At 58.7% G+C, this 55,371-nt stretch carries 52 protein-coding genes; 20 read left to right on the top strand and 32 right to left on the bottom strand.

The window, feature by feature from the left end:
• Positions 1 to 247 (bottom strand): hypothetical protein (locus K3G63_RS21915; protein WP_220616292.1); only part of this gene is annotated, 247 nt, incomplete at its 3' end.
• A 540-nt stretch (positions 248 to 787) separates the two neighbouring features.
• Here K3G63_RS21915 and K3G63_RS21910 point away from each other — a divergent pair.
• Together K3G63_RS21910 and K3G63_RS21905 are read left to right on the top strand one after the other, a co-directional pair.
• A complete protein-coding gene (locus K3G63_RS21910; RefSeq protein ID WP_220616291.1) occupies positions 788 to 1,756 on the top strand; it encodes a tyrosine-type recombinase/integrase in 969 nt (322 codons plus the stop codon).
• Between the two features lie 474 nt (positions 1,757 to 2,230).
• Complete coding sequence (locus K3G63_RS21905; RefSeq protein ID WP_220616290.1) at positions 2,231 to 4,522, top strand: gliding motility-associated C-terminal domain-containing protein; 2,292 nt, start codon at positions 2,231 to 2,233, stop codon at positions 4,520 to 4,522.
• Positions 4,523 to 4,909: 387 nt separating this feature from the next.
• Here the strand turns inward: K3G63_RS21905 and K3G63_RS21900 are convergent, their stop codons facing one another.
• Positions 4,910 to 6,532, bottom strand: a complete 1,623-nt coding sequence (locus tag K3G63_RS21900) for a MutS-related protein (protein ID WP_220616289.1) — start codon at positions 6,530 to 6,532, stop codon at positions 4,910 to 4,912.
• Positions 6,533 to 7,397: 865 nt separating this feature from the next.
• Here K3G63_RS21900 and K3G63_RS21895 point away from each other — a divergent pair.
• Complete coding sequence (locus tag K3G63_RS21895) at positions 7,398 to 8,054, top strand: AAA family ATPase (RefSeq protein WP_220616288.1); 657 nt, start codon at positions 7,398 to 7,400, stop codon at positions 8,052 to 8,054.
• 79 nt (positions 8,055 to 8,133) lie between these two features.
• Positions 8,134 to 8,445 (top strand): hypothetical protein, encoded by a 312-nt coding sequence (locus K3G63_RS21890; RefSeq protein ID WP_220616287.1) that lies wholly within the window; start codon positions 8,134 to 8,136, stop codon positions 8,443 to 8,445.
• Positions 8,446 to 8,603: 158 nt separating this feature from the next.
• Here the strand turns inward: K3G63_RS21890 and K3G63_RS21885 are convergent, their stop codons facing one another.
• Genes K3G63_RS21885 through K3G63_RS21875 form a run of 3 tightly spaced genes read right to left on the bottom strand, consistent with a single transcriptional unit; the run spans position 8,604 to position 10,618 of the window.
• Positions 8,604 to 9,371 carry a Fic family protein gene (locus K3G63_RS21885; RefSeq protein WP_220616286.1) on the bottom strand — a complete coding sequence of 256 codons (768 nt, stop codon included), beginning with the start codon at positions 9,369 to 9,371 and terminating at the stop codon, positions 8,604 to 8,606.
• The gene (locus tag K3G63_RS21880) at positions 9,368 to 9,658 is read right to left on the bottom strand and encodes a hypothetical protein (RefSeq protein ID WP_220616285.1); all 291 of its coding nucleotides are present in this window, start codon (positions 9,656 to 9,658) and stop codon (positions 9,368 to 9,370) included. The genes K3G63_RS21885 and K3G63_RS21880 overlap by 4 nt, the downstream gene beginning before the upstream one ends.
• 21 nt (positions 9,659 to 9,679) lie before the next feature.
• On the bottom strand, positions 9,680 to 10,618 hold the full coding sequence (locus K3G63_RS21875; protein WP_220616284.1) for a replication initiation protein: 939 nt from the start codon (positions 10,616 to 10,618) through the stop codon (positions 9,680 to 9,682).
• A gap of 235 nt (positions 10,619 to 10,853) precedes the next feature.
• Between K3G63_RS21875 and K3G63_RS21870 the strand changes: the two genes are divergently transcribed.
• On the top strand, positions 10,854 to 11,648 hold the full coding sequence (locus K3G63_RS21870; protein WP_220616283.1) for a hypothetical protein: 795 nt from the start codon (positions 10,854 to 10,856) through the stop codon (positions 11,646 to 11,648).
• 185 nt (positions 11,649 to 11,833) lie between these two features.
• Here the strand turns inward: K3G63_RS21870 and K3G63_RS21865 are convergent, their stop codons facing one another.
• The 5 genes from K3G63_RS21865 to K3G63_RS21845 all read right to left on the bottom strand — a co-directional run bounded on the left by K3G63_RS21865 (position 11,834) and on the right by K3G63_RS21845 (position 16,676).
• Positions 11,834 to 12,688, bottom strand: coding sequence for a helix-turn-helix transcriptional regulator (locus K3G63_RS21865; RefSeq protein ID WP_220616282.1), 855 nt, complete (start codon positions 12,686 to 12,688; stop codon positions 11,834 to 11,836).
• Positions 12,689 to 12,723: 35 nt separating this feature from the next.
• The gene (locus K3G63_RS21860; RefSeq protein ID WP_220616281.1) at positions 12,724 to 13,239 is read right to left on the bottom strand and encodes a DinB family protein; all 516 of its coding nucleotides are present in this window, start codon (positions 13,237 to 13,239) and stop codon (positions 12,724 to 12,726) included.
• Between the two features lie 500 nt (positions 13,240 to 13,739).
• Entirely contained in the window at positions 13,740 to 14,774 is a 1,035-nt protein-coding gene (locus tag K3G63_RS21855; RefSeq protein ID WP_220616280.1) for a serine hydrolase, read from the bottom strand.
• A 302-nt stretch (positions 14,775 to 15,076) separates the two neighbouring features.
• On the bottom strand, positions 15,077 to 15,964 hold the full coding sequence (locus K3G63_RS21850; RefSeq protein ID WP_220616279.1) for a S41 family peptidase: 888 nt from the start codon (positions 15,962 to 15,964) through the stop codon (positions 15,077 to 15,079).
• Between the two features lie 274 nt (positions 15,965 to 16,238).
• A complete protein-coding gene (locus K3G63_RS21845) occupies positions 16,239 to 16,676 on the bottom strand; it encodes a hypothetical protein (protein WP_220616278.1) in 438 nt (145 codons plus the stop codon).
• A gap of 343 nt (positions 16,677 to 17,019) precedes the next feature.
• Between K3G63_RS21845 and K3G63_RS21840 the strand changes: the two genes are divergently transcribed.
• The gene (locus K3G63_RS21840) at positions 17,020 to 18,063 is read left to right on the top strand and encodes an alpha/beta fold hydrolase (protein ID WP_220616277.1); all 1,044 of its coding nucleotides are present in this window, start codon (positions 17,020 to 17,022) and stop codon (positions 18,061 to 18,063) included.
• Between the two features lie 9 nt (positions 18,064 to 18,072).
• Here K3G63_RS21840 and K3G63_RS21835 read toward each other — a convergent pair whose 3' ends face one another.
• Complete coding sequence (locus K3G63_RS21835; RefSeq protein WP_220616276.1) at positions 18,073 to 18,504, bottom strand: hypothetical protein; 432 nt, start codon at positions 18,502 to 18,504, stop codon at positions 18,073 to 18,075.
• Between the two features lie 116 nt (positions 18,505 to 18,620).
• Between K3G63_RS21835 and K3G63_RS22950 the strand changes: the two genes are divergently transcribed.
• Positions 18,621 to 18,752, top strand: a complete 132-nt coding sequence (locus K3G63_RS22950) for a hypothetical protein (RefSeq protein WP_259404634.1) — start codon at positions 18,621 to 18,623, stop codon at positions 18,750 to 18,752.
• Positions 18,753 to 19,575: 823 nt separating this feature from the next.
• On the opposite strand, the gene K3G63_RS21830 is transcribed toward K3G63_RS22950, so the two are convergent.
• The gene (locus K3G63_RS21830; protein WP_220616275.1) at positions 19,576 to 20,013 is read right to left on the bottom strand and encodes a hypothetical protein; all 438 of its coding nucleotides are present in this window, start codon (positions 20,011 to 20,013) and stop codon (positions 19,576 to 19,578) included.
• Between the two features lie 965 nt (positions 20,014 to 20,978).
• On the opposite strand from K3G63_RS21830, the gene K3G63_RS21825 reads away from it, so the two are divergent.
• Positions 20,979 to 21,995 carry a TlpA disulfide reductase family protein gene (locus tag K3G63_RS21825; RefSeq protein ID WP_220616274.1) on the top strand — a complete coding sequence of 339 codons (1,017 nt, stop codon included), beginning with the start codon at positions 20,979 to 20,981 and terminating at the stop codon, positions 21,993 to 21,995.
• 96 nt (positions 21,996 to 22,091) lie between these two features.
• On the opposite strand, the gene K3G63_RS21820 is transcribed toward K3G63_RS21825, so the two are convergent.
• From K3G63_RS21820 to K3G63_RS21810, 3 genes are all read right to left on the bottom strand, one after another.
• The gene (locus tag K3G63_RS21820; protein WP_220616273.1) at positions 22,092 to 22,772 is read right to left on the bottom strand and encodes an energy transducer TonB; all 681 of its coding nucleotides are present in this window, start codon (positions 22,770 to 22,772) and stop codon (positions 22,092 to 22,094) included.
• Between the two features lie 860 nt (positions 22,773 to 23,632).
• Positions 23,633 to 24,337, bottom strand: a complete 705-nt coding sequence (locus tag K3G63_RS21815; RefSeq protein WP_220616272.1) for a hypothetical protein — start codon at positions 24,335 to 24,337, stop codon at positions 23,633 to 23,635.
• A gap of 279 nt (positions 24,338 to 24,616) precedes the next feature.
• The gene (locus K3G63_RS21810) at positions 24,617 to 24,937 is read right to left on the bottom strand and encodes a DUF6572 domain-containing protein (protein WP_220616271.1); all 321 of its coding nucleotides are present in this window, start codon (positions 24,935 to 24,937) and stop codon (positions 24,617 to 24,619) included.
• Between the two features lie 265 nt (positions 24,938 to 25,202).
• Here K3G63_RS21810 and K3G63_RS21805 point away from each other — a divergent pair, with 265 nt between their 5' ends.
• Positions 25,203 to 25,340 carry a hypothetical protein gene (locus K3G63_RS21805; protein WP_220616270.1) on the top strand — a complete coding sequence of 46 codons (138 nt, stop codon included), beginning with the start codon at positions 25,203 to 25,205 and terminating at the stop codon, positions 25,338 to 25,340.
• Positions 25,341 to 25,953: 613 nt separating this feature from the next.
• On the opposite strand, the gene K3G63_RS21800 is transcribed toward K3G63_RS21805, so the two are convergent.
• Positions 25,954 to 26,574: a porin family protein gene (locus tag K3G63_RS21800; RefSeq protein ID WP_220616269.1), complete on the bottom strand. Its 621-nt coding sequence runs from the start codon at positions 26,572 to 26,574 to the stop codon at positions 25,954 to 25,956.
• A gap of 1,522 nt (positions 26,575 to 28,096) precedes the next feature.
• On the opposite strand from K3G63_RS21800, the gene K3G63_RS21795 reads away from it, so the two are divergent.
• Entirely contained in the window at positions 28,097 to 29,026 is a 930-nt protein-coding gene (locus K3G63_RS21795) for a replication initiation protein (RefSeq protein WP_220616268.1), read from the top strand.
• A 339-nt stretch (positions 29,027 to 29,365) separates the two neighbouring features.
• Here the strand turns inward: K3G63_RS21795 and K3G63_RS21790 are convergent, their stop codons facing one another.
• Positions 29,366 to 30,154 (bottom strand): MBL fold metallo-hydrolase, encoded by a 789-nt coding sequence (locus K3G63_RS21790; RefSeq protein ID WP_220616267.1) that lies wholly within the window; start codon positions 30,152 to 30,154, stop codon positions 29,366 to 29,368.
• Positions 30,155 to 30,654: 500 nt separating this feature from the next.
• Complete coding sequence (locus tag K3G63_RS21785) at positions 30,655 to 33,396, bottom strand: PAS domain-containing sensor histidine kinase (protein ID WP_220616266.1); 2,742 nt, start codon at positions 33,394 to 33,396, stop codon at positions 30,655 to 30,657.
• A 438-nt stretch (positions 33,397 to 33,834) separates the two neighbouring features.
• Here K3G63_RS21785 and K3G63_RS23115 point away from each other — a divergent pair, with 438 nt between their 5' ends.
• From K3G63_RS23115 to K3G63_RS21770, 3 genes are all read left to right on the top strand, one after another.
• Positions 33,835 to 34,047 (top strand): DUF6577 family protein, encoded by a 213-nt coding sequence (locus K3G63_RS23115; protein WP_310794621.1) that lies wholly within the window; start codon positions 33,835 to 33,837, stop codon positions 34,045 to 34,047.
• A 312-nt stretch (positions 34,048 to 34,359) separates the two neighbouring features.
• Positions 34,360 to 37,749: a PAS domain-containing protein gene (locus K3G63_RS21775; RefSeq protein WP_220616264.1), complete on the top strand. Its 3,390-nt coding sequence runs from the start codon at positions 34,360 to 34,362 to the stop codon at positions 37,747 to 37,749.
• A gap of 56 nt (positions 37,750 to 37,805) precedes the next feature.
• A complete protein-coding gene (locus tag K3G63_RS21770; protein WP_220616263.1) occupies positions 37,806 to 38,219 on the top strand; it encodes a response regulator in 414 nt (137 codons plus the stop codon).
• A 432-nt stretch (positions 38,220 to 38,651) separates the two neighbouring features.
• On the opposite strand, the gene K3G63_RS21765 is transcribed toward K3G63_RS21770, so the two are convergent.
• The 8 genes from K3G63_RS21765 to K3G63_RS21730 form a co-directional block, all read right to left on the bottom strand.
• Complete coding sequence (locus K3G63_RS21765) at positions 38,652 to 39,737, bottom strand: ATP-binding protein (protein ID WP_259404639.1); 1,086 nt, start codon at positions 39,735 to 39,737, stop codon at positions 38,652 to 38,654.
• Positions 39,738 to 40,167: 430 nt separating this feature from the next.
• Positions 40,168 to 43,200, bottom strand: coding sequence for a PAS domain-containing protein (locus K3G63_RS21760; RefSeq protein WP_220616261.1), 3,033 nt, complete (start codon positions 43,198 to 43,200; stop codon positions 40,168 to 40,170).
• Between the two features lie 30 nt (positions 43,201 to 43,230).
• On the bottom strand, positions 43,231 to 43,377 hold the full coding sequence (locus K3G63_RS21755) for an ATP-binding protein (protein ID WP_259404637.1): 147 nt from the start codon (positions 43,375 to 43,377) through the stop codon (positions 43,231 to 43,233).
• A gap of 41 nt (positions 43,378 to 43,418) precedes the next feature.
• On the bottom strand, positions 43,419 to 43,787 hold the full coding sequence (locus K3G63_RS21750) for a sensor histidine kinase KdpD (RefSeq protein WP_220616259.1): 369 nt from the start codon (positions 43,785 to 43,787) through the stop codon (positions 43,419 to 43,421).
• Positions 43,760 to 44,023 (bottom strand): hypothetical protein, encoded by a 264-nt coding sequence (locus K3G63_RS21745; protein WP_220616258.1) that lies wholly within the window; start codon positions 44,021 to 44,023, stop codon positions 43,760 to 43,762. The genes K3G63_RS21750 and K3G63_RS21745 overlap by 28 nt, the downstream gene beginning before the upstream one ends.
• Before the next feature lie 30 nt (positions 44,024 to 44,053).
• Positions 44,054 to 44,236 (bottom strand): hypothetical protein, encoded by a 183-nt coding sequence (locus K3G63_RS21740; protein WP_220616257.1) that lies wholly within the window; start codon positions 44,234 to 44,236, stop codon positions 44,054 to 44,056.
• A gap of 353 nt (positions 44,237 to 44,589) precedes the next feature.
• Positions 44,590 to 45,501: a universal stress protein gene (locus K3G63_RS21735; protein WP_220616256.1), complete on the bottom strand. Its 912-nt coding sequence runs from the start codon at positions 45,499 to 45,501 to the stop codon at positions 44,590 to 44,592.
• Positions 45,502 to 45,530: 29 nt separating this feature from the next.
• A complete protein-coding gene (locus tag K3G63_RS21730) occupies positions 45,531 to 45,770 on the bottom strand; it encodes a hypothetical protein (RefSeq protein ID WP_220616255.1) in 240 nt (79 codons plus the stop codon).
• A gap of 179 nt (positions 45,771 to 45,949) precedes the next feature.
• Between K3G63_RS21730 and K3G63_RS21725 the strand changes: the two genes are divergently transcribed.
• Together K3G63_RS21725 and K3G63_RS21720 are read left to right on the top strand one after the other, a co-directional pair.
• On the top strand, positions 45,950 to 46,540 hold the full coding sequence (locus tag K3G63_RS21725) for a Crp/Fnr family transcriptional regulator (RefSeq protein WP_220616254.1): 591 nt from the start codon (positions 45,950 to 45,952) through the stop codon (positions 46,538 to 46,540).
• Positions 46,541 to 46,614: 74 nt separating this feature from the next.
• On the top strand, positions 46,615 to 47,382 hold the full coding sequence (locus tag K3G63_RS21720; RefSeq protein ID WP_220616253.1) for a hypothetical protein: 768 nt from the start codon (positions 46,615 to 46,617) through the stop codon (positions 47,380 to 47,382).
• On the opposite strand, the gene ccoS is transcribed toward K3G63_RS21720, so the two are convergent.
• Genes ccoS through K3G63_RS21705 form a run of 3 tightly spaced genes read right to left on the bottom strand, consistent with a single transcriptional unit; the run spans position 47,310 to position 48,275 of the window.
• A complete protein-coding gene (gene ccoS / locus K3G63_RS21715) occupies positions 47,310 to 47,483 on the bottom strand; it encodes a cbb3-type cytochrome oxidase assembly protein CcoS (protein ID WP_220616252.1) in 174 nt (57 codons plus the stop codon). The genes K3G63_RS21720 and ccoS overlap by 73 nt on opposite strands.
• A gap of 12 nt (positions 47,484 to 47,495) precedes the next feature.
• Positions 47,496 to 47,669, bottom strand: a complete 174-nt coding sequence (locus K3G63_RS21710) for a hypothetical protein (protein ID WP_220616251.1) — start codon at positions 47,667 to 47,669, stop codon at positions 47,496 to 47,498.
• Between the two features lie 15 nt (positions 47,670 to 47,684).
• Complete coding sequence (locus K3G63_RS21705; protein ID WP_220616250.1) at positions 47,685 to 48,275, bottom strand: HAD family hydrolase; 591 nt, start codon at positions 48,273 to 48,275, stop codon at positions 47,685 to 47,687.
• A 500-nt stretch (positions 48,276 to 48,775) separates the two neighbouring features.
• Here K3G63_RS21705 and K3G63_RS21700 point away from each other — a divergent pair, with 500 nt between their 5' ends.
• The 3 genes from K3G63_RS21700 (at position 48,776) to K3G63_RS21690 (ending at position 51,064) form a co-directional block, all read left to right on the top strand.
• Entirely contained in the window at positions 48,776 to 49,270 is a 495-nt protein-coding gene (locus K3G63_RS21700; RefSeq protein WP_220616249.1) for a hypothetical protein, read from the top strand.
• Between the two features lie 89 nt (positions 49,271 to 49,359).
• The gene (locus K3G63_RS21695) at positions 49,360 to 50,250 is read left to right on the top strand and encodes an AraC family transcriptional regulator (protein WP_220616248.1); all 891 of its coding nucleotides are present in this window, start codon (positions 49,360 to 49,362) and stop codon (positions 50,248 to 50,250) included.
• A 76-nt stretch (positions 50,251 to 50,326) separates the two neighbouring features.
• Entirely contained in the window at positions 50,327 to 51,064 is a 738-nt protein-coding gene (locus K3G63_RS21690) for an SDR family oxidoreductase (RefSeq protein ID WP_220616247.1), read from the top strand.
• A 137-nt stretch (positions 51,065 to 51,201) separates the two neighbouring features.
• On the opposite strand, the gene K3G63_RS21685 is transcribed toward K3G63_RS21690, so the two are convergent.
• Both K3G63_RS21685 and K3G63_RS21680 read right to left on the bottom strand, forming a co-directional pair.
• Complete coding sequence (locus tag K3G63_RS21685) at positions 51,202 to 52,257, bottom strand: response regulator (RefSeq protein WP_220616246.1); 1,056 nt, start codon at positions 52,255 to 52,257, stop codon at positions 51,202 to 51,204.
• Positions 52,235 to 53,890 (bottom strand): PAS domain-containing sensor histidine kinase, encoded by a 1,656-nt coding sequence (locus tag K3G63_RS21680; protein ID WP_310794620.1) that lies wholly within the window; start codon positions 53,888 to 53,890, stop codon positions 52,235 to 52,237. Before K3G63_RS21680 ends, K3G63_RS21685 begins: the two co-directional genes overlap by 23 nt.
• A 130-nt stretch (positions 53,891 to 54,020) precedes the next feature.
• Between K3G63_RS21680 and K3G63_RS21675 the strand changes: the two genes are divergently transcribed.
• A complete protein-coding gene (locus K3G63_RS21675) occupies positions 54,021 to 54,341 on the top strand; it encodes a thioredoxin (protein WP_220616245.1) in 321 nt (106 codons plus the stop codon).
• Positions 54,342 to 54,566: 225 nt separating this feature from the next.
• Positions 54,567 to 54,947, top strand: coding sequence for a hypothetical protein (locus K3G63_RS21670; RefSeq protein ID WP_220616244.1), 381 nt, complete (start codon positions 54,567 to 54,569; stop codon positions 54,945 to 54,947).
• Between the two features lie 152 nt (positions 54,948 to 55,099).
• Here the strand turns inward: K3G63_RS21670 and K3G63_RS21665 are convergent, their stop codons facing one another.
• Entirely contained in the window at positions 55,100 to 55,249 is a 150-nt protein-coding gene (locus tag K3G63_RS21665) for a hypothetical protein (RefSeq protein ID WP_220616243.1), read from the bottom strand.
• Positions 55,250 to 55,371: the final 122 nt, after the last annotated feature.

Raw genomic sequence — 55,371 nt, 5'->3', positions numbered from 1 at the left:
CTGCAGACCTCAGCAGGTGACACACGACGCGCTGGTAGGTATCCCCGTCGGGCGCAGGCACCAGGGAATGCGCCAGAGAATACGCCTTTCCCCGCCAGCGGAAGGATTCTCCGCGCAGGTGTAGCAGCACGTCTCGTCCCAGTTCCCAGTCCAGCCGCAGCCCGGCCTGGGCGCGTCCGGCTAGTACCGTCGGAGCGTCCAGGCCTGCGCCAGCCGGGCATGCGTGCGCCCGATGGTGCGGTAGCAACCCGGAGTAGCTAGCCGGCCGCCGACCAGCGGGTGCCCGGAAGTAGCAGCCCGGCCCGATGCAGCGGAATAAGACACGCCACGAGGCTAGCAGGCGTAGCCGGTGCCCTCTCCCGCTCCTGGCCGCAAGCCACGAGCGGGAGAGGGCTCCTAGTATAGAACCCTTACTGGCCCGCGGATGGGTACAACGGTCCGGCTTCCTGCAGTTCATAACAGAGTCCCAGTGCAGAGGCGGCAAGCCAGTAGCCAACCAGGCTATGGAAATAGGCGCCATCCGTCCATCATGTGGAAGAAGATTTGGCCGTCGGCTGGATTACCCGGAACTAAGATCAACCTCTTGAAGCAACGTAGTCATCGTTTCTGAGTAGCGGGCTATTACTGTCTGATAAGATACCCCCTCATCGTCTTCGGCATTTACCACAGATAACTATTGGAAACTATAACTCTAAGATAAGGACTGATAATGTTTACTTATCGGTCCTTATATTAGGGTAAAGAAAATCCGCTGCTTTTTGCTTCGCTACCCTTATATATTATACATATGACTACCGAAAATCAGCTGCCCCTCGTTACCTCCCCACCGGTTGCCCAGGTACCCGCGCACTTGGTGGAGTCAACCCACCGCTACGTCGAGTCCGGTCTGCGTGGGGCGGCCAACACGGTGCGCGCCTACGCCGGGGACTGGAAGCGCTTCACCACCTGGTGCCAACTTCATCAACTCGCGCCGCTGCCCGCGCCGGTCGAAGCGCTGACTGGATTTCTCACCGAGCTAGCCGACGCAGGCAAGAAATACGCGACCATCGAGCGGCACACGGCCGCCATTGCCAAAGCCCACGAGCTGGCCAGCTTGGAGTCGCCTACTTCGCATAAGAAGCTTAAGGTACTGCTCAAGGGTATTGCCCGCGAAATCAAAACGCACCAAAAGCAGGCGCCCGCCTTTTCACTCGATTCGTTTAAGCGCACCATCAAACGCATCGACGTCACGCTGCCGGCCGGGCTGCGCAACCGGGCCTTGTTGCTGCTCGGGTTCACCGGGGCGTTTCGGCGCTCGGAGCTCGAAGCGCTCAACATCGAAGACCTGGCTTTTGATGACGACGGTTTAGTGGTGACGCTGCCGCAGAGCAAAACCAACCAGCTGGGTCAGGCCGAAGAGAAGGCGATTTTCTATTCTCCGGATTCGGCACTGTGTCCTATTCGTTCCCTGCAGGCCTGGCTGCAGATGCTGGGCCGCACCGAGGGGCCGGTGTTCGTGTCGTTTAGGAAGAACAATCAACTGACGACCCGGCGCCTGACAACTAAGTACACCAACCTGATTGTGCAGCAGTACCTGGGCCCGCAGTACACGGCGCACTCGCTACGGGCCTCATTCGTGACCGTGTCCAAGCTCAACGGCGCCGACGACTCCAAGGTCATGAATCAGACCAAGCACAAGACCAGTGCCATGATCCGCCGCTACACCCGCCTCGACAATGTGCGCCAGCACAATGCGGCTAAGGAACTCGGATTATAAAATATAACCCCTCTCCTCTCCTTCTGCTTGGTTTCATTCTCAGCAGGAAGGTTTTCAAGAGTAGAGTAGGGTTACGCTTTCATTTATCTTTTGAAAGCACAACCGCCGGGCTACCACCGGACGTGCTGTGCTCGTCAGCAGAACAGGTATAGAGTAGGTTACTATTAATGCTTGTGTCGCTTTTTTATAGTAATAGTACTATTTGCATACTACTTGGCAACTTACGACTTGCTTCTATTTAATCTGTAGCCTGCTTATTTTTGACGCCAGCGGCCCCCCCTTGCTTCACTGTAGTATAACTAACTACAGTTTCAATGGTAGCCACAATTGTACTTAGGCGCTATTTCGCTGCAATAAGAAGTAAACCGGCCTCTAGTATATTCCTTCTCGTGAAAGAACACGATTACGTTAGTAGTAACTGCCTTTAGGCAAACGATTCTTGTTCGATCTGCATGCCCACCTCTGCTATTGTGTATGACCCAACGTTACTTTTCCTTCTTTTTTCACCATCTCTTTCTTCTGCTTCGGCACGGGTACCTGGTTGCGGGGCTGGTCAGCCTACCCTACCTAGGAGCTGCTCAAGCCCCTCTCACGGAATGGGACCGTACCATCGGCGGGCCCACCAATGACGGCATTGGTATTGTGCGCCAAACCCAGGATGGGGGATACTTCGTGGCGGGCGGTTCGGATTCTCCCGTGGGCCCGTTCAAAAGCCAACCTCCACGCACTACCTCCGACTATTGGCTTCTCAAGCTTGATGAGCAGGGCCGCTATCAATGGGACCGTACGCTAGCGGGGGAAACCAATAGTCTCGGTGGCTTGGCCGAAGCACAGCCCACGGCGGATGGTGGGTATATCGTCGGAGGCGAGTCCACTTCCGGGGTGGGAGGCGACCGGACAGCACCTAGCCGGGGCAGTTACGATTACTGGCTTATCAAGCTGGACGCGCAAGGACAAAAAGTGTGGGACCAGGCGTATGGGGGGGATGGTCCGGATTACTTGCGCAGTATGCAGCAGACCGCTGATGGCGGCTATATTCTAGGGGGCTATTCGCACTCTGGCGTGAGCGGCGACAAAACTGAGCCGAGCCGGGGAAATACCGATTTTTGGATTGTGAAGGTAGATGCACAAGGTACTAAACAATGGGACCGGACCCTCGGGGCGAAGGACCTCGCCAACCCTTACATTGCCAATCATCTGAGTAGAGTTCGTCAAACCAGTGATGGAGGATACTTGGTTGGAGGATACACGGACGGAGGCCTGGGGGGCGACAAAACCGGAAATAGTCGGGGCAGTACTGACTTTTGGATTGTCAAACTCAATGCGCAGGGCAGTAAGCAGTGGGACCGAACCCTCGGGGGGGCGGCCGTTGATATGTTGCAGACCTTACTGGCTACCCCGGATGGGGGGGCCTTGCTGGTCGGTACTTCCGCTTCGCCAGTCAGCGGGGAGAAAACGCAGCCCAGCCGCGGTACAGGGGATTACTGGCTGGTGAAAGTGGATGCCCAGGGTAACAAGCAATGGGACCGTACCTACGGAGGCGCGGACTACGACGATGTTACGTCGGTGTGTGCTGGCGCCGATGGCGGCTACTTGGTAGGTGGCTTTTCCTGGTCAGGCGCTAGCGGGGACAAAACCCAACCTAACCGGGGACGCCTAGATGAATGGTTAGTGAAGGTAGATGCCCAGGGTAATCTGGAATGGGACCGTACGCTCGGTGGGCCAGAATTGGATTACATCGGGGAAGTACAGGCCACTGCCGATGGGGGATATATTTTGAGTGGTGCCTCACAGTCGGGGGTATCCGCGGATAAAAGTGAACCGAATTTGGGGATTCCCTTCTACTTTGATGGCTGGCTCATCAAACTGGCTGCACCGGTTGTACGCATCACGGGGCCCACGACGCTCTGCCCGGGCAGCACCCTCCAACTGACGGCAAGTGGAACTGGCCGGGTGGTCAGCTACCAGTGGAATACCGGCGCCACATCCGCTACGCTCACCGTTACACAGCCAGGTACCTATGCCGTTACGGCTACTTTTTCCGGAGGGCGCACTCATACAGCCACGTACCAGGTACTACCCTTTCAGGGAATTGCGCGCATAGTGGGTGATTCTGTGCTCTGCCCCGGCCGTAGCGTTGCCCTCAGTGTACAAGCCCCAGGCAATGTAGCCATACGCTGGAGCACGGGAGCTAGCACGCCAACCCTTACCGTTACGCAACCCGGGGTGTATTCCGTGGTGGCCACTTATCCAATGGGGTGTACTAGCACTGCAACCGTTCAAGTGCGGGCTGCCCCCGCTCTACCCCGCTTGGCGCTGGGAGCCGACACGCTAGTATGCGCTGGTCAAGCCCTTACTCTATTCCCTTCTGGCGGTAGTCTAGCTGCCCCCTATACGTACCGCTGGTCTACAGGAGCTACTACTCCAACGCTCACGGTTAGGGAATCCGGGAGTTATTCGCTCACCATCCAATCCGCCTGTGAAGTATACTCGGCCACCCGAACAGTTACGTTTTCGCCTTGTCTGACTATCCCGAACATCATCACCCCCAACGGCGACCTGTTTAACGAGCGGTTTGTCGTGCAAGGGTTGAGCGGAGCTGGGTGGATGTTGGAAATCTACAACCGGTGGGGCCAGCAGGTGTACAAAACCCATGACTATCATAATGAGTGGGGGCCCGGCAGCACTCCCGGTACTTACTATTACTTATTGCAACATGCGGCCACAAGCACAGTTCGGAAGGGGTGGCTTCAGGTGGCCCCATAAGCTGTGGTAAAAAGGATACTACCGGCCGACTACCCCGGCCATTATCAGCTAGGGCAACGGGTATGCCCTGGTTTCAACTTCCTGCTGAGCTTCCTGCTGAGGTATACTTACACCTTTTTGAGTTGGCCCCGGCCAGCAGTACTATTAGCACCCGCATTCTTCCGTCTAAATAAGAGGAAGAAAACCAGCCCCGAAAACGCATGTTTTCGGGGCTGGTTGATGGGTGGCGGACGTGTCTAGAAACCAAGCGTTTTTTGGACCGACTTCGTGTTAGCCAGTCAGAATCCTACCTGTCTTTTCTGAAGGAACGTTTGCAATACCTAAGAACTGCGTTCTATGCACTCTACTGTCTATGTGATAAGCTCTTCTGCCCAATAAATCCTTCTTCTATCGGGTTGAATCAGCCAGAGAGCTACATTCTTCCGACGTGCTCAGTTGCGCGCTGCTGGATTGCGCCCGTGTAGCCAGGGTAGTGCTGAGCGCCTGCGCGGCAGCTACCACTTGCGCCGGGTAGTGCAGGCGCGCCAACAGCCGAATGGCATTGCGCGTGGTCAGCGGACCAGCTTTGAGGCGGTAGTCGAAATACCAGTCTTCCTCCGTGACTGTCTCGCAAAAGTGGTATTCAACAAAGCTTGAGTGCAAGAGCGCGCCCAGCTCCCCATCGTGGGTGGCTGCCACAACCCAGCTGCGGGGCTGCAAGTAGGCCAGCACAGCTTTAGTAGCGGCAATGCGCTCCTGCGTATTCGTGCCTTTGAACAGCTCATCCAGCAGCAGCAGGTAGCTGCCGGGGGCCGCGTCGCAGGCCAGCAGCAGCTGCCGCATGGTTTCGGCTTCGACCAAGTAATAGCTTTTGCCCGTGGGTAGGCTGTCGGCCAGACTGAGGCTGGTGAGCACCCGGCAAAAAGGGGCGCGGTAAGCGGTGGCCGGGCACGTAGCTATGGTCTGGGCTAGCAACGCATTCACGCCTAGCGTACGCATAAAGGTAGTTTTGCCCGCCATGTTCGAGCCGGTGAGCAGTACGCCTGGCCCGGTCAGGGTGAGGTCGTTGGGCACGCACCCCGGTACCAGCGGGTGGTAGCCAGCTTGCAGCTGGATGCCCTCAGTAGCCGGCCCAAAGTGCGGCACGCAGGTGGCGTGGCGCTGGCGGAAGCTGGCCACGGCGAGGGCGCAATCGACGTAGCCAACGGCCTCAAAGACACTCCGAATCGAGGGCGCGTACTGCTGCACGGCCACCCGGCACCGGGCATACACCAGCAGGTCTAGCAGCAGCAGCATCTTGAGCAATTCCAGCAGCCAGTTGTCTTCCACCTGAAAGAACGCTACTTGTCGCACGAGCGCCCCCAGCCGGGCTAGCGGCGCTGCCAGCGGCTGAAGCTGCCGCAGGGGCAGGGCCGCCCGCTGTAGCGCCTGCCCCGCCCGGTGCAAGCGGCCCAGTTGCAGCAGCGGGCGAACACTGAACTTAATCCGTTGGAGCTGCCAGAAGTGAAACACCGCATTGGTAAGGGCAAACGCAATCGTACCCCACCAGAGGATGGGTAGCCAAAAGCCCCCGAGCACTGTGGTCAACAGCCCCAGCGCGAGCAGCGGCGCGAAACGAGCGCCGGGCAAGGTGGGGAGCGGCTGGCCACTAAGCAAATCGACTAGGTAGTACGCCTCGCGGGCAGTCAGCTGGTCGAGTGCGAGCAAGGCTTGCCCGCGGGCCAGGGGTTGCTGCGCCAGCAAGGTCGCGGCAGCATCAAACTCGTGCAAGGTGGTCTCGTCGGCTAGCGGGCTGCGCAGGCGGTGGTACAGGCATTGCTGTCCTACCCGGCTCACCGTGGCATCGAGCAGTTCAAAGAGCAATTCGCCATTCAGATCTGCCCAGGTTTGGTCAGGTAGGCGGTGGTAGGCGGGCTCATGCTGCACGTAGTCGTAGTAGCGGGCCACCAAGGGGAAGTGGGGGGAGCGGGCAGCTGGCTGGAGCCAAGCTGCCTCCAAGCGGCGTAAGCGTGTGCGGGATGAAGTCCACATGAGATACAGGGGTAGCTACCAGGGCCTGGGCGGTGAGGTGGTGCCACTGGTACTTATAAGTAGCGCGAAAGGTAGCTAAGTGACACGTATCATATAAAGTACCCTATCAACAGCAATCTGCGCCTAAGCCTAGCGCCGGTACTGTTTCAGGACGTGTTCCCACAGATTACGTTAAGCAATTGTTTCAAGAACAGTGGAAGTGGAGCTGGATAGGTAAACTCTACCTTTTATATACTTGACCCAAGTGTCAAGATAGTCTTGAAAAAAGGATGACCACCGATGCACGTTTCGGCGAAAGGATGGATTAGTATAGGCTCGGCGTTAGGTGGCTTGCTGATCGGCTTCGAGTGGGGAAGTCGTAGGCATTTGCCTGAGCCATCTCTCAGGCAGTACCAAGGACAGCAGAATATAGAGTACGAAGACTCCTATATCAATGCCGTAGTCTTTCGGAGCGGACTGCGGGAGCAACCTAATCTAGATTCTCTCTTTGCTCACAAGCCTTTTTTCCATCAGGCGATTCGTGTACTTAGACAAGATTCAGCAGGCATAGAAGCGCTTTCTATGCCACGTCCTGGAACAAGGGAAAACTACTACCTAATCCGAGGTGACTCCATTACCCAACTTTGGCTAAGCTCTAAAAAGCTTCGTTAAAGATTGTCCGAGAAGTCGAATTACGTTAAGCTAGGGCATCCTCATGCCTTATCGTAGCAATCCAGGCACTAGGCCAGGATCTAGTACAACGTTCTCTACAGGTAGCTTCATCTAGTATCCCTAGATAAATATGCCATGAACAATATGTTGGTGCAAGAAGAACAACTAGATTTACAATTAAAATTACAACCGGTACCAGTTCAACCACGACAACATGATCTACACGGTAGGCGGCATCAAGGGAGGCAGCGGCAAGACGACGATTGCAACGAATCTGACGGTGTATCTGCTCCAGCAGGGACGAGATGTGATTCTTATCGATGCTGACGACCAGGAATCGGCCACAGACTTCACTTCCTTCCGTCACCAGTCGCTGGATGGAGACTTGGGGTATACAGCCGTTAAGGTAACGGGCCGCGAGCTGAATGCCCAGGTGCAGCGCCTGGCTACCAAGTGCGACGACATCGTCATCGACACCGGTGGCCGCGATACCGTCAGCCAGCGCTCCGCATTGACTATCTCCCACGTCTACCTCGTTCCCTTCGCTCCTCGCTCGCTCGATATCTGGACGCTGCGAAAGGTGGAGAACCTTATTGCGGAGGTCGCGCCCTTCAACCCCGGCCTGCGCTCCCTCACGTTCATCAATAAAGCGGATGCACGCGGCACCTACAAGGAAGAAGCCGCCGAACTCTTGCGCGGCTCCGAGTACCTGCAGTTTCTGGAGGCATCCGTCGGTAACCGCATCTCGTTCGCAAACGCTGCCGCTTCCGGCCTAGGGGTCCTGGAAATGAAACCGCTCGACGAGAAAGCAGTTGCGGAAGTTAATGACTTATGCAGCAGTGTGCAAAACGCAATAGAAGCAACAAAATAGAGAACCAAAGCACCAACCTGTTTTACAACTAAAATAGGTTGTAAAACAGGTTGCTAATATAGAACCTCAGTAAGAACCTATGGCCACGAAGAAACCTAAACTCGGCCTCCCTCCTACGCCCCCGGCCTCGCTGTCGAACCCGGCTATGCAGGAGATGATCAACAAGGGCGGCTCCGTGTTGGAACCGCCGGTTGTGCCGGCCAACCCACCGGGGGCCGCAGAGGATAAACTCAAGTCTTTTACCTTCAAAATCTACGAGAGCGAGCTGGCCCAGATCCGAGCTATCCAGGACAGCTTACCCAAGCGGGACCGTATCTCCATTCACGACTTTGTCGTGGCCGCGGTGAAGGAGAAGATCGACAAGGCTGCTAAAAAGCACAACCCAAAGTAGTTGTTGATTTAGTTGTAAATAGAGTTGTAAATAACTAGCTGCACCTCTTCCTCTGGACTACACGATGAGGAGGTGCAACTAATCTTTTACAGAGTACTGTATCATTTGTCTGCGCAAGCAGATCCACAACCGAATACACTTGTTTATTCAGTTGTAAATTAGGGCTTCAACAGCTGGTTTTCCAGGGACTTCACGTGCTGGCCTACCATAAATTCCCGGAAGATCTGCACATCCTCTGCGCGCCGGCTGCTTTCCAGGGCGGCGAAGTAAGCCGCCTTGTCTTCCCGGAAGACAACGGTTAGGGGCTGCTTGAAATACTGTTGAATAAAATTCATTAGCAGCCGGGAGGTGCGGCCGTTGCCATCGTTGAAGGGATGAATGCTCACCAGCTGCAGGTGCGCGTCAAAAGCAATCAGCAACTGCTCTTGCCAGGTAGCAGCCGAGGCCATGCACTGCTGCAGCTGGTGGGTAAGCTGGCTTACCAGCCAGGGCACCTTCTGCGCGTTGGGAAACGAGCTGGCTCCCAGGATGGAAACCTTGTCGAGGCGGAAGTCGCCGCGGGCCGCATCCGTGCTGCCCAGGATGCTGTTGGTGCGGAGCCCGGTGGTGCGCATCACGGCGCCGGCCAGCTCTTGCAGCAGCAGTGGGGTAGGTAGGCGTCCCTCGTCGGCCCACTGCAGAGCCAGATCCAAGGCCTGCGCATGATCCGCCAGCATGTCGTAGCCATCCCAGGGTAGGCTCGGGTCAATCATGGCCTGCTCCCCGACCAGGAAGTCAAATGCGGACTGCACCGTAACCCGGGAGCCCTCGATCATCGTCGAGTGTGCCGATACAAGCACGTGATTTAACTGTTGCCGGGAAAGCCGGTCCGCCGGAGCCAGCTGCTGCACTAGGCCGGTTAAGCGCTCTATCTCCTCCCACCTCATGCGGCCATGGCTTGGCGCAGACGCTCGATGTCCACGCTGGCCAGCGCCACTGGATACTCTAACCCGGAGACGTGAATTACCTGGTGGGCCCAGGCAGCCAGATCGTGGGCGTAGATAACGGGCCGGTCGGCCGCATCGTGGTACACGGTTTTCCCCAGCATAAAGGTCTCTACGCTGGGCCGTAGCAGTGCCGGCACCTCTTCCAGGGCTTTGTCCTGCGGATCGGTAAGTAGATGCGTCAGATAGGCTCTGAGCGCGCGGTAGGCTTCCTGGTTGTGCGAAGTCATGATAGGGGAGAGGCAAGGAGGTTAGCTGTTCTTGGTCGCCGTCTTGAGGCCCAGCACCGCCAGCAACAGGCCCGCCGGGTTCTTATTGGCTTTGCTCTTATCGGTCTTTAACCGGTACATGAACTGGAACAACTCGTTTACGAGGTTCTCATCGCCAACGATCTGACTGACCAGCTTCGGATCCTTGATGTCCAACGATTCCAGATGCCGGCGCGCCATCAGCAGTTTGGCTTGCTCCGGAGACTCCTCGAAGGGAATCGGCAGCTGCTTGGGCTCCTGCTTGGTGACGTAGAAGCGCACGGCGTGGAAGGAGCGGCCCTGCTTGAGCAGGGTGTAGCCAATCTTGAGTTCGGTGTTCTCGTTGATCTGGCGCACGGCAATATCCAGCACTTTCGACTTCAAGTCGCTGATGCGCTGGAACTGCTCGGGTTCCTTACCCTTGGGATCCTTGAGCTTGAGCATGAGCTTGAACTCATCCAGGTCGTAGGTTTTGGTTTCCCCGATGTCCTTCCACTGCGAGGCCAGGTGATAAATACGCTTGGCGTACTTGCTGGAAATCTTCAGGGCCGAGAAGAGCTGGTAGGAAGTGAAGTTGCTTTTAAGCTCGAACAGGTAGGGGCGGATATCTTCCGAGAGGCGAATCCGCAGGTAGCCCTGGCCCTTAACGTATTCCACCTTCTGAAACATCCAGAGTTGCACGTAGGACTGGTCGTTCTCCACCTCGAACATGCGCGAGCCCATGGACTCGGTAGCTTCCCGCAGTTGCTGGTAGTGCCACTCGCGGCCCGTCACGGCCACCACCTCGTTCATATGGATCTGATACTCCTGGTTGGGCTTGTCTTCTCGTCGCAGCTTGGAAAGCAGAAAGAAGAGCAAGTCCAACTGGCAGGCCGTGTAATCATAGCGAGCCGTCGTGATGGCGTTGTATTGCCTGACTTCCAGGGATTCGGATGCATCCATAGCAGGGTGGGACAGGCAACAAATGTAGGAAAGCAACGAAAACCTACTGTAGTTGTTGAAGGGCGTTTTTAGCTGATAAAAAGTCGTTTTAATAACCCCGTTCTCATTCGGGCTACCCCTCGGAGGGAAGATTCGGTGGTTACGGGCCTATGGTATGTCACCTGCAACGGGCTTATTGCGCGACCTTGCTAACTAGATGCGGACGCTATTTTGCCATCAGCTGACTCTACTTTCTGTGCTTGCTACACTTCTGCTTGACGCTGACATACTGGAATTTGGGTACTTCTTCCTGGCTAAGTTCATTCCTACCGCGGCCCTCTATCTCACAACCGTAGCCTTGTTGCTGCGCAAGCAACGCACTTCATTTGATGAGCTACTCGGTAGCATCTTTGCATGCGGCTTGGTCTTTATCGGCTTTCTCACCTGGCCGGATATTGCGTCCTACCAGCGGCATACCTGGTCTGATTACGCTACCCTCTTGTTTTTCTGTCTTCCATTGCTACTCGTGGTAGCGCGCTGCACGGCTTCCCGTAAGCCGACGCAGAAGAAGGTACTGATTGGCGGCGTACCCTTGACTTCAGAAGACCTGACTACGCTGCAGCAGCTGCTGGCCGATGAGGAACTTGATCTAATCGCAGTGGAACCTGTGGATTCAAGTCAAGTGGGGACCCTGGTTTTTCAGCATGGTCAAATTAGCCACTTCGTGCAGGGCACTTGCCTCAGTTCGGTTCTACGACCTGTGTACGACCAACTACGTCCCCTGCATGAGTATGTGCAGCGCCGGCATCCGATTCACCTAATCATGGTCGAGAAGAAATTTGTAGAAAACCAAGGATGGCCCTTCCGGCTTTGCTTGGTCAGTCCACTAGATCAAGTAGAACAACTTCTCCAAGCAGTGGATACCATCCCTCGCCAGCACCTGCGAGCTGAGAAGGCCGATGGTGTTGTCCGGATCCAGTATGCGGCAAAGGGCCACGTGACCGTAATAGACCAGAGCGCACCCCCTAGTGGTTGGAAGCCGGAGGTGTAGCGCGTAGCTTTGGTACACTAGCACGATAAGTCACCCAGCCGGCTTTGTCTGAAAAGGCGAAGCCCTCAGGTGGTGGCGACCTAGGGGCTTCAGGAAATGGGTGGATCAAGTACCCTTACTCGGGGTTCTTATTCCAAAAGGGCAGATTTACACGCTAAACCATTGGCTCATCAGACTGGCCACCGCTACCCCGCTCCTTGATATTGCTTGGGGGTCACGCCGTAGAACTGCTTAAAGGACTGAATAAAGCTGGACAGATTCTCGTAGCCTAGCTCGTCAGACAGTTCACTCACGTTACGGTCCGCCTGTCGAAGCAGGGTGGCAGCTTTTTCCATCCGCCGCTCCAGTAGCCATCTGCGCGGGCTCGTACCGTAGAGTTGGGCAAACCGGCGCTTGAAGGTGGACAGACTCATATGGCACAGAAAAGCCAACTCCGCGACGGCAACCGGACTGCCGATATGCGAGGTAACCGCTTGACGGACCAATACTTCTTCGTTAGCCTCTTGACCCAAGCGGCGAAGTTGCTGGAACTGCCCGGGATAATGGAGTGCTAGGTACAGCAGTAACTCTTCCAATTTCACGCGCTGTAACTGCTGGGGAATAGCCGCCGCTTCCTCCGTCAGCAAGCAGTCCAACGACCGCACGAAAGTGGCCAGGAAGGCATTTTGCTCAAACCGCAGAAACGGCTGGCTCGCTGCATGCTGGTCGGGCTGACCGAGCCACGCGGCATGGCGATGACAAAAATCAGCGAGCACCTGGTGGTCGAACAGCAGCAGCAGGCTATGGTACTCTGTGGCCGGAGCCGCTATCTTCTCGCTCATCAAGCAATTTCCCGCCGCCAGGAGCACAAACTGCTGCGGCTGAATGGTCACCTGCGCACCGGCAAAGTATACCGTTTTTTCGCCGGCCAGAAGAAAGGTAAACATATGCTGGGGCAACAGCACGCGAGCCCGGGGAGCAGGTGTCTGGGTGCAGTAGCGTAGCAACGAAATCGGGGCTTTCGTGAACTCACTGTTCGAAGAGGGGGCAGATGCAAGCATGAGCACTAGGTGCTGAATGGGGGCTACGGAAGCTTCTATGCGTGAACTGGGCGCATAAACCAGTACATGGCGGGGTAGCCGAGCGCTTTGCGAATGATACTCATTTGCCCGATATGAAAGGCCTCGTGCAGCACCACCGAAACCAATAAGTCCTCCAGCGTATGGCCTCCGGTTGGACCGCTGAGCGGCAACACGGTTTGCAGTACACGTTCCTCGGCGGCTTGCAGGGTGGCTAAAAAGGTCTGAGAAACCCGCTCCCATGCCGAGGTGCACTCGGCTAGGCTCGGGTAGATCCGGTTGCTGTCGAAGGGGCGAAAGCCGGGCAGCGGCAGAGTCGGATCCACATAGGCGTCTAGGAAGGACCACTCTGGTGTCGGCCCCCCTAACCGGGCGAGGTTGCGGCTGCGCGTCACCAGCAAGTGGCCGGCGAGCCATTCCAAGCTATTGTTGTGCTCACTCAGAGTTCGGCAGCCGTCAGCCGGTTGAACGCCTTCTAGCACCGAAAGGTACCAATCGGTTAGCAGGCGAAACTGCCGGGTTTGTTGTTCCATAGTCGTCATGCGGTACGTCGTGCTTAAAGAGAAAAAGAGGTGGTTGCAGCTGGTTACTAGCCAACTGTGACGCGTTGGCCAGCAGCAGCATGAGCAACTGGACTACAGCACAAAGGTCTGGGCAATGCCGAACGACCATGGATAGGCAAACGGCCAAAAAGTAGGGCCAAACGTTCAACCTGTTATTCGTCCCTGCTGGTCTCTACTCATCAGAGATGCGACGGGAGATGAGCCGTTTACGCAAGGCCAAAAATGCTTAGCGTGTAAATCCGTCCTTTTGGAAGAGGAACCCCTACTCCCAGTGCAAAATGGGTAAACGTGCGAAAACGAAACGGACCGACGAAAGCGGTTGGCTTCGTGTCTGCTTCCATTTTTTGTGGAACCGGAAACATTGAAAGCTGGCACTAGGCAGTACTGTTGCTCGTACTCGTCTCCCGCCCTATTTACCGCAGTTCCTGCAGGTGTGTTTCCTCCTATAGGGTGCTGACTCCAGTATTCGATTAGAACGCGTGGTATATCTTGTCTCCAAACGTTTCTAAATCCGCCTGATCCGTGTTGGTTAAAATGATAACCACTTTCGTGAAGTCGGGAGTGGTTAATAACACGGAATTGAAGCCATCAATACTGCCCCGGCGCTCCAGGATGGGGGCAGCCATTGACTTGTCGTTGTAGAAGAAGCCAATCGTGCTATAGCCGCGGGCATAGTCGATGAACGTACCTTGTTGAGGCTTGAGCAAATAGGCTTCCGTGGTGGCGGCCGAGAGCAGCGTGTGGGCTTTCACGCCGTGCACCAGCTTGAGCAGGTCGGTGGCAGTAGAATAGAGCGCGCCGGCACCGGCGTAGTTGGACACGTACCGACGGTCATTGCGTAGCGTGTCCTTTGCGCTGCCCTTCCCAAAGGTATAGTTATGATAGCCGTAGGCCAGCCGTGGAATGACGCGGGACTCACTTAGAACGCCCGTGTCCCGCATCTGCAAGGGGCTCAGAATCTGGGCTTGCACCAGGGCCGCAAACGGCTTCTTGGTAACCGTTTCCAGAACGTGGGTAAGCAGAATGTAGTCCACGTTATTGTAATTAAACGCAGAGGGCTTCTGGGTGCTGTCCTTGACCACGAAACGCTGCACGAACTCCTTAGTGGAATACGCGGCTTGATAGGCCCGCACCGGTTCGTTCTGTAAGCCGGAGGTGTGCGTGAGCAGCTCCCGGAGGGTGATACTGCGGCAAGCCGCGGGTAAGTCCGGCACGTAGGCAGAGGCGGGAGCATCCAGGCGGAGTTGGGCTTTCTCCAGAAGTTGTAGTGTCAGAATAGCGGTAAACAACTTGGTCATGGACGCAATGGGAAACCGTGTATCCGCCGCAATAGGGACCCCAAACTGAAAGTTGGCGTTTCCTTTACTCACCTGGGAGACGACGCGTCCATTTTTCTCGGCCAGCACGGTCCCATTGAAATGCCCTGCTTGGTATTCCTGGGTAGTGAGCGTGGGGATGGTGCGTTGCGCAACGGCCTGGGTGGTGCAGGCAAGTAAAAATATCACAAGGAAACGCATCGTACAGGTATAGAGATTACAGGATAATGCTGCGTCCAACGGTACGGGTGGCGCAACACTGCTACCGGGTTATAGGCAGAGCGAGCAAGTGGGAGCAGGCACAGGAGCCAGAGGAGTAGGTGTTTCTTTATAGAGTAGGTTTATTTACGCACCAAGATAGAAACAGCCCCGGCCCCGGATGGGGACGGCCGGATAGAATTTCAGTAGGTCGGCTGGGTGGCTTCATAAGGCGTGCCTTGTTAAGCCACAGAATTACTGTTCTTGCTAGTCCCTCCTTTTAGACAAACTACTTATTTCTTCGCCTTGTGCTCTTCTCGAATCCAGCGAATAGCACGCGTTACGACTTCGGTGGACTTGCACCGCTCGTCGGGTGCTATCGAGTGGCCGTATGGTACCAGATGGCGGTCGGCGAATACGGCGGTCGTCAGCCAGATAATAGACCCATCAGACAAATCAAAGCGGCTGTTGCTAGTCGACACGCCACTTGTATTCGTTCCAAAGCTTTTGGTGTGCTTCCGAGCCTTGAAGGCGACTACCACGGCCTCGCCCGAACTGGCCGTTAGGCTGTCGGTCAACACGGCCACGACCGGATTGGCGGACTTTAATGTGTAATACGGAGTTGTCTCTGCCTGTATGTCGCCGTCCAGCAAAGCTTTGCCTTTTTCGTAACGCCACACGGTTTTCGTCTTATTTGAATCCAAAAAATAGCCGACTGTATCTTCTCCCAAAACCGGCCCTACCCCCACGAGCATGGGCCACATATTCCCGCCCATATTCCCTCTTAGGTCCACGAGCCATCCTTTTAATTCCGCCTTATCCCGCTCCTTGATCTGGGCTTGTACATGGGCTATATACGCGGCCAGTTGTTGCTGATTGCCGACTACCCAGGGGATGCGGATGTAGCCGATGTCTCCGGGCACCGGCTCATCAAGGTATACCGGGGGCTTCTTATCTGCGGGGCCTTCGGGTCGCTTCACAGGGCTTGCGGGCACAAAAAAACTGTGTTTATCGCCTAGGGCAACGATGGCGAATACAACTGCTGGATAAGCCTGCTCAATCGTTTGGGCGTCGCCTGCTTGCGCTAGCAGGTTTTGCCTGAAGTCTACCCAGTTGATAGTCTTCCGATTAACAGAGTTGGCTTGCATGATACCAACGACTTCTTCCAAATATTTCCGCACCACTGGGGAAGGCAGTTTACATTCTGCCCGACAAGAAGTAATGAGAGAGAATAAAAGACAGAGCCTAAGCGTCATGTGTGCGCGGGGTAATGAAGCCAGGGTGGATAGGCAATAGCCAGCCCAGAAAGGTACACCTTTCTGAGCCACTGCAGCTTAGGGTAGTACTGTTACCCAAATCCGGAAGCAAAAAGCGCCAGCCTACCGGCTAGCGCTTTTTGCTTCCGGATTTGGGTAAAGACAAGCCGGATGGTCAGGGCTTTTGTGTTGAGATGACCTAGTGTTTTTTGTGCGTATACGTGTAGACCTTCCCTGCTTGCTTGGTTCGTTGGTCAAGCTCTAAGACCAATTGTTTGGCTGTGTGTTCTTTCACCGTATAGTCTAAGATATCATCGAGTAGCGTATTCTGCAGTGTGCGCAGATGCCCGGGCGTATAGGTATAAGTGCCACTTCTGGTAAAAGAGGAAGCAGCATAGGCCTCGTATAAGTTGTTCGCCTTAAAGGTCATATAATACTCTCCTTGAGCACCAGCGCTGGGCGTATCGGTACGGTCAGAGATAACACGCCCACTAGAATCGTATTCCTTCGTGTTAGTGGTTACCAGATCCCACCGGCCAACAATGCTGACGGGCGAAGGTGAATCGTCCTTTTTAGTGCAGCTAGCAACTAAGCTGAAAAGGAGAATACTAGACAGAATGGAGAAGAGATATCGCATAAAGTGAATTGTAGGCCCATATTAGGCAGAATCCGTTACTTCACCGCATTCCCCTGCTCTACAAAACGGTCTCATAGACACCCGCGACTTGGCGCCAGCCTTACTCGCGCTCAGTGACCTAGTCGAGCAAATCAACCACCACCTGAATCTCGACAATCCACCATTGCATTTTCGTGTGGCCTAGCGGGGCTCACCAACTATCAGCTAACGGCAGGGCAGTAGGCCTCTTCATTACCAAGAAAAAGCCTGAAGCGTATTCTACGAAAGAGCAACAACGAGCGCATACTACGAAATATTTCGTAGTATGCGCTCGTTGTTGCTCTTTCGCATTACTACTCATTCTATGAGCCGCTTCTTTTTACTACTGCTACATCGGCTTCTCTGCCTGCTTCTGCTACTCACTCCTCTAACGGGCCGCGGACAACAGGCGAAAAACGACTTATTTGAGCATTGCACGCTTCACCGGGCCCGGCTGAAGAGCTTTACTATTCATGTCACCAAGTCTGCTTCCAAAGCCAGAAGACCATTGCTGGTGTATCTGGACGGCTCGGGCAACTTTCCTCTTTATTACAAAACCAAATCGGGGCGCTACAATAGCTCCGTCCCGTTGGACGTCCGCCGGTACGCGAAAGACTACTACGTTGTGGTTATCAGTAAACCAGGTATTCCGTTCCAAGACAGCTTGCGCTACAGCAGTTCGGGCCGTGGGTATTATCCCGAAAACGATACGTTCACGCACCTCTACAGTTTGGACTGGCAGGCGGAAGCAGCCTCAGCAACCATTGATTATGTAGTTAAAAATTTCCCTATAGATACCCGTAAGGTCATCGTCATAGGTTACTCTGAAGGGTCGCAGGTAGCACCTCGGGTAGCCGTTCTGAACAAGAAGGTCACCCACGTCGTGTGCCTGGTGGGTAATACGTTGAACCACCTGTATGACTTTCTGCTAACTGCCCGCTTGCAGGTTGAGCGAAAGCAGATAAGCCCGGTCGAGGGCCAGCGCATCGTCGATTCGTTGTACGCAGAGTATGCCAAGCTGTACCAATCGCCCAAGGCCGTAGATCAAACCTGGTATGGTTCCACTTACTTGAAATGGAGCAGCTTTAGCCGAACTACGCCTTTGGAAAACATGCTCAAGCTGTCCATTCCTATTCTATACATCGCCGGCGGACGTGACAATAATCAAACGATTATGAGTATGGATTACGCCAAGCTGGAATTTCTGCGCCAAGGCAAAACCAATCTCCTCTACCGCGTCTACCCAGACTGCAACCACTATTTCCAGGAGGAAAGGGTAGTTAATGGGGTGCCGACGAACATAGACCGCATCGACGAGGTGCATCAGTTCGCCATCGATTGGGCGAATAGCGCCGCAAAGACCATCTGAAGCTACGCCTTACGCTTCGGGAGCCTGCTGGATAAGCCATTCCAGGGCCTGTTCGCGCGAACTGGCCACGCACAAGCGGACCCCACGCCGGCGCAGCTGACAGAGAAAGTCAGCAAAGCCCACGTGGGCAAACAGCCCCTTGGGCGGAATTAGCGCGTAGCACCAGCCGCCGGCCGCTTCGGCGCGGGGAAACCAGTCATAGAGTAGCCAGGTGTGGTAGGCTAACGGGAAGGTCGGCAACGGGGGCTGTTTGATGATGACTTTGCCCCAACCCGTCTGGTGTAGGCATAGCAGGAGTTGCTCCATCACTGTGCGCGCCGCGGCCAGGTTCCAGGCCGCCTGTTTCCACACCAGGCGAATGTACTGGCCGCACTCTTCCGTTAAGATTACGGCCAGCGGGTTTTCAAAAAATACCCTAGGTGTGGTGGGCAGCGAAGACATGAAAGGACGAGGGGGAGAGAACGAGCACAATAGACTATGCAAAATACCGCATTGGCTGGTCTTTTAAAACTCTGGTCACACACATAACCCGCTGTTTACCCCTTTATTAAACACGCATGATGGAGTGCAACTCTGCCATAAAAATCACCCTCTACCGCGACGGCCGGGTGCGCCTGACCAAGGCTGCAGCCATCTATTTCAACATCGTTTCCACGGCCGACTTGCGCCCTGGCTCCGCATCCGGGTGACTCGCTGCATCTTGCCCGTGAGCACGAGCCACCTGGCAGTTTCGTAGCGGCTACCGGTTGGAGCGCGTGTTCCCCCACAACTTTCCCAAGCAGAAGATCGTGCTCTTGCCCGCTGATGAACCCCAGGTTACGCCGGGGCTGTACCCCCTGCGCCCCGCCGCCTGACTTGGGAGTACAAAGTACCTTACCTGGGTACCCACCTCTGCTTCGGCCTACTGCCTGCAGCAGTTGCCGCGCGCCTACCGGGAAGTGCTCTACACCTGGTGGGACCTGCACCTGGCCATTACTACCTGCTTCGGCCCTAAGCAGGGTAAACGCCGCGCCGCCGCTGAGGATCGGTTGCAGTACGAAGTACCCGGACTACTGGAGCGTATGAGCCTAGGGGAGAAAACATGCTCTGCTGCGTTCAGTGCTCTTTGTCTTAGAACGAACTGCCCTTGGTCCGATAAGCCGCCTTACATGCATACTCCGTTTACTCTACAAATGGAATAGCATCGCGGCGCTACCGGTGTGCGCCTGCGCGGCAACTACGCTAGCTCGGTGGAGGCGGCTGCCTTCCTGGAAACCATGTAGGACCTGATCGAGTCGGGCACTTATACGCTGTGGCTGGATTGCCAGCGGGTCAGTAACCTGGCCCGTCCAGGTCAACACACCGTGCTGCAGATGGAACGCCTGGCCGCCCTGCATCAACTCGTTATCTACTGGTGTGGCTTCAGCGGCCGGGTAATACAGCAGCTGTCAGCTTCAGGCTTGTACCTGCTGCGCAACCTGCCAGCCAGCTGCTATCAGGCCAGCGGGCAGGGATGAGAAGATCCATTCTAGGCTAAGAGCGAGGCTTGTCTAGCTCCGCCAGCGGCAGCGCAGGTGCCTGCAGCCACTCGCTGGCCTGCTCCGTGGTCGCGAAGTATCGGGTGGTAATGCCGTAGCGGCGCTGGCCTTCCGAACTAATGTCGAGGGACTGTAAGCGCAGGTGTAAGGGGGTGGCTGTCACCACGGCGACCTGCGCCAAGTGCTGGCTGCTTCCCGCTCTGGGCAACCAGTCGGCCAGCAGCCAGCCCATGTACTCCTCCGTGGCGGGAACCCGCCGGCGCTGATCAGTTAAAAGCTTGCCGCAGCCTGTGACTTCTAGTAAGCGCAACACCTCATTAAATACGTGCTGCGCCGCCACGGAATCCTCCGACCCAGGTCCCCAGATTAAGTGAATGTATCCTTCCGGCCGCACCCATAGTTCCCCTGCTGCTAAGCGATAATAGGCATTCATATACGGCATGTGAGAAGTCAGAGCCTAAGATAGGAGTCGGCACGTACTGACGGTAAGGAGAGGAACATCGCGTCACTATGCTAGCGCAGCCGCTGCCTAGACCGGAAAAGGTGCTCCCTTGCCAAGCGCAGTAGTGGTACGTGTTTAACTCATGAGCTATGACTAAGGTCCTCTATTCCTCACGTTTCGGCTTTACCCGACATTAGCGGAGTCAGATGGTAAGCACACTTGTTCCTCTTCCACGGTCGGCCCCAATGGCCTCTGTTCCGTGATGAAGCAATGGGTCACGGTCCGCCGGGATGTCAGTTCGAGGCCGGCCTGATTTTGCGTGACGGTGGAGACGCGACCGTAGGTACAATACTTCTGGATCGACACGAACAGGAACTGGTAGGACGATAGGGAAAAGAATGATTCACAAACCTGAGATTATAACATTTTCTGAACGGGTCCTCCTTAAGATGTAACCAACCCTATTGCACTACATTCATGGGAGTGATGCCATTCTGCGCTGTATGCCCTGCGCTGGACGTAGTGCTTTGCGTATAGAGAGCCGCTATCGGCGCCCGTACCAGCACGGACAGCGGGGCCAGCAGCGGCGGGTGTAGGGGGAGGAAAACGGTACAGCAGAAAAAGCGTTTTGTCGAAATGCTGGCTGACTTCTATCAACGGCCTTGGTTTGTGCTACTGCTGAAGAAAAGAGAACTAGGCCGTAGCTTGGCTACTTATTCCTAGCCCTCCTGACCGAACGCACGATGCCCTGTATTATCGCCCGCTGTACGCTATTTAACTTGATGGGAGGGACAGTCCGTTGGTGCCTCTCGTTACTGCTCGTCATCGCCTGTGCCCTGAGCGGCGCGGCGCAGGACGTTGTCGGAATCCCTTTGGTACGGGAGACGGGCAGCAATCGGTTTGTATTTTCCACGCAGCTCGACACGGTGCAAGCCCCTACCTCCGTACCCAAGGGAATGAGCCGGTACCTGCTCAAGTACGTCGAGTTCGGCGGAAGTCCCGGGCCACTGCCTGCCCAGCGGGTGAACTTCCTCATTGGGCGCGACGCCCAAGAGCGCATCGTTTTCGTGCCAGCGGCCGGCCCCGATTCGTTTACGTTCCGAGCCCGTGACCAGCAAGTATTGCCGGCAACGCCGGGCAGCACCCCGCCGGCAGCCTTCCGCATCGCCTTGCAGGGAGCGCGCGCCGCACGGCTGCTCGAACTCCGGCCGGTGCTCTATGCCGCCGGGGAACGGTACGCCTCCGCCCGCGAACAGGACTTGTTTCTGCGGCTCGAACTCCTGGGACATCGGTCCACGGGAACCTTACCCTTGGGCTCAAACCGCCTCGCCCTGCGCGTGACTCACCCCGGCTACCCCGGCCTCCCCCGGGACCTCGTCTACCCAGACTCCAGTACGCAGGTGCGTATACTGGACGAAAAAAACGCGCCTATCGCCTACCGCCTGGGCGAATCGTTCCTGGTGCATGGACACTTGGTCCGGCTCGACCACCTCAGCCCCGCGGGCGACAGTTTGTACGTGGCGGTCACGGGGCCCGAGAAGTCGCCCTCCGCCTACGGGAGTACTCCGCACTTGCTGTTTCGGCCCACGGAATCGACTGATGTACAGGGCCAACGGGTTCGTTTGACGGGCACCGAGCGGCCCCTCGTGCTGGACTTCTGGGGAACCTGGTGCAGACCCTGCGTAGCGCTCACCCCCGCCCTGCAAGCGCTGCACCGGCAGTATGAGGCTTCCATCGACCTAGTGGGGGTAGCCCTTGACGACCCGGAGAAGGTAAAACACTACGTAGCGGCCCATTCTATCCCGTGGCCGAACATCGTCGTGCCGGCTAACAAAGCGCATTCCTTGCTCACGCAGCTAGAGATTCGCGAATACCCCACCTTTATTTTGGTCTACAAGGGCAAGATTCTCTATCGTGGGATTGGAGCTCGGGGGCTTCAAGAAGTGACTCTGCGCCTATCTCAACTGCCCTAACAGGCGTTCACGCTAATGGTTCTTTAAATGAACATACTGTTTAGCGAAACGAGGGGTTTCTATACAAAACTTATTAACGCCTTAACGCCGCCATCTTCACCGCTCCTCTGGGGGCAGCCGCACCGGAGCCGTCAGGCGAACGGCCACCGCTTTCCCATTTTGTTTGCCCGGTCGCATCCGTGGCAGGTGACGCACCGTTTCCAGCACGGCCGCGTCGACTGTAGGGGAGAGCCCTTGCTCAATGGTCACCAAAAAGATGCTTCCCCGCGGACCCACCACAAAGCTCACGAGCACCTGACCCTCCACTGGCTGGGGCGTGGGGCCCAATCGGCGCCAGGTTCCGCGGCGTAACGTGTCAGCCAGCGCGGTGATGCCCCCCCCGGTTGGCAGCGAGGGCAGTTGTTCGACGAAGGTGTAGACCCGTGCGGAATCCGTTCCCGGGTACAGCGTCGCAGCCGGCTCGGGCGGATGGGGGGGCGGCATAGCCGGCTCGGGCCTTGGCGCCAACACCGGCCCCCAGCCGGCGGCGCCGTGCCACAGCCCCGCCAGTAATAGGACCGGCAGCAGTCCCAAGAAGACCGCACTCGCCTGGGGGAAGCGTTTGCTGAACAGCAGCCCCAGGAGCACGAGAAAGCCCAGCAGCAAACTGCCGTCCAGCAGCGCGAAGCTCTCTGGTACGAGGTCGGAATTGCTTTTGGAGTAGTGTGTCAATTCGGTCACCAGCACTCCTACCACGACCCCACAGCTGAGCAAGAAGGTGCCGGCCAGCAGGGCCACACTGCGCCCGGCGGTCTTAGTAGCCGAGGTGACGGGGGAAGGGTGTGGAGACACCGGTCCCGGACGTGGGCCAGATTCAGGGAGGACGTCGGGCATAAGGGCTAAAATACGGTACGTAGGTGCTTCACTTACTTAGGCCGTGTAACCGTAGTGGTCATAAGTTAATCCCTCAAGCGCCTCTCCTGCGTTCACTCAAACGGCCGTTTGTTGAACGAGGTTCGTATTAGCGAGTTAGGATCCTATTACCTTTTGTAGAAGGACGTTTGTAAAATGACAATTAATATGTTATATGTTTAATATATAGCTTTATAGACTAAGTATTCTTTAAAGCAAATAGGTCTCTAGTGCTGTAGAGTCAGCGTTATGAGGCTGTCTCTCCTGTTGCCTAGCGTATCCCGCAAGCGAAGGTGTAAGTGCTGGTCGGTTGTGCTAGACGCTACTAGCTTAGTATAGCTGGGAAAGAACCCGACTACCACTTCTTTGCCGGCTCGCACTTCGCGGACTTGAATGCCGTTTGGCACGGTGGCATTCGAGGCAATCGTATAGAGGGTAAAGCGCTGCTGCGTCCTAGGAAGGTCAAGCTGCTTCAGGAGCTGCGGAGGTTCAGTGTCAAAAATAGAGAAAGTGGCCAGTTGGTAGGCGAGTACGCCCAAGAGAACGAGGAGCGAGGAAACGAAGAAGACTGCTTCTCTTTTCATGGCTTGCTTTACCCCCTCAAAATGGGTGACGGTACTACCGCAACTATTTCCACCACCTCGGAAAAGCAGTAATTTTTATCTTCCATCTCTCGAATGTAACCCACTTATCACCTCACTTGAAAGTTGGTTGAAGTTAAGTGACAAGACTCTGGTAGTAGCTTACTAGTTCGCCTCTTTCGCGCGCAGGTGTGCTTGCAGAGTCAAATTGAGCAAGCCCCCGACAACCAGAATCGCGCCCGCCACAAACGGAAATCCCGCCCCTACGAGGTCGGCTAGGTTTGCTGACCATAAAAACGGATAACAGAAGAGCATGGCGGCAATACCGACCGCCATCAACCCGTAGCTGCCCAATAAGCTCAAGCGAAGGTGTACCGTCGTCTGGCGGAGGGGTTTGATTTCCTGATAGCGATTAAAAAGCTGGCTGCGAAGTTCGTGTAGCAACTGGTGCTGACAGTCTTCTATCGTAAGCGTAGCGAGGGGGAGGCATTGTCGACCGGCTTGAAAATCCTGCCGGAATACGGCCCAATGCTGGGGCAAGAGAACAAACCCAAACAGGAAAATAAGCAGACTTGGCAGCGTCCAGTTCCCATTGCCGAGCATAAACGCTTGTAAACGGATTTCGCCGACAGGTTCCAACTCATAGGCGAGGACAACGTGCTTGAGGTCGTGGCTCTCAAAGCCGGGAACCAAGGTAAGCTCCCGCGCTAGCAGACACTCGGCAAGGGCTTGGCCTACGGAACCCTGGGGGAGCTGGCTCAAGGCGGCCACCTTCTGCTGATAGGGCGCCATATCATGGCACTGTTCCAAACACCAAACCGAGAGGAAAAAGGCGTGGCGAATGACCTGCTCGAGCAAAGAATATTTCATATTAGGCTAGTAGCTTCTCACGAGGCAATATCTGGCATAATCCTAAGAGTGCGTTTATAACAACAATTATGTTTATCAACTTTCTCAAGATCGAAGAGGGACGTTATAGAGATGCCTACTCCGGATAAAGTCCTGTTTGCTTGGCATTATAGTGGTGTTTGGGTCCGAGTCTACGAAACTCATCTCTGCGGGTCATTTCTTAAACTCGTACGGTTCTGATAGGCACATGCACTCTCGGTGCCGATCTACTGGTGCCCGTTCCGTAAAAAGAGCCATTAACTATTCGCTGATCACCTGCCAGTAAAATCTAATGCCACCGTTTGTAATCACTTTCTGGGCTTGGAGTAGGAAAGTAAAAGCATCCTGGGGAGGTTCGGATTGCACCATGAGTTGTATGACCACCGGGCGGCCTTTTGCTTCTGGGTATGCCTCAAGCAGTTGCTCGCTTTCGATGAACTGCAGATACGTATTGAGTTTGTTTTCCAATAAGGAGAGGTGGTCGGCCTCGCCCCAGGAAAGATGGTCCGAGATGGTGAGCACCACCTCCAGCTCGGGAGACGTACTTATAAAGTCAATCGTATCAATCTGGTCAACGCTCATTAGAGTCAGGTTAGCAATGATTTTGGAGACGGGGGTACAGGATAGAACACAAGTTCTTCAAGGCTTGTGCATCTTCTATCAGAAGTACTTCCTGTAAGGAAGCATACTACATGGATCCGTTCTACTTTCAATACTTGACTAGGGCATCCCTTCAACTAGGGGTTGAAAGAATGCCCTGGTCAAGTATCCGCTGCAGATAACCCGCTGTACAGATCCCCAGGAGCGGTACTGCTTTACCGTCATCGATACCCCCAATGAAAACAGTGTGAGCTTCACCCGGGGCCAGTACCGCACCAGGGTGGACGCCATTGAGGCCGCCACCGGCCTAGACCTGCTCTCGGCAGTGGCCCCGCCTGTGCAGGCCATGCTGGTAGCGAAGGCGGATACCGGGCCGACGCAGTAACGCGTTTCGTTACACCCATAGGAGCCCGGGCCGAAGGTTTGGGCTGCTTATTGCCACTGGCGGGCCAGGCAAGCAGGAAGTAGTGGCCTGCTTCGAACTACTTGTACCCAACCAGATTCCGCAAAGCCATGCCGTAGCCATTGCGGGCGGCTGGCCATCCTACCGCCAGGCAGTTCCACAGTTGTCCACCCACGGCGGCTGGGTACGTGCTACGCCAAAGCAACAACTCCTGTACCCAAGTGGCAGGAATGGCCGAGTCAGATACGTAGCAAGCGGGTGGTTAGCAGACATTCAGTAAGCTAAGACCGTTTCCACCTTCTGCGGAAGGGTAGGAGTAGGATTCGGAAATGGTACAAACCGTAACTACAAGCAGAAAGTCCACCTGTCTATTGGCCTCTACTACCTTCGGCATCCTGTGCTACACGCAAAGCTACCCGGCTAGGCTCCCCCACTGTTTGCTAGGCCACGCCAAGGCCAAGCAGCACCCGTACCGTAGATAAAGGAGAAGGCACTGACGTTGGCGAAGTGTAAAGTCTGCTCACGTGCACCACGTCAGCGATACAACAAGGCCATTTCCACCATGCATAGCCTTGCTGTATGGAGGCGACACGACTTATTTATTGCCGGGGAAGGCAAAGCCTAGCTGAAATTGAAACACCGAGTTGTATATCTTATTGCCTCCGGGCAGGGCGGCGTCGCCGTCGTAGAGTTTGGTAATGCTGCGGTTGTAGCGGACGCCCACATTGGGACCACTCTCCAGCTGGTAGCCCACACCCACGATGTAGCCGAACTGGAGCTTGTTGAGCTGGCCCCGGTTGGTGATATCGCCCATGGCTGAATCGTCAAACTTCGTCTTCCGCGCGAACAGGTAGCCTACTTGCGGGCCGACCTCTACCACAAAACCGGCGGCGTTTAGGCGGGCCAAGAGCGGCACATCGAGATTGTGAAATGTGGTTTTGGAGACATCCTCAATCTGGTAGCCCCGCTGGGAATACAGCAGTTCGGGGTGCAGCTCGAATAGTCCGCCCACGCCCAGGCTCGTCGTGGTTGTGATGCCGGCCTGAAATCCAAACCTATTTTGCACATCACCCTGGAAGTCTTTGTCGTCGCCGGCCAGCGAGGCGGCCACCACGCCCACTTTGAGGCCGAAACGGGTGCCGCTTCCGTTGGTAGATTGGGCCTGAACGGCAGTAGCGCCGGTAAGCAGGGCCAGAGAGAGGAGAATCTGTTTCATAGCTGGTAAGGACAGGTAGTAAAGGGGGTTTTTCGCACCGGAAGCAGCGACTTGAAAGCCTTTGCATATCGGAGGCTTATGTAAAGACGGGAAACGCGTTATTTTGTTCGATTTAATATATTGATTTTCAATACGTAACCTCAACACTAACACTACCCTCCGGAGTCTTCTGTCAGAATACCTTTGTCCGCCAGCCCGCTAGGTTGCAGGCAGCCGTATCCTGCAAGCAGTCTGCCACGCGCGCCCATTTGGATCAGGTTAGCTTTTCCTCAAAGCCGGTGGGCAGACGCGTGAACAGTTAGCACTGGCACCCGACAGGGGCGTGCTGGTGGCGTTGCCAGAAGCGGGCCTTCGCCAGCACCTACGGGGACCCGGCCGTGGTCAGCGCCCGGTCCAGACAGGCGAGAAACTCGACAGTCGGCGCTTCGTGGTACATCTGCTCCCGGCTGCGGTGAAAATCACGCTGCCTAGCTTCGCGCAGTGGCAATATGCTGTTGTCCGTGGCCTACCTTTAGCTACACGACAGAGTTCTTACTCTTGCGAGATTGTTCACAAGAAGGCCGGCAAGGCTGTCATCTTGGGAGGCGCCCTGCAGGTGGAGTGGTATCAGTGAAGACAACGTTGGTGAATCCGCACGGCTACTAGCCTTTTCTAACTTATAAAACCTATTACTTCGCTTTGACTTAAGCTGGACTGCAAGTTTGCCTCTTGCTAGAAAATATATTTTATAAGCCTGCAAACTCCTGTTAAGGTAATCTGTGTGCCCATTATCACTAAATCAGACACTTTAGGCTTGCTTGTTCAACAGAAGTAAACCCTTGCGGAAGACTTATAAAAGCTATTAGTAGCGCTTTCGTTGCTTTTTCAAGTATTCTGAGTACATCCATAGAAGCTCAGATAGTAGAAAAAGGTAAAATATTATATAAAAAGTACAATCCCTTCTTGTGCTTGTTTAAACTCCCGTTTTTGTTGTTTTCGTTCGGGTTTTGCCCTAACCAACCACTTTAAGAGCTTTTGTACTTCAGCTTCAACAAATTTGTGAGTATTTATAGTATTTAAGGTATTTGCAGGGCTCACAACTATCTACTTACCAGTTGTTTAAGTAGGTTTGCTAATAGGTTTTATAAGCTAACTAATAGGTTTTATAAGCTAACTAATAGGTTTTATAAGCTAACTAATAGGTTTTATAAGCCGAAGTAATAGGTTTTATAAGCTGATTAATAGCCTTGTGAAAATCATCTATTAGTTTTTCGTCTGTAGGCCAACTAATAGATTTTATAAGTCTGCTGGGCTGACCCCTATGCTCCTGCCTACTTCCCCCGTGCTCGAACTAATAGGTTTTATAAGTCTAAACTAATAGCTTTTATAAGTCTCAGGGAAACCTCGCGCCGAGCTAACTAATAGGTTTTATAAGTCGGTGCGAAGACGAGCGTTTCCCTTGCTGATAGAAGCCAGAATCGTCTCTATTACTTTCCGCTTTAAGATGTATGTTTGTTTTACACCCCCACTATAAAGAGCAGCTATGGCGGCGCCCGAACCCAACGTCCCGATAGAAATCAGGCAACACAACGCGCTGACGACAGCTCGCTATGAGATGAGTGCCTGCGAAATGGACATTGTGTTCTCGCTGCTCTCTAAGCTTACCAAGCAGGATAAGGCCGGCACCATCTACGAAATCCGGGTGCAGGAGCTGATGGAGATGACTGGCCGCACTTGGAACTACAAGCAGTTGCTGGAATCAACCGAGAACCTTAACAGCCGAGTCTACCACATCGAGAACGGCCAGACCTTACTACAGGTAAGCCTGCTCGCTTCAGCGCTGTACCGCAAGGGCGAGGGCACTATTGAGTTGGAGATATCTGAGCGTATGCGGCCCTTTCTGATTGACTTGAAAAGCAACTTCACTTCTTATCGGCTGCAGGCCGCGTTCAGCTTGTCGAGCAAGTACGCTAAGCGCATTTACCAACTCGCCTCACAGTGGAAGGACATTGGGGAAACCAAGACCTACTCCCTGGATGAGTTCAAGGCCATGCTTAAGCTCAAAGATCCTACGGGCAAGGAGCCGGAACAATACGCCCAGATTTCAGCCCTGCAGAAGTACGTACTCGACGTAGCTACCAACCAGATCAACGAGCACACTGACTTGCACATCAAGTACGAGTTGCTCAAGAAAGGCCGCTCCTACCAAAGCATCAAGTTCTACGTCAGCACCCAGATACCCCAGCAGCTTCCTATTCCTTTTGAGCTGGAAGCCGACGATGCCAAGCTGCAGCTGGCGCGCAAGCACTTAGAAACCTTGGGTATTGCCGAACTTAAGCTGATACAGGAGATTCTGCAGTCGGCCAAGCACGTGGATGCCTTGTTTGCTTTCGTTTATAAGTTGAAGACTGATAAAATCAAAGCAACTAAAAATCCGGGGGGGCTTTTCCTAAAAATGCAGGGTCTGCGCTAATAGAGAGTCACTTAGCAGAGTGCTATTACGTTGGCAGTAAGCTCCTGTAGAAAGCCTTACTTGGGTGTTTCTAACTGCATCCATGTGTGCTGGATGCTACAAGCAGTACACTCCATCACTAACTCGGTTGCAGGGGCATACCGCTCCAGCACCTCCAGGTGGGCGTGCAGCCTTTGCTGTCAGCAGGTGGCGCAGAGAAGCAGCTCCGTCGCCTCCGGTTGCTCCTGCAGAAATTGTAGCTCGTTGTTCTTCTTGGCAGCCAAGGAAATAATTGGCAGTGCTACGTAAGCGCCTCAACTACCTCTTTTCATCCGCCAGCCGTCAGCCTTTGCTCCTCGCTTACTGGGCCGCCGGGTACCAGTTGCGCAGCCGCACGTCAATTTTTTTGTTGGCTGCATTCACGATTTTCCGAAAGGCGGCCACGTCGCTCAAGCCATTTTGGCCCCGATAGTGGTAGGGGTACACGATGCCCGGCTTGAAAGCCAGCACGCCCTGCACAGCCTGCTGCACGTCCATGGTGTAAGGCAGATTCATGCACACGAAGGCCACATCAATGCCCTTCAGGGCGCGCATTTCGGGAATATCTTCCGTGTCGCCCGATAGGTATACGTTTTTGCCGCCCAAGTTCAGTACGTAGCCATTGCCGCGGCCCCTAGGGTGCATCGCGCCGGGCGCTTCGGGCAGATTGTACATGGGAATGGCTGATACGCTCAACCCCAAGGTGTCAAGCCGATGCCCGTTGCTGAGGATACGGACCTGCGCTTTGTATTCAGCAGGTAGCTTCTCCGCCACCGCTTTCGGTACTACCATTACGGCTTTGCCTAAGGCAAGGCCCTCCAGCGTTTTGGGGTCCAGGTGGTCACCGTGGATGTCGGTAATGAGAATCATATCCGGCTCGGCTAAGCCAGCATAGGCCCCGGCCCCACCGTAGGGGTCTACGTAAATGGTCTTGCCGTTCCAGGTAAAGACCACGCTGCCGTGCGTGATGGGCTGCACCGTAAGCGGCCCTTGCTTGGTAGCAATCTGGTCGGCAGCCGCGCGTGGAGTGGCTGCAGTAGGCGTAGTTTGGGCCTGCGCCTGAACCGTGAAAGCAGCCAGTACGGCCGTGCAAAGTAGGGTAGCCTTCATCCGTTTTTGGTACCTATGGATTCAGAATTAACGTCTGATTTTTTGAGCAGCAATGCGCCAGTGGCGTAGCCTCTCACGGGGACTATAGGTATAACCTGGTGGCCCGTTACAAGTTCGTGCTAACTGTCGATTCAGCTGATAGCGGTGCGGAACTCACGAATGCTTTCTGCTCATTGCTCAGGACCTTCCTCTACCCGACCAGCGGCCTCGGTTGATAGCTCCGTACTGCGCTGTGCTTCCTGCAAGCTGCGGCCGGCGCTTCGCAAGCTGGCCGCAGCCTCGGCTAGTTCTGGTAGCTTTCCGGCCCAAGCCAGCGCCTTTGAAACGGCTTGCAAATAGGCTCCACCCAGATAGTCTAGCTTTTCCACGGCTTTGCAACGACACCGCTGCAGCTTCACTAGCGCGGCCCCGAAACGAGCTACTTCCTGCTGCGCGTCCGGGAGGTGCACTTGTCAAGTTTCTCCATCGCCAAGAAACAGCTGGGTTGGCGGGGGCGAATCTCAGGCGGGAAAGTACACGGTAAAGCAGGAGCCGACGCCCACCTCGCTTTCCACCTCGATCAGGCCCCCGGCGTTGTCAACCATGCGCTTGACCATGTACAAGCCAATGCCCGTGCCCGGCACGTGGCTGTGCAGGCGCCGAAACAACTGGAACAGGTCGGCGTGCTTCCCCGCCTCAATGCCCAGCCCGTTGTCCTGCACCCGCAGCAGCGTGTAGCCCTGCTGCGCCTGGCAGCTGATGCGCACCTGCGGGGCGCGGGCCGGGTGGCGGTATTTCACCGCGTTGCTGAGCAGGTTGTAGACCACCGAGCGCAGGTTCTTGGCCGAAAAGCACACGCGCGCAGTCGGCCCTACCTCCAGCAGCACCTGCGCCCCGGCCGCGGCCAGCACCGGGCGCAGGTCGCGCCGCACGTCCTCGAGCACCGGCAGCAGCAGCACCTCGGCCACGGGCTCGGCGTGCTGCTTCTGCAGCTTGATCACGTCGCTCAGCTGCTCGATCGTGCGCTGGAACCGCGCCACCGACTCCTGCATCATGCCCAGCAGCGGCCCCACGTCGTAGGTGTGCTGCACGGGGGCGGGGAGCTGGGCCTGCAGGGCGTGGATCAGCCCCTCGATGTTGGTGATGGGGGCCTTCAGATCGTGCGAGGCCGTGTAGATGAACGTGTCCAGGTCCGTGTTCAGGCGCAGCAGCTGGGCGTTGAAGGCCTCCAGCTGCTGCTGGGAGGCGCGCAGGTCCTGCTCCACTTCTTTGGCCTTCGTGATGTCGAGCACGAACTTGACGCATTCCGTCTCGCTTAGGCGCTTACTGGCGGAGAGTCCCCACCACAACGACCCGTCCGGGCGCTGATACTGTTTCTCAAACGGGATGCTTTCCCCGACCGCGCGCAACTGCTGTAGGGCTTGATGGGTAGCGGGCAGAAACGCCGGGGTGGACAACGTGTCCAGGGACACCTGCCCGCTGGCCAGCGCGGTCGGGGCGTAGCCGCTCATGCGCTGGAACGCAGCGTTGCCATCGTGCACGCACCCGTCCAGGTCAAAAAAGAGCACACCCACCGTGTCGATGGTCAGGGCCCGTTGCAGCCGCGCCTCGCTCTGCCGCAGGGCTTCTTCGGCCTGCTTACGGGCCGTGATGTCGGCGGCCGCGCCGAACCATTCCGTTATCTGGCCCTGCGCGTCGAGCACCGGCACGGCGCGCGAGAGCGTCCAGCCCACGGAGCCGTCGGCGCGAAACACGCGGTGTTCCAGGTGAAATAACCCTTTGCTGGCGATGGCCGCCGCAATGGCGTGCTGCACCAGCGCTTGATCTGCCGGCGGAATATACTGCCGCAGCCAAGTGGCGGTCGGATCAGTTGTATCAGCCAGGAAATTGCGGCCGTCGAGTGTGAGCATGTGCTCCCAGTCCGGGCTCATCTTGTAGAGCGTATCCGTGCTGGTGGTCACGAAGAGGCGGAACTGCTCCTCCGACCGGCGCAGGGCCTCCTCGGTGCGCTTCTGTGCGTCCACGTCGAGGATGACGGTGACGTGCCCGGCGATGCGGCCGGCGGGGTTGGCGAGTGGCACGGCAATGACCTGGGTCCAGACGGAGGAGCCGTCCGCTTGCGTGTAGAGCATCTCGGTGCCGGGCACGACCTTCTCGCCCCGCAAGGCGCGGGCGCCAGGGAATTCCTCCGGTTGGAGCGGGCGCCCGTCCGGGTGAAAGGCGCGCCAGCGGGAAGACTGGGTGGCCTCGCGCGAGGGCACCACGCCAGTGGGCAGGTACTGCTGCATCCGGCCGTTGGCCAGGGTCAGGTGGCCACGGGCATCCATCACGCCAACGCCGAGCGGCAGGGCCTCGAACACGGCCGCGAGGTGGGCCTCGTTGGCCAGCACCTCGCTCGTACGCTGCCGCACCTGTATTTCCAGCTCCTGGTTGAGCTGCTGCAGCTGGCGCCGGTTCAGCACCTGCGCGGTTACGTCGTAGGCGAAGTTAAATACGCCGTCAATGCGGCCTTGGGCATCGCGCAAGGCCTGGAATGACACGTTGTAGTAGCGCTGTTCGGGGTGGCCCGTGTCGGTTACGTCCACCCACGTTTCCTGCTCCAGCGCGTGGTGTGCCTCACCGGTCTGGTACACGCGCTCTAACTGCTCGATGATGCCCTGCCCCTGCAACTCGGGCAAGGCCTCCCGAATGGGCCGGCCCTGCAAACGCCGGTCGCGGAACAGCTGCTGGTAGCCCGGCGTCACCAAATCGTACACCAAGTCCGGGCCGCGGTACGTGGCGATGCTAGCCGGCAGTTGCAGGAGCACATCGTGGAAGCGCTGGCGCTGGGCCTCGGCCTCGGCGCGGGCGGCCTGCTCGCGGGCCCGGCTCTCGCGCAAGGACTGCTCCACCGCCGAGCGAGGCAAATCAGCCAAGTCAGTAAAATTGACCACCAGCAAGTCGCCGCTGCGCTGGGCCACCAGCCGAAAGAAGGTGTCGATGCCGTCGCCCTCATAGGGCACGTCGTAGGTTGTGGCCTGCCCCGTTAGGTAGGCCGCGCGGTACTGACCAAAAATACCCGTCGGTACACTGTGAGGGTACAACTCGCGAAAGGTCTGGGTCGGGTGCGCCGGCAGGCCCAGCAGGCGCTGGCCCGCCGGATTCAGGCGCACGAAGCAGAAATCGACCAGCTCGCCCTGCTCGTCGTAGCGAGGGGCATACAGGGCCGCGCCGGTCGGCACTAGGTCAAAGAAAACCTCCAGGGGATGGTCAATGGACGCCACAGAGCGTAAGAAAGTAAAAGCAAGAGGGAACACACCAGCGGCACCGACAACCCGGCCCACCAGTTCACCAGACCAGTATACGCGAAGGTAGCCAACGCAGCAAGAGCGGACACGGGGGTAGGCCCAGTAAGTTGTTGTCTGCCGCGTAGGCGCTCAGTGCTGCGTGGGGTAAACGGCAACTGAACTGTTCGGTTTCAACCGTACGAAAAGCCCAGGCAGGATTGAGGGGGTTGCATTTGCTTAAGCGGGTGGTACTTCCCCGCTTGCAGAAGCAGGCGTCCGCGCGGTATCTATTTCTGGTGAACTAGCTTCTTAAAAAGACTTGCCGGCACGGAGTGTACCGCCTATACCTGCGCCTACTTGAACCTCTCAGAACTTTGGCAAGCTGTTGCTACCGAGTCACTTCTGGATAGAGGTTGTGTCTGAACCACCCAGTGGCTGAACGACTTCACCAGTCACCGCGTCCTGGGGGCCACACGCCTGGTAGAGGCAGAGCCCGAGAATCTCCACTCGATGTACTACGCACTGAAAGACCAGCTCGGCGGTTGGGTCTTCCTACCCCCCGATGCGCGAGTGCTGGGGTTCTACGTGGCGGAAACGCCCGAGGCGGCGTTGAGGCTGCCACTCATCAGCCGCACCCCACTGCAATAGATACAGGCAGTACCGGTACCCTGGCCAGAAAAGGTGCTGACAGACCTGCTCAGAGAGGGCTGGTAGGGGCCAGTACGCGTTGTACGTAGTGGAACCCGTTGACAAGGGCCGGCTGCACCACCTGAGTGAGCATCCGTAACCGGTTAGTGGTGCAGGATACCGAACGGGGATGAACCTCTTCTACCAGATGCCCGTCCATAACGGAGATGGCACTGCTCAAAAGGTAATTGCCTTCTCTATTTCTTGTGTACTCCTACCAGAATAGGACGTCTCGTATATGCACGGTACTTTTCGCCCGTTTGTCTTCTGCCTGTGACTTCTTCTGCCTCTGCCTATTCCGCTTCGGACGAGCTGCTGCAAGCCGTTCTTGAGGTGGCGTCCACCGGTTTGGCCTTGCTGCGTCCTGTCCTGACGCCGGGCTCCGCCACGCCGGTGGACTTTGTCTACCAGTACCTGAACCCCGCGGCTCAACACCTGCTGGGGCTGCCGGCGCGTCCTACCCAGACCCATCAGACCTTATTTCCCCAGGCAACGGCCAGCGGTGCACTGGCTGTGTACCAGCGGGCATTTGAAGGAGAGATAGTCGACAACTATCCCGCCACTGACTGGCTGGCGGAACGCCGGCAGCCCCTGCTGCTGACGGCCCGCCGTAGTGGGGAGCTGTTAGTAGTGAATTTTACCGAAGCCGGGGAGCCAGGGGCTGGGGAACAACCCGAGGGAGGGCAGGAGCACGGGGAGCTGACCACTGCGCAGCAGCTGGCCGCCACGACCCAGGCGCTGGCCCAGGCCCGCGCGGCCAGCGAGGCAACCCGACAGCACCTGCACCGCCTGTTCCAGCAGGCGCCGGCCTGCATTGCCACGCTGGAAGGCCCGGAGCTGGTCTTTACCCTCGTTAACCCACCCTACCAGCAACTGGTCGGGGAGCGGCAGTTGCTGGGCTTGCCCTTGCGGCAGGCCTGGCCGGATCTGGCCGGGCAGCCGTTTTACGACTTGTTAGAAGGCGTGTACCGCACCGGCGAAACCTACTACGGCAATGAGCAGCTGGCCTCCATTGACCGTGCGAACACCGGCCAGCCCGAACCGGTGTACTTTAATTTCATCTACCAGGCCATCCGTGACGCAGGGGGGCTCATTACAGGCGTCACCATTTTTGCCTATGACATTACGGAGCAGGTGGTGGCCCGCCGGCAGGTGCAGCACCTCTACGACCAACTCAACGCGGTCAACGAGGAACTGGCTGCCGCCAACGAAGAACTTCAGGTCACGAACGAGGAACTGCTTACCAGCAATGCCGAGCTACAGCGCACCCATTTGCAGCTGCAAGAGCTCAATCAGGAGCTAGAGCACCGCGTGCAGCAGCGCACCCAGCAACTACAGCAGGCCCGCGCGGAGGCCGAGCGGCAACGGGCGCACCTGGAGCGCCTGTTTCTGCAGGCGCCCGCCGCCATTTGCATCCTGCGCGGCGAGCAGCTCGTCTACGAACTGGTCAACGCCGGGTACCAGCACCTGTTTCCCGGCCGCGAGCTGCTGGGACGGCCCCTGCTGCAGGCACTACCCGAAATTGCGGACCACGACGTGTACCGCACTTTCCGGCAGGTGTACACCACCGGCATCACCCACCAGGAGTTAAACATGCGCGTGCCATTAACCCGCCCCGACACCGGCGAGCTGGAGGAGCGCTACTTCCACTACATTCAGCAGGCCTACTACGCCGAAGACGGGCGCATCGACGGGGTCATCGTCTTTGCGTTTGAGGTGACGGAACAGGTGCGCGCCCGCAGGGCCAGCGAAGCGGCAGCCCGCCAGCTGCGGCTCGTTACCGACGCGCTGCCCGTGCTCATCAGCTACGTTGACCAGGCAGAAACCTACCAGTTCGTGAATCAGGCCTACGAAGGCTGGCTGCAGCGTCCGGCGCACGAGTTGCTGGGCCAGCCCCTCCGGGCCGTACTGGGGGAGGCCGCCTACCAGTCTTTGCACCCCTATATCAAGCGGGCCCTGGCGGGAGAGACGCTGGATTTCGAAACGCGCCTTACCTACCCCCACGGCGGTAGCAAGTACGTGCGGGCCAGCTACGTCCCCGACATCGTCGAGGGGCAGGTGCTGGGGGCCTACGCTGTGGTCAGCGACGTGACGTCCCTGGTAGAAGCGCGGCAAGAGGCCGAGCGGCAGCGGCAGCTACTGCACCAATTGTTTCTGGAAGCTCCGGCCCCCATTGTCATTCTCGACGGGCCGGATTTCATCTACCAGCTCGTCAACCCGGCTTACCAGCGTATTTTTCCCGGTCGGGAGCTGCGGGGCAAGCCCCTGCGCGAGGCCTTGCCGGAAGTGGCAGGCACCTTCATCGACGAGGTGCTGGAGCAGGTCTACCACACCGGCGAAACAGCTGTGTTCCAGGAGTTGCCCCTGCAGCTGGCGCGCACGGCGGGCGGGCCGCTGGAAGAAATCTTCTGGACCTTCACTTACCAGGCCCGCCGCAACGCGGAAGGCGAGGTAGATGGCATTCTGGTGTTTGCCCACGAAGTCACCGACCAGGTGCGAGCCCGCCGCGTGGTGGAGCGCAACGAGCAGTACCTGCGCCAGATGGCCGACAACGTGCCGGCTATGATCTGGCTCACAGATGCCGCCGGCCAGTGCCAGTACCTGAACCGCCAGTGGTATGAGTACACCGGCCAAACCGAAGCCGAAGGCCTGGGCCTGGGCTGGCTGGAGGCCCTGCACCCCGACGACCGGGAGGCGACCCGTATCACGTTCCAGCACGCGTCCGAGCACCAGGCCCCGTTTAGTCTGCTCTACCGCCAGCGCCGCCACGACGGCCGCTACCGCTGGGCCATCGACACGGGGTTGCCGCGCTTCAGCCGCAGTGGTCTGTTCGAAGGCTTTGTGGGTACGGTCTTCGACATTCACGAGCAGAAGCAGGGCGAGTTGGCCTTGCAGCGCCTGGCCAGCAGGCTGCGCACGGCCCGCGACGAGGCCCAGGCGCTGAATGCGGAGCTGCAAGTCAGCAACGAGCAGCTGCGGCGCACCAACGTGGACCTGGACAGCTTTATCTACACGGCCTCGCACGACCTCAAAACGCCGATTACCAACATTGAGGGCCTGCTGCACCTGTTACAGGACCACCTGGGGGCTCACCCTACCCTGGCAGCAGAACTCCAGCCGGTTCTGGGCATGATGCACACCTCCGTGGAGCGGTTTCAGCGGACGCTGGAGCATTTGAGCGATGTAACCAAGCTGCAGAAAGAGCACGCGTCGCCCGTAACCGAGGTAGAATTGCAGGCCGTCGTGGAGGACGTGCGCCAGGACCTGCTCCCCCTGCTGGAGGAAGCGCAGGCCCAGGTGGAGGTGGACGTAGCGGACTGCCCGCACGTGTCGTTTTCAGTGAAGAACCTGCGCTCGGTGGTCTACAACCTGCTCACCAACGCCCTGAAGTACCGCCACCCCGACCGGGTCCCGCACGTGTTGGTGCGCTGCCGGCCAGCAGGAGCCTACACCGTGCTGGAAGTGCAGGACAACGGGCTGGGCCTGGAGCCGGGCAAGCAGGCCGAACTGTTCACCATGTTTCGTCGCTTCCACGCCCACGTCGAGGGCTCGGGCGTCGGCCTGTTCATGGTGAAGCGCATGGTCGAAAACGTCGGCGGCCGGGTGGAAGTCGATAGTGAGCCAGGGCGCGGGTCGACTTTCCGCGTATACTTTCCCGGCTAAGGTCCGTATAGGCAGGCTTGCCGGCTTGCGCTTACCCTCCCACCGGCCTTTTGCCGATGACGCCCTTGCCCTGTGTGCTGCTGGTCGACGACGACACAACCACTAACTTTCTGAATACGTCCTTGCTCCGGCGCCTGGGGGTAGCCGAGCGCATTGCCGTGGCGCTGGACGGCGAGCAGGCCCTGCGGGAGCTTTCCGCCCACTGCGTACCGCCTACCCCCACCTGCCCGGTACTGATTCTGCTGGATGTGAACATGCCAGGCATGAACGGCATTGAGTTCCTGGAAGCCTACCAGCAGCTCCCGCTGGCCGAGCAGCGGGCCATCGTCATCGTGATGCTGACCTCCTCGCTGCACCCGCGTGACGTGCAACGCGTGGAACGGCTGGACGTGGTAGATGGCTTTCTTAACAAGCCCCTGACCCGGGAGAAAGTAGAGAAACTGCTCCGCACCCATTTTCCGGCTCAGTAGCCAGCAGGACCCGGCCGGACGGTGCCCGGACTAGTTTCCATAGCTCGGGGCTGGGCTGAGTAGCCGCCAGCCCGGCGGGTGGCACCCAGAGCCGGCTCACGCGCTGGTGCTCGGGGAGGTACTGGTCGCCCACCACGTTCACAACTGGCTAGGCCTCCGGTAGGTGACCTAACGGCTGTGGTGCTTCTCCGCTTAAAAATCTCGGCCCTGCGGGTCGTGCTCCCCCAACAGGCACAGCGAGGCTTGCCAGGCCGGCAGCCACCGCACCAATCAGTATGGCCCCCGTTACGCATCCAAACCAGTACAGCGGCACGTTCCACTGCTCGGATTTGCGAAAAAGTGCGGAGAATGGCCACGTAAAATACGTAAGCTCATCCCCGCAACCAGCAAGAAGTCAGCAACTTGCTATAGGTAGCTCGGCGCGGCTGCCCTCTACTCGGGCAGGGGTAGCGCGATGGTAAACGTAGTGCCCTGCCCCTCGGTACTCTCGAAGGTGATGTGCCCTTGGTGCAGCCCCACGATGGTCTTGATGATGGACATACCCAGACCGGTGCTTCGCTCGCCGCGCAGGCCCGGGCGCCGGGCCTTGGTGAACTTCTCGAACAGGTTCGCCTGCAGGGCCGTGGGAATGCCCACGCCCGTATCAGTCACTGCCACCAGGGCCACGTCGGAGCGCCGGCTCACCGCGACGGTGATGGAACCGCCGTCGGGAGTAAACTTGATGGCGTTGCTGAGCAGGTTGTTGATAACCTGCATGAACTTGTTCTGGTCTATCTCCACATAGAGCGACGCCTCCTGCGCCACAAAAGCGAAGCGCTTGTCGACTAAGTGGCTGCCGTGCTGGTATTGCTCCAGTACCAGGCGCAGCTTTGCCACCAGGTCCACCCGCTCCCGCTTCAGCTCCACATTCACTGAGTCAAGGAACTCGTTGTCTACGAAGTCGCGGATCAGGTTGACGCTGTCCCGACATAGCTCGCGCATATGATCAATCATGCTTACCAGCTGCGGATTTTGCAACGGGGCCACACTGGTTTGGAAATAGTCGCTCATCTGCTGCAGTACCGTAAAAGGACCCGCCAGGTCGTGCGACAATATCTCCAGCGTTGTATTCTTCTTAGAGTTGTACTTGTCGGCGTGCCAAAGCATCACCTTGGTGGCCGTGATGTCCTCCAGCAGACCGCCAAGTTGCATCTGCTCGTCAGGCCCGGAGAGGTGGTAGGGCGTTACGCACAAGTGCTGGTCCTGGCCCTCGGCCCCGCGCAGGCGCAGCTCAAACGGGTCGCGCAGGCGGCCGGCCAACCAGCGCTGCCAGCAGTCGGCAGCGTGTTCTCGGTCATCGGGGTGCAGGCGGGCCAGCAGGGCCGGCAATTCCTCGTTCACCTGGGCACAGTGCCCCTGCAGCATCCGCTCGTAGGCGGTGCTGACGTACTGCACGCGCTGGCTGGGCACGTCGTAGACAAAGAAGACCTGAGGCGCCTCCTGCTGGAAGCGCTCGAAGAAAGCGGCGGGAAACTGCATCACAAATGGGTGGGTTGGTAGCGCCCGGCGAAAGGTAACACGTTACGGATGGAATGGCACACGTGCGCGCCCAGCCGGAACTCTGGTCGGGCAGGCACGTGTGCCCTTGCAAGTTCGACATGTTACGCCACATTGGCGCAGGTAGCAGTATGCATCCTCTGGAACGCGATAACCTGACGCTCCTTCACCACCGCTTGCTGCAGGCCGGCTGCACCTTGGAAGAGGCCCTGCCCAGCAGCACCCGCTGCGAAGACGAAGACGTGTACATGCGCTTAAGTCAGGGCAGTACCTTCCGGCCCTTTTTGCCTCATGCGCGCCGGTCAGGTCAACATCTCGTCAAGCAGCATCTACCACCCCGCCGTGCATTACACCGAGCCGGCGGCTCGCTTGGGGACGCTGCCGGGCAGGCCTGGGTTGGCGGGGGCGAATCTCAGGCGGGAAAGTACACGGTAAAGCAGGAGCCGACGCCCACCTCGCTTTCCACCTCGATCAGGCCCCCGGCGTTGTCAACCATGCGCTTGACCATGTACAAGCCAATGCCCGTGCCCGGCACGTGGCTGTGCAGGCGCCGAAACAACTGGAACAGGTCGGCGTGCTTCCCCGCCTCAATGCCCAGCCCGTTGTCCTGCACCCGCAGCAGCGTGTAGCCCTGCTGCGCCTGGCAGCTGATGCGCACCTGCGGGGCGCGGGCCGGGTGGCGGTATTTCACCGCGTTGCTGAGCAGGTTGTAGACCACCGAGCGCAGGTTCTTGGCCGAAAAGCACACGCGCGCAGTCGGCCCTACCTCCAGCAGCACCTGCGCCCCGGCCGCGGCCAGCACCGGGCGCAGGTCGCGCCGCACGTCCTCGAGCACCGGCAGCAGCAGCACCTCGGCCACGGGCTCGGCGTGCTGCTTCTGCAGCTTGATCACGTCGCTCAGCTGCTCGATCGTGCGCTGGAACCGCGCCACCGACTCCTGCATCATGCCCAGCAGCGGCCCCACGTCGTAGGTGTGCTGCACGGGGGCGGGGAGCTGGGCCTGCAGGGCGTGGATCAGCCCCTCGATGTTGGTGATGGGGGCCTTCAGATCGTGCGAGGCCGTGTAGATGAACGTGTCCAGGTCCGTGTTCAGGCGCAGCAGCTGGGCGTTGAAGGCTTCCAGCTGCTGCTGGGAGGCGCGCAGGTCCTGCTCCACTTCTTTGGCCTTTGTGATGTCGAGTACGAACTCGACACACTCGCCGGTGCTCAGGCGCTTGCCGGCAAACAAGCCCCACCAACGCGAGCCGTCCGGGCGGATGTACTGCTTTTCGTAGGGCGTATTCTGGCCCTGCGTCAGCAGCTCATGCTGGGAGCGGCGCGTGGCATCCATAAACTCCGGTGGCGTCACTTCGTCCCAGCGCACCCGACCACTGACAAAGTCTGCGCGCGAGTAGCCGCTCATGCGCTGGAAGGCCGCGTTGGCGTCGTGGATGCCCCCCTGCAGGTCAAAGAAGATGACCCCGACCGTGTCGATGGACAAGGCCTGCTGCAGCCGCTCTTCCGACTGCCGCAAGGCCGTTTCGGCTTGTTGGCGGTCGGTGATGTCGTAGCTCACGGCCAGCGCCCCATCCACTTGCCCGGCGGCGTTGTGCAGCGGCACGCCGCGGGTCAGGAACATGCGGCCGTAGGCTTCCAGCTCCACGGCAAAGGCCTGGCCGGCCAGCGCGGACCGGTAGTAGGGTTCGTGCTGCGCCCACAAGTCCGGCGGCATGACCTCGCGCACAGAACGGCCCAGCAGGTCGGCCGGCGCAAACCCGGCGGCGCGCAGGGCCTCACCTTCGGCCAACTGGTAGCGCAGGTCCCGGTCGACCACGAATACGGCACCGCCGGGCAGGTTTTCCATCAGGGCCCGCTGGCGCTGCTCGCTGGCCTGCAGGGCTTCTCCAGTGCGCTTGCGGACGTCAATGTCGATGATGACCGTTATGTGGCCATCTACCTCTCCCCGGTTATCCTGCAACGGCACGGAACTGACCTGCGTCCAGACTTCCTGGCCGTCGTCTTGCGTGTAGCGCATCTCCGTACCCGGCACCACCTTCTCACCCCGGAGCGCCCGGGCCCCGGGAAACTCGCTGCGCGGCAGCGGCTGGCCGTCCGGGTAGTAGGCGCGCCAGCGCGCGTGTTGTGTCTCGTCGCGCGAAGGCATGATGCCGTTCGGCAGGTAGCGCTGCATCCGGGGGTTGGCCAGCGTAAGCTGGCCCCGGACGTCAAAGACCCCAACCCCCACGGGCAAGGCGTCAAATACCGCGGCCAGCTTGACCTCGCTCGTGCGCAGGGCGGCTTCGGTTTGCTTGCGGGCGGTGATGTCGCGGAAAAACACCGACAAGCCGCCCTCGCGGCCCGGGTAGATAAGGACGTCGATCCAAGTGCCGAGCAGGGGCGACACGGTTTCGTAGTGCACCGGCTCGCCGGTTTGCTGCACCAGGTGGTGCTGGCGGTAGGACTCGCTGCCGACGGCCCCCGGAAACTCCGTCCAGTAGTGCCGGCCGATGAGCGCGGCCTGGTCGCGGCCCCAGAGCCGGGCGGCCCGCTGGTTGACGTAGGTGAAGCGGAAGTCCGCGTCGAGCGCGTAAAACGCGTCGGTAGTGCTTTCCAGGATGTCGACGACCTGTTCGTGGGCACGCCGCAGGGCTTCCTCGGCGCGACGGCGCTCGGTCACGGGCTGAGTGCGCCCGCCCACGGCCTCCACCGACCCATCGGCGGCAAACAGGGGCACCAACGTGTACTCGTAGTAGCCCGTTTCACCGACTGGGCTGCTGTACGGCGTTTCGTCCGAGACACTCTGCTGGGTGCTAATCACGTGCTGGATCTGCGCCTGCAGCCGGGCGGCGAGTTCCTGGGGGTAGTTCAGATCGTGAAAGTTCTTGCCCACAGCCTGCTCCAGCGTCAGCCCCCACAAGGCCAGCAAGGGTTGGTTGGCATAGCGAAAGCGTCCCTCCAAGTCGAACAGGTAAACGTATTCCTGCAGCCCCGCCAGCACGGCGTCCACGCTCTCCATCTGGCGGCGCTCCTGCAGTTGCTGGTATAGCGGCTCGGCGGGGCCGGCAGGCGCTGGTTCCTTCGTCGCTGAAGTGGGTTCTGCCGGCGCAGCCTGAACGCTGAGCAGCAGCCCCGCATCCAGGCGCTGTGCCGTCAGGTGCAGCGGCGTGGCCGCGGGCTGCACCCGGGCGCGGGCCGGCTCCCCCGTGCGCAACGTGGGCTCGTACCACGCGGGGCTGCCGCCTGCGGGCACCCCGAGCCATTGCCGGTACGTGACGGCGGGCTGGGCGGGCAGCTGCAGCAGGCGCTGCGCTGCCGGGTTCAGGTAGGTAAACGCCAGGTCTGGAACTTGGCCGACAGTATCTGTTATTGGGGTGCAGAAAACCAGCCCGGTATCCGGCAGATCGAGCAGAGCCGGCAACAGCGACGGTGACGCAACAGGAATAGTAAGGGAAAAAGCCGGGTCCACAGGCAGAAAAAGCGACGAGAAGAGTTACGGTTAGGGCGCGCTCCGACGGGCCGGCAGCTCAATAACAAATGTACTGCCTTCGTCTTCGGTGCTGGTAAAGCGAATAAGCCCCCCGTGCAGTTCCACGATGGTCTGGATAATGGACATGCCCAGCCCCGTAGTTTTCTCGTCCCGCAGGCCGGGCCGGCGGGCCTTGGTGAACTTTCAAATACGATCGGCTACAGCGCCGCGGGTATACCCACGCCCGTGTCGGTCACGCGCACGACCACCCGGTCCGCCAGCTGTTCCAGGCTCAGGGCAATGCGGCCGCCGTCGGGCGTGAACTTGATGGCATTGGAAATCAAGGTGTTGTCAACCTGCTGAAACCTGTTGATGTCCACGCTCATGTACACAGGCAGCGCCGGGGCCTGGAAAAGGAAGTGAAAGTAGGTGTGCCGCTCGGAGCGCTGGTACTCGTCCATGATGGCGGGGAGCCACCCGACCAGGTCGGTGCGCTCCTTCTTGAGTACTACCTGCGACGATTCCAGAAACTCGTTGTCGACAAAGTCGCGGAGTAGGTTCACGCCCTCCGTGCAGGCGCGCTGCATGAGCAGCAGCTGCTGGTGTCGGTGCTGCGGCCCGGCACCTCGTAGCGCAGCTCCTCGGTGAGCTGCTGCAACAGTGCCAGGGGGGAAGCTAACTCGTGGAAGAAGATTTCGAGCGTGGCGTCTTTCTTGGTGGTAAATTTCTCGGCGTTGATGCTGGTTTCCTTGGAACGGGTCATGTCCAGCACCGTCCCGCTCAAGTACACCTGCCCGTCGGACAGTCCTTCCCGGGCAGCCAACGTGCACAGCCCCTGGGGGCTCCCGTCGGGTCAGCGCCAGCGCACTTCCACGTTCTGCACCAACTCCCCGCGCATGCGCTGGCGCAGGTGCAGTAAGTCGTCGGGATGGACGCGCTCCAGCCAGCCGGGCAAATCTTTGTTCACGTTTTCCTTGGTCCTACCCCCTACCTGCTCGTAGGCCTGACTACCATACACCATCCGTTTCTCGTGCACGTGGCAAGCAAAATGCACCGTTTTGCCCCGGTCGAGCAGGGAGCTGAATAACAGTGGCTAAGTGGTCATGCGCGGTGCTACGTAGACGTAAAGTTACTCAGATGCCAGCAGCCGTTTGGTAGTATCTACCCAGTGGTAGCAGCTTGTATTTCGGCCAGTATCACCGCTAAAATGGCTTCCCCTGGCTTATCCAGCAGGTCAGTCACGCGCAGCACTTCGGCAACGGTAAAAGTGGCGGCGGCAGTCTCGCGCTGCTGATGGTGCGGTGAGTCACCCGCAAGTGTTCCATCAGTTCGCGCTCGGCAGACTGGTACCGGCTGTGGCGCAGTTGAAATTGGTTAAGTGCGCTACGCCTAGTGCACGGCAGCATGGCTGGGCAGGAGCCGGGCCGGCTGTTCGCGCTCCAGGCGCTCGGCACACTTCTCGCAGCAGGCACCGGCCGTTGGGCGCTCGGCAGCACGTAGAACCAGCACCGGAATCTGGGTGTGGTAGGCGCGGGTGGTGGTGTAGCACCTATCGAAATACTGCAGTACCTGGGCCGGGCTACCAGGCGCGATGATGAGCAGTTGGGCCTGGGTGCGGGCGCAGAACTCGCTGCTGCCTTCCAGCGGAGCATCGTCTTCGAGCAGGTGGGGAGTAGTGAGCGGCCAGGTAAGGTGGGCAGCGGCCTGGGTTACGGCTTGCTTGAGCTGCCGGCGTTGGGGCCGCTGCGTGGGCGAGTAGAACTGTACCAAATCCAGGGAAACCGGAAACGCCTCGTGCAGGGCCGATAAGCGGGGTAGCACGCTCAGGGGGAGGGTAGCAAAATCGGCGGTAAAGGCTACACGGTTGGGCAGGGTCCGGCGGCCGGGCGGCACCACCAGCACCGGGCAGCTCACCAGTTCGGTAATGGCAGCGGCGTGGTTGCCGGGGGAAGCTTGCCGGTTGCCGTCAATATGTTCCAGCCCCATCACGACCAGGTTGGCGGCGCAGCGGGCGGCTTCTGTAGCAGCGTGGTCGTGGAGGCAGCCTGCTAGCACGCGGTAGCGGTAGCGGATGCGGCGGCCATCCTGGCGCGTGAGCTGCTGGTAGCGCAGGCGTTCCACCAGGCTGCGCAGGCGCTGTTCCTGCTCGGGCAGGTTGGTGGCAGGCTGGCCTGGTCCGGCACCGGGGTAACAGTAGAGCAGCACGATTTCCGCGGGCCAGCGCACGGCCAGCTTGTTAGCGTAGGCCAGGGTATGCTCAGCGGCTGCCGTGTGGTCGAGCGGAACAAGAATAGTTTTCATGAAGGGGCGTAATCCGGTGGTGGAAGAAGTTAGTGGCGGTAGTGCACGCTGCGGGGATGCGTAGCAGAAGCCGGAGCCGCGACGAGCCAGGCCTGAAGGCGAGGACTGAGGTAAGGAATGCCCAGCCCCAAGCCGCGCACACTAAAGAGCACGGCCAGCAAGGAGGCCGCATCGGGCACCACCTGCCGGAGCTTGGCGCGCCAGTACAGCGGCACCAGCCGCCCCGTGCGCGACAAGGCCAGCATGCGGGGTAGGGCTTCGACTTGCATAGCCTTCAGGAGGGAGAGGTGTTGTACTCCAAAGGTCCTGCGGGGCTAGGTGCGAAAAGATGACGAAAGTCAGCCGTAGGGTTGATTGATGTCAGGCAGCCAGCACCGGAAGCGCCGAAAAAAGCAGGGGCAATTGTCCGGTTCGTTCGGCGTTGTAGCTTGCGGGGCAACAGCTCGTTATGACCTCGGAAGCCCTAATCCAGTTTTTTCTAAGCACCGGCCGGATGAATGCCGCTCAGGCTGCCGACGTGGCCACCAGCTTCTCGCCCCGGCACCTGGCCCGGCACGATTTTCTGTTGCGGGCGGGCACCATCAGCGACGAGTATTTCTTTCTGGAGAGCGGCATCGTACGCGCCTTTGCCCATGATGCCGACGGCAACGAGGTAACCACCGGGTTGTATTCGGCCGGGCAGGTGGCCCTGGAGGTGTCGTCGTTTTTCAACCGTACGCCCAGCCCGGAGCATTTGCAGGCCCTTACCGACTGCCAGGGCTGGTGTATCACCTATGCGCAACTCAACGGCCTGTTTCACGCCCGGCCGGAATTTCGGGAGTTTGGCCGCGGGCTGCTGGTGCGGGAGCTGGCCCGGCTCAAAACCCGCCTACTGGCCCTGTCCACCGCTACGGCTGCGGTCCGCTACGAAGCCTTGCTGAAAAGCAGCCCCGAAATCCTGCAGCAGGTGCCCCTGAAGTATGTGGCTTCCTACCTGGGCATCACAGATTCTTCGTTGAGCCGCATCCGGTCCGGCAGCCGCGGCGCCGAGCCGGCCTGATTTCTTGTCATTTGACAAGTGCCCGGGCCCGGGCGTAGCGCTTCCTTTGTGGCTACTACTTTGTCCGCTTTAGTATGGAGAATGTACCTGCTACTCTTGGGCTGGCTTTCGGGCTAATTGCCGCCGCTACCGTATGGCTGTTTTACCGAGCCGCTCACTATTCTCGCCGTACGCTGATGGTGCTTCTTGCCTGGCTGCTGCTGCAGGCCGGGGTAGGCCTAAGCGGGTTCTACACGTCCACTGCGGCCATACCGCCCCGGCTGGTGCTGGCGGTAGTTCCGCCCTTACTGCTTACCACGGGGCTGCTAGGCACCACAGCCGGCAGGGCCTACCTGGATAGGCTGCACCTTGGTTACCTCACCTTGCTGCATACCGTGCGCCTGCCGGTGGAGCTGGTGCTGCTAGGGCTTTTTCACTACGGCGCAGTACCCCGACTAATGACCTTCGAGGGGTACAACTGGGATATTTTTTCGGGCCTGAGTGCTCCGGTAGTGTACCTGCTGGCTTTCTATGGAAAGCCGTTCAGCTCTAAAGCTCTGTTGCGCTGGAACGGACTATGCTTGGTATTACTGATCAATATTGTAGTTCGTGCGGTGCTGTCGGTGCCTTCACCTGTGCAGCAGCTGGCATTTGAGCAGCCTAACGTAGCCGTACTTTATTTTCCTTTTGTATGGCTGCCTGCCTGTGTAGTGCCACTGGTGCTGGTGGCTCACCTGGCGGCTATTCGGCAGTTAATGAAAAAAAGCTCTGTAGATGCAACGGGCTGGGTTCAGGCAGTACGCGGAGCACGCACCTGTTCGGGCTCTTCCTCCTCAAGCAGCCTACGCACGGAAGGCATGTAGTCATCCTCGTACTGGCCCGAGCGCACGGCCCACAGGAAGCCACCCGGAAAGGTGAGGGCCACCAGCAGGCTGCTACCGATAAGCAAAAAGATACTGTTCATGAGCGGGCAGGGTTAGAGGCGGCGCCGGTAAGCAGCGTAGCGCACCAGCAGGGTAGCAAACACCATCACGCGCAGAGACCTAACGGGCATTAGAATAGCCGACACGATGGGGGTAAAGCGCCCCTGCGCGGCCAGGCCCCGCCCGATGCCGTTGTAGCAGAACGACAGCACGAACGTGCCCAGCACCACCTGCAGGCAGCCTTAGGGAAACGGCAGGAACGTGCTGAGTTGCCCGAAGCTGCCGGCGTCCAGGATGGCGTCGCAGGCGGGAGAGAAGTTGGTGAGCGTGTCGGTGAAGGCAATACCGGCGTCGGCCTGCTGCCGGGCGCCGGCGTCGTTGAGCCCGTCGCCGACCATGATGACGGTGCGGCCCTGCTGCCGGAGCCGGGCCACGTAATCGAGCTTTTGCTGGGGCGACTGGCGGAAGCGCAGTTCCGTTTCGGGGCCAAACAGCTCGTGCAGGCGGTCCTGCCCGGTGTCATTGTCGCCGGACAGCACGGCCAGGCGGTAGTGCCGGCTCAGCTCAGTAAGGATTGGGCGCAACTCCTCGCGGTACGCATTGCGTAGCAGGTAGCAGCCTTGCGTCCCGTCCGCGCTGATATACACGCGGAACAGCAACCCATCCGTGGTAGCGGTTGATTCAGCAGCGGGCGTTTCAGCCGCCGGGGCGAAACTTCCTACCCCCACGAAAGCGGCCAAGCATACCCGCACTTCCCACCCGTGTACCCAGCCCCGCAGGCCCTGGCCCGGCACCTCCTGGAACTCCTGAACCGGCGGGTGGCTGGCCGGCACTCAGCTTTCAGGCGCTGACTTAATGAGTGAGTGCAATGCCTGACCACCGCCGCAATAGCTTCCTGTTGGGCTAGGGTGAGGGCGGGACCCACGTATTCTACTGCCGAGCGTTTTACGTCCGTTAGGGTGCCGGTTTTGTCGAAGACAGCCCCGGGCACTGATCAGTAGCACCGGAAAACTCAGCTCCAGGCTCAGCCTTGCAGCCCCGGCAGCAGAAAGGCAGCTCCGGCCGGGCCAGCAGCCGGATGGGCTGGTCGGGGCAGGCGTCGCCGCAGTGGGCGCAGGCCACGCGGACGGGGTAGGAGTAGGGGAAAAAGTCGGCACGGATACAGGCAGCTGATGTAGGCCCAAAGCTCCCTCGGTTCGCGCGCTCCACACCTGACGAAAATCAGTTCCCCTTGATTCATCTCACTATCTTCCTACCCCCAGCCCCCGGCCCGAACCCTCATCTTTGGGGCTGTGTTCTGGTCGCCGGAACTGTCTGTACTGAAATAGTTGCTATGTCCCGCTCCCGCGCTACGTCTTCCTTGTTGCTGGTGCTGGCCCTGTTCGTCTGGGCTGGCATGGTGGCCGGCATTTCCTTTCTGGAGGCACCGCTCAAATTCACTGCGCCCCGCATTACTATTCCGCTAGGGCTGGGTATTGGCCGCATCGTGTTTGCCGCTTTAAACAAGGTAGAGCTGACGTTGGCCGCCGTGGCTGTGACGAGTGCCCTCTGCCTGCGGGTTCCCGCGCGCCTGGGTGGAGCGCTGGGGGTAGTGGTAACCATTCTGGCGCTGCAAACGCTTTGGCTGCTGCCGGCCCTGGATGTGCGGGCCCTGGCTTTGCTGGCCGGCCAGCCGGCCCCGCCCAACTCCCTGCACATGGTGTACATTGGGCTGGAAGTGCTGAAACTACTCCTGTTGCTGCTCACCGGCGCGTGGGTGCATGGGTGGTCGTTGCGGGTAGCGCGCGGGCAGGAACTCAACCACCGCGCCGCCCAGCAGACAGCCTAGCGTATTCCCCGGCAAAAGGAGGATGGCCGCTACCTCCTCCATTGGGAAGAAGGTAGCGGCCATCCTCCGGAAAAAAGTAGTTTTGGGCTATGTACATGCTCAAAAGCCCGCAGCTCGTGCCTACCTACCCGTTTGAGCGGGATGAGGCAGCTGGGAACAGCGCCTTCACCATCACCCGCTCCGAGGGCGGGCTGGTCTACGAAGAGGACCTGCTGAAACCGCACCGGAAGGCATACTACCTGCTGGTGTTTGTAAAGCATAACACTGGCCGCCACTGGGCAGATATGACTGCCTATGAGCATGTAGACAATACGTTTTACTTCACCACGCCCCACCAGGTGCTGGTCAAAGAGGAGCCTACCCCCTTCTGGGGCAGCTACCTGACGTTCACCAACGAGTTTTTGGCCCTGCAGCAGAACGCCGCTTTGCGTGAGCTGCCCATCATCCAAAACCCTTATAATGGGCACGAGCTGCGGCTGACTGCGGCGGATGCAGCTTTTGTAGAGGATGCGCTGGATAAAATTCAGGGTGAATACACCCGCCCCGGCGAGTGGCAGCACCGCATGCTGAGCGCCCACCTGGCCGTGCTGCTTACCTACCTAAGCCGCTTGTACACCCAGCAGTTTGCCGCCGATGAGCCCTCGGCTGAAAAGCTCTTGCTCAAGACGTATCAGGCCAAGATTGAGGAATGCTACCGGGAGCTGCACGAGGTAGGGGCCTACGCCTCCCTGCTCCATATTTCGGCCGGACACCTGAGCGAGGTAGTAAAAGCCCAGAGCGGGAAATCGGCCATTAAGCATATTCATGAGCGGCTGGTGCTGGAAGCCCGGCGTCTACTGTTTTACACTCCCTATTCGCTCAAGGAAATTGCCTTCGACCTGGGGTTTGCCGATGCCTCCTACTTCAACCGCTTCTTTAAGCGCGAAACCGGCGTCACCCCGGCGGAGTACCGCGCTACCATCCGGGAAATGTACCAGTAATACCGCAGAATAGGTACCAGCGGCGCGCAGGGTGCCAGGTAGTTTTGTGCCATTCATTCACCGGCTAAAAACCACCATGAAGACAGCACTTATTACCGGCGCCAACAAGAGTATTGGCTTTGAAACTGCGCGCCAACTCCTGCAAAACGGCTATACCGTGTACCTGGGCAGCCGCGACCTGCAAAAGGGACAACAGGCCGCTGAGCGGCTCAAGTCAGAAGGCCTAACCCAGGTGGAGCCGCTCCAGCTTGATGTAACCGACAGCGCCTCCATTGCCGCCGCCCGCCAGGCTCTGGGGCAGAAAACGCAGGCGTTGGACGTACTCATCAACAACGCCGGCATTCTGGGCGGCATGATGCAGCCCCCACTAGGTACCAGCCTTAGCACCATTCGGGAGGTATTCGATACCAACGTATTTGGGGTGATGGAGGTAACGCAAGCCTTTATCGACCTGCTACGGCAGGCGCCCGCGCCCCGGATTGTGAACGTGACCTCGGGCCTTGGCTCCCTGACCCTACACAATGACCCTTCCTGGAAATACTACCCCGTGAAAGGGGCCGCCTACCAGCCCTCCAAGGCCGCGCTGAACGCCTACACCATCATGCTGGCTTATGAGCTGCGCGACACCCCGTTCAAAGTAAACGCTGTGGACCCCGGCTACACCGCCACCGACTTTAACCACCACAGCGGCCCCGGCTCAGTAACCGATGCCGCCGCCCGCGTGGTGAAAGCCGCCTTGCTAGGCCCGGATGGCCCAACCAGCCAGTTCTTCAGCGACGACAACGCCCCGGAAACCGGCGTAAGCCCGTGGTAAAAAGCAACGGCGCCTACCTCCCTCACAAGGCGGAACCTGAGAGGACAGTAGGCGACATTACCGGCACAGAGAAAATCTAACTAATACAGCTTTGTGCTGCATCAGGACAGGAATCCGGGTGCCGCTGCCGCAGTTGCTTACCAGTTTGGCTGGCGCAGCTTCTGGGGCTGCAGCACCCGGATTCCCTTGCTGGTCAGCTCCACCAAACCGTCCTGCCGGAACTCGCTCAGGGTTCGGATCAAAGATTCCGGGGCGGTGCCTACTACGGCGGCCATGTCGTCGCGGGAGAGTTGGATGAGGGTTTCGGGGGTAGCGCCGGCTTCCTGGTGCATGCGCAGGAGCGTATCGGCTACGCGGCGGCGCAAGGAGTTGTAAGCCATGCCCACCAACTGCTGCTCCCGCTCGCTCACGCGGCCCGCCAGCAGCCGGATAAACTGCTGTCCCACAGTGGGGTTGCGGTGCACCAGCTGGGTAAAGTCTTCGCGCGGAATGTAGAGCAGGGTAGCATCGTCGAGCACCACGGCCGTGTCGTCGTGCGGGGTTTGCTGCAGCAGGGGCAGGTAGCCGAAAAACTCACCGGAGCCGTACACGCCCGTAATCAGCTCCTTGCCAGCGGCGGTGCGCCGTACGGTTTTCACCCTACCCTCCTGCACGAAGTACAGGCGCGTGGGCTCGTCGCCCTCCACGTACACTTCCTGCTTTTTGCGCAGGGCGTGGGGGCGCCGGTCGGCCACCAGGTCGGTGAGCTTGCCCACGGCCGCGGCATCATCCAGAAACTCGTTGAGCGCGCCGGGCTGCTGCAGGTCGTAGTCGGGGCGCAGGTGCTGAAAGCGGTTCAGGCGGCCGGTGATGGCGCTCAGCAGCTCGGTTTCATCAAAGGGCTTCGTCAGGTAATCGTCGGCGCCCAGCTCCATGCCTCGGCGCTGGTCGGTGCGCTCGGTTTTGGCCGTCAGGAAGATGAAAGGCACGCCCGCCAGCTGCGGGTTCTGGTTGAAAATCTGTAGCACCCCGTAGCCATCCAGCACGGGCATCATAATGTCGCACACCACCAGGTCGGGGCGGGTAGCCAGGGCTTTTTCCACGCCGATTTTGCCATTCTCCGCCGTCAGGACCGCGTAACCAGCCAACTCCAGAATTTCGGCGGTGTTTTCGCGGATAAACTCGCTGTCTTCAATCAGCAGAATGGTTTTCATACGGAAGGGTAACAGTAACAGTGGTGCCTACCCCCGGCTGACTCTGCAAGGCAATAGTGCCGCCCATGAGCTCCAAGTAGCGGCCGATGATATACAGCCCCAGACCAGTGCCTGGGATGTTCGTGACGTTACGGGCGCGGAAAAACCGCTCAAATAACTGCTGCTGGTCCTCTGGGGAAATGCCCACGCCCTGGTCCTGCACCCGAATACTTACCTGCCCCTGCTGGCACTGGGCCTGCAAGGCCACCTGCGTGTTTTCGCCGGAATACTTGAGGGCATTGGAGAGCAGGTTAACCAGAATCTTGCGCACCAGCGAGGGGTCGAGGTGCACGGGCCCGGGGCAGGCCAGCTCCAAGGCAATGGTCTGGCCGGTTTTGCGCAGGCCCTGGACATCGGCCACGGTTTCGCGCACCAGGGCCGGGAGGTCTAGGGCTACCGGCCGGGCTTCAATGCGGCCTTCCTCAATGCGGCCCACGGACAGAAACTCCTCCAAAATATCATTGAGGTGGTTGACGGAGGCCCGAATACGCTGCAGGTGACGCAGGCGCTTGTCCTGCTGATCGGTGCCCGGGTACTTCTCAATCAGGGCCGTGGAGGTAAGCACGGCCGTAAGCGGGGTGCGGAATTCGTGGGAGGCCATGCTCACGAAGCGCGACTTCAGCTCGCCCAGCTCCTGCTCGGCCCGCAGCGCCTGGGTAAGCTCCTGGCTACGCTGCTCCAGCTGCTCCAGAGTGCTCAGCAGGGCGTGGGTACGGTCGGCTACTTTCTGCTCCAGCTCGGCGTTGAGGCGCTCCACCCGCTGGCGCTGGGCAATCAGCTCCCGCTCGGCTTCTTTTTTAAAGGTGATGTCGAGGATGTAGGACACCACGTACAACTCCTCATCGAGGTAGAAGTAGCTCAGGCTCACCTCCACCGGGAACACGGAGCCATCTTGGCGCTGGGCCAGCAGGTCGCGGTTGTGGCCCATGCTGCGCACCTGCGGGTGGGCGTTGAAGGAGGCGCGCAGGCGCTCGTGGTGGGGGCCACCCGCTGCTTCGGGTACCAATAGCTCAATGCGCTGGCCCAGCAGCGCCTCGGGCGCGTAGCCGAATAGCTGCTGGGCAAACTGGTTGGCCGACACGATAGTGCCGGGCCGGTCGCAGACGATGATGCCGATGGTGGCGCTGGCAAACACGGCCTCGAAGCGCCGCACACTGTGGGCTAGCTCCCGCTCAGCCTGCTGCAAGCGGCTCTGCTCCGTCAGGCGCACCAGCAGAAAGGGCCGTTCCTCAATCTGGCAGTACGTCAGCTCGGCCTGCGCCCGGAGCAGCGTGCCGTTGTAGCGCCGCACTTCCAGCTCGGCCGCCTGCAGGCCGTGGTGCCGGGCCTGCTCGCAGAGGGCGTGCCACGGCCCCTCGGAGGAGCCTAGCTGCCGGTCGGGGTCAGTGAGTAAGGCCTGCTCCGAGGGATAGGCCAGCAGCTGCCACCCCGCCGCATTTACCTGGGTAAACCAGCCCAGCATTAGGTCATAGAGTCCCACGAACTCCTGGGCGCGGGTGTACAAAAGCTCAGCAAGAAGGGTGGGGTAGGGCGGGGACACCATAAAGCGGGTAGGGGCGAAAAGCAAAACAGCAGCCCCCGATTCGGGCTGCAAGGTAGGCAGGGAGCCAGGTGATACCGCACTCCGGCTCCCTGCTGAAAGTCAGTTGGTCATCTGATCTGCGTCATGCAGGTGCGCTCGGGCTCCCGCTACTTTTACGGCTCTACTCCCCCTTTTGCTGCCCATGCCGGTTTCTTCCCCCGCCCTTGCCCCTCCCAATACGGCCGTGCTGCTGGTGCTGCTGCCCCTGGAGGCAGGCGCAGCCCCACCCACCACGCTGGCTTGGCTGAACGCGCTGCAACAACAGCTCCGACCAGCTATCCGGGTGCTGAAAATTGACGAAGCCAGCCACCCGGTGGTGGTGCGCAGCTTCCGGGCCGCCGAGCTGCCGGCCTGCGTACTGGTGCGGCAGGGTATTGAGCTGTGGCGGCAGCACGGCCTGCCCGTAGGCGAACACTGGGCACCGCTGCTGCTCAGCAAGCTGACCCCGGAGGTGCGCCCCTGAGTTTTTCCAGAAAGATAATGTCCTGACAGCTAACGCACTACTTGTTGTCCTTCTGTGCTGTAACCACTTCCAGACGTGCAAGATGATCCTTGTCATGTTGCGGGGAAGGAGAAGCGGGGAGCTTTGCAGCATCAAAAACGGCTCCGGCGCACGAAGGACACAGCCTTTTTTCCTCCGGGCCGAGTCTAGTCTCACTTCCCCTCTTTTCTTCTTGTTATTGCTGTCATGGCTTATTCAGTTACTAATTCTGCCGGTAAAGTAGTAGATGCCATCCTAACGGATTTGCCGGGCCTGCTTGCTATTGCCGTCGTGGACCTCAACTCGGGCATGAGCCTGGCTTCGCATTCCAATTCACCCGCCATTAACCCCGATACGGCTGCCGCCTACAACACAGAGGTAATCAAGCAGAAGCAAAAAGCCATGGCGGCCCTGAAGCTGCAGGGGGAAGCCATTGACGATGTGCTCGTAACCCTATCCAACCAGCTGCACCTGCTGAAGCTGACGGAGGCAGGCACCAAATTTATTTACCTAGTGGTGAATGCGCGCGACACCAACCTGGCTATTGCCCGCGAAGTACTCCGTACCCACGCTGCGCAGCTCAACTAACCCCTGAGCTGGCGCGTGAGCCGTCCGCTGCCCCGGGTATGGACAGCATCAGTTGCGCATCAGTATTGGCCGGAAATAGGGAATCCTTCCAGCGCCGGGTCAATCATCAGGTTCGTGCCGCGGCTGTTGACGAAGAACTCACCCATGCCCAGCTAGCGCAGGGTAGTCTTGCCCGATGCCTTAAAAGCCGCAGCCCCGAAGGCTTGCATCGTGGGCGCAGTAGCCTGGTATTTCTTCGGCTCGGGCGAGGTGGCGCCGGTAGTAGTCTGCACCCGCAGGCCCAGAACGGAAGCGGCTGACACACCCAATGGCAGGGCTAGTGCTTTGGCACCAGCAAGGGCGCGTCGTACGCCAGGGAATTCGGCGGCGCGTAGAGTTAGGTGCACTCAGGCCGGGGATGCGCGTCGTGTGTCACCTGCAGACC

Origin of the sequence: Hymenobacter sp. HSC-4F20, from assembly GCF_019599275.1 — a bacterium.
Classification (GTDB): Bacteria; Bacteroidota; Bacteroidia; order Cytophagales; family Hymenobacteraceae; genus Hymenobacter.
This window is presented reverse-complemented; position numbering and strand designations above follow the sequence as displayed.

Bases quoted from the DNA above. Each gene is read 5' to 3' on its own strand.
- K3G63_RS21910 (WP_220616291.1), top strand. From the start codon at position 788: ATGACTACCGAAAATCAGCTGCCCCTCGTTACCTCCCCACCGGTTGCC.
- K3G63_RS21905 (WP_220616290.1), top strand. From the start codon at position 2,231: ATGACCCAACGTTACTTTTCCTTCTTTTTTCACCATCTCTTTCTTCTG.
- K3G63_RS21900 (WP_220616289.1), bottom strand. From the start codon at position 6,532: ATGTGGACTTCATCCCGCACACGCTTACGCCGCTTGGAGGCAGCTTGG.
- K3G63_RS21895 (WP_220616288.1), top strand. From the start codon at position 7,398: ATGATCTACACGGTAGGCGGCATCAAGGGAGGCAGCGGCAAGACGACG.
- K3G63_RS21890 (WP_220616287.1), top strand. From the start codon at position 8,134: ATGGCCACGAAGAAACCTAAACTCGGCCTCCCTCCTACGCCCCCGGCC.
- K3G63_RS21885 (WP_220616286.1), bottom strand. From the start codon at position 9,371: ATGAGGTGGGAGGAGATAGAGCGCTTAACCGGCCTAGTGCAGCAGCTG.
- K3G63_RS21880 (WP_220616285.1), bottom strand. From the start codon at position 9,658: ATGACTTCGCACAACCAGGAAGCCTACCGCGCGCTCAGAGCCTATCTG.
- K3G63_RS21875 (WP_220616284.1), bottom strand. From the start codon at position 10,618: ATGGATGCATCCGAATCCCTGGAAGTCAGGCAATACAACGCCATCACG.
- K3G63_RS21865 (WP_220616282.1), bottom strand. From the start codon at position 12,688: ATGCTTGCATCTGCCCCCTCTTCGAACAGTGAGTTCACGAAAGCCCCG.
- K3G63_RS21860 (WP_220616281.1), bottom strand. From the start codon at position 13,239: ATGGAACAACAAACCCGGCAGTTTCGCCTGCTAACCGATTGGTACCTT.
- K3G63_RS21845 (WP_220616278.1), bottom strand. From the start codon at position 16,676: ATGCGATATCTCTTCTCCATTCTGTCTAGTATTCTCCTTTTCAGCTTA.
- K3G63_RS21840 (WP_220616277.1), top strand. From the start codon at position 17,020: ATGAGCCGCTTCTTTTTACTACTGCTACATCGGCTTCTCTGCCTGCTT.
- K3G63_RS21835 (WP_220616276.1), bottom strand. From the start codon at position 18,504: ATGTCTTCGCTGCCCACCACACCTAGGGTATTTTTTGAAAACCCGCTG.
- K3G63_RS22950 (WP_259404634.1), top strand. From the start codon at position 18,621: ATGATGGAGTGCAACTCTGCCATAAAAATCACCCTCTACCGCGACGGC.
- K3G63_RS21830 (WP_220616275.1), bottom strand. From the start codon at position 20,013: ATGAATGCCTATTATCGCTTAGCAGCAGGGGAACTATGGGTGCGGCCG.
- K3G63_RS21825 (WP_220616274.1), top strand. From the start codon at position 20,979: ATGAGCCGGTACCTGCTCAAGTACGTCGAGTTCGGCGGAAGTCCCGGG.
- K3G63_RS21815 (WP_220616272.1), bottom strand. From the start codon at position 24,337: ATGAAATATTCTTTGCTCGAGCAGGTCATTCGCCACGCCTTTTTCCTC.
- K3G63_RS21810 (WP_220616271.1), bottom strand. From the start codon at position 24,937: ATGAGCGTTGACCAGATTGATACGATTGACTTTATAAGTACGTCTCCC.
- K3G63_RS21800 (WP_220616269.1), bottom strand. From the start codon at position 26,574: ATGAAACAGATTCTCCTCTCTCTGGCCCTGCTTACCGGCGCTACTGCC.
- K3G63_RS21795 (WP_220616268.1), top strand. From the start codon at position 28,097: ATGGCGGCGCCCGAACCCAACGTCCCGATAGAAATCAGGCAACACAAC.
- K3G63_RS21790 (WP_220616267.1), bottom strand. From the start codon at position 30,154: ATGAAGGCTACCCTACTTTGCACGGCCGTACTGGCTGCTTTCACGGTT.
- K3G63_RS21770 (WP_220616263.1), top strand. From the start codon at position 37,806: ATGACGCCCTTGCCCTGTGTGCTGCTGGTCGACGACGACACAACCACT.
- K3G63_RS21765 (WP_259404639.1), bottom strand. From the start codon at position 39,737: ATGCAGTTTCCCGCCGCTTTCTTCGAGCGCTTCCAGCAGGAGGCGCCT.
- K3G63_RS21750 (WP_220616259.1), bottom strand. From the start codon at position 43,787: ATGCAGCGCGCCTGCACGGAGGGCGTGAACCTACTCCGCGACTTTGTC.
- K3G63_RS21735 (WP_220616256.1), bottom strand. From the start codon at position 45,501: ATGAAAACTATTCTTGTTCCGCTCGACCACACGGCAGCCGCTGAGCAT.
- K3G63_RS21730 (WP_220616255.1), bottom strand. From the start codon at position 45,770: ATGCAAGTCGAAGCCCTACCCCGCATGCTGGCCTTGTCGCGCACGGGG.
- K3G63_RS21725 (WP_220616254.1), top strand. From the start codon at position 45,950: ATGACCTCGGAAGCCCTAATCCAGTTTTTTCTAAGCACCGGCCGGATG.
- K3G63_RS21720 (WP_220616253.1), top strand. From the start codon at position 46,615: ATGGAGAATGTACCTGCTACTCTTGGGCTGGCTTTCGGGCTAATTGCC.
- ccoS (WP_220616252.1), bottom strand. From the start codon at position 47,483: ATGAACAGTATCTTTTTGCTTATCGGTAGCAGCCTGCTGGTGGCCCTC.
- K3G63_RS21700 (WP_220616249.1), top strand. From the start codon at position 48,776: ATGTCCCGCTCCCGCGCTACGTCTTCCTTGTTGCTGGTGCTGGCCCTG.
- K3G63_RS21695 (WP_220616248.1), top strand. From the start codon at position 49,360: ATGTACATGCTCAAAAGCCCGCAGCTCGTGCCTACCTACCCGTTTGAG.
- K3G63_RS21690 (WP_220616247.1), top strand. From the start codon at position 50,327: ATGAAGACAGCACTTATTACCGGCGCCAACAAGAGTATTGGCTTTGAA.
- K3G63_RS21685 (WP_220616246.1), bottom strand. From the start codon at position 52,257: ATGAAAACCATTCTGCTGATTGAAGACAGCGAGTTTATCCGCGAAAAC.
- K3G63_RS21675 (WP_220616245.1), top strand. From the start codon at position 54,021: ATGCCGGTTTCTTCCCCCGCCCTTGCCCCTCCCAATACGGCCGTGCTG.
- K3G63_RS21670 (WP_220616244.1), top strand. From the start codon at position 54,567: ATGGCTTATTCAGTTACTAATTCTGCCGGTAAAGTAGTAGATGCCATC.